Genomic DNA, 54,769 nt, shown 5'->3' with positions numbered 1-54,769 from the left:
CGGCCGCGCGATCTCCTGGCTGGCGGACCTGCTGGACGCGCCCGCCGAGACCCTGCTGGCCGAGGCGGAGGACGCGGACACCGGCGGGACGCACTTCGTGCCCGCCTTCGGCGGCCTCGGCGCCCCCTGGTGGGACCCGGACGCGACGCCCGTCATCACCGGCTTCTCGCTGGGCACCCGGCGGGCGCAGCTGGTGGCCGCCGCACTGGAGGCCGTGGCCTTCCAGGTCGAGGACGTCGTGGCCGCCGTCGAGGCGGCGACCGGACGGGTCCGCGTCCTCATGGCGGACGGCGGGCTCACCCGCAGCGCCCGGCTCATGCGCCTGCAGGCCGACCTCAGCGGGCGGATCGTCGCCCGCAGCGGCGAGCACGACCTGTCCGCGCTGGGCGCGGCCGACGCCGCCGGGCTCGCCGCCAAGCTCTGGACCCTCGACCGCCTGGAGGCCAGGCACCGGCCCGCCGACACCTACCGGCCCGCCATCGACGAGGCCGGGCGCGCCAGAAGGAAGGCCGCCTGGCACGCGGCCGTCCGTCAGGCCCGTCCCGAGCACTCCGGGCCCTCGCAGGAAGGAGAAGTCACATGACCGCATCGGCGCCGGCCGCCCGCCGGCGCGTCCCGGCCCGGTGGATCGCCGCCGCACTGGTCGCCCTGCTGATCGTGCTCATGGCGGTCGACACCGAGTACCGCACCGCCGAGACGGCCGCCGCCGCGGCGCCCGCGAAGTTCGACCCGGCCGCCTTCGGCGCCCAGAACTACCAGGCCAAAGTGGTGCCCGCCATCGAGCAGTCCGCCGTCGACCTGCCGGTCCTGCTCAAGGCCCTGGCCGACGACAAGGAGGCCGCCGGCCAGAAGTACGGCAAACGCCAGGGCACCGGCCCGTACAGCTTCGCCGTCAAGGGCACGGGCACCGCGGGCAAGGCGCGCTCCGGCCTGCTGCCCGTCACGGTCGAGGGCCTGCCCGCCGACACGAAGGTGTCGCTGCAGATCGGCCCGGCCATCAACGGCACGGCGCTGCGCGACGCCGCAGGCTTCATCACCTTCGGCCAGTTCACGAACCAGGTCGAGTACGCGGACGCCGCCACCGCGCTGAACAACGAGCTGCGCGGCAAGCTGCTGAACGGCCTCGACGTCGCCGCCCTGGACGGCAAGGAGATCACCTTCACCGGCGCGTTCACGCTGCTCACCCCGCAGACCGTGACCATCACCCCGGTGGCGATCTCATGAACGCTCCCGTGCTGCGGGCCTGCGAGGTCACCAAGGTCTACGGCGGCACCCACGCGCTCAGAGGCGTCGACTTCCCCGTCACCGCGGGCCGCGTGACCGCGCTGTTCGGCGAGAACGGGGCCGGAAAGTCCACGCTGATGAAGATCCTGGCCGGCATCGAGCGGCCCACCACGGGTCACGTCGAGCTGGACGGGCGGGCCGTCCGGCTCCAGTCCTCCCGGCACGCCGCCGACCTGGGCATCGCCATCATCCACCAGGAGCTGAGCCTGTGCCCGAACCTCAGCGTCACCGACAACCTGTTCCTGGCCCGCGAGGTCCGCACCGGGTTCGGCACCGTCGATCGCAAGGCGCAGCGCGCGGCCACCCGGGCCGTGCTCGACCGGCTGGAGGAGCACACCGACCCGGACGAGCTGGTCGGCGACCTGCGGCTGGGCCAGCAGCAGCTCGTGGAGATCGCCCGCGCCCTGCTCCAGGAGGCGCGCGTCCTGATCATGGACGAGCCGACCTCCGCGCTGACCGCGCCCGAGGTCGAGGTGCTGTTCAAGGTGATCAGGGAGCTGACCGCCGCGGGCGTGGCCGTCGTCTACATCTCCCACCACCTCGACGAGGCGCTCGACATCGCCGACGACGTCGTGGTGCTGCGTGACGGCGCGCTCGTCGCCACCGCCAGGGCGGACGAGGTGGACATCCGCTGGATCGTCGAGCAGATGGTCGGCCGCGACCAGGACACCCTCTTCCCCGACCGCGAGCCCGTGCTCGGCGAGGAGGCGCTGACCGTGCGCGGCCTCACGGTCGCCGACCCGGCCGTCCCCGACCGGCTCGCCGTGGACGGGCTGTCGCTCGCCGTGCGCGCGGGCGAGATCGTCGGCGTCTACGGCCTGATGGGCGCGGGCCGCACCGAGCTGCTGGAGGCGGTCGCGGGCCGGCTCCGGCCGGTGTCCGGCGAGATCCTGCTGGCCGGGACACCCCTGGAGGGGCCCGGCATCCGCGAGCGCATCGAGCGCGGCGTGGTGCTGGTGCCCGAGGACCGCCAGCGTGACGGCCTCGTCCAGACCATGTCGGTGGGGCAGAACCTGTCACTCGCGGCGCTCGGCTCGTACGTCCGCGGCCTGTTCGTGTCGCAGCCGCGCGAGCGAGCCGCGGTCACCCGCGCGATCACCGACGTCACCGTCAAGACCAGCGGCCACGCGGCGGCCATCGGCTCGCTCAGCGGCGGCAACCAGCAGAAGGTGGTCATCGGCAAGGCGCTGCTGACCGAGCCGCGCGTGCTGCTGCTCGACGAGCCGTCACGCGGGGTCGACGTCGGCGCCAAGGCCGACATCTTCGAGTTGATGGCGGCCCAGGCCAGGAGCGGGCTGGCCGTCCTTTTCACCACATCCGACGCCGAAGAGGCTCTGCACATCCCCGACCGGCTGCTCGTGCTCGCCCGCGGCGCCCTCGTCGGCGAGTTTCGGCGCGGCGAGCTGACCCGGGAGGAACTCATGCGCGTGTCCGACGGCGGTACCCAGGCCGAAGAACGGGACGGCGCGTCATGACGGCGACCGCCACCGCCGCGCCCCCGGAGCGGGAGGCCGCCGCCCGCGCCCGCCGCCTGTCGCTGCTCAACGTGGCCTTCGAGGCGCGCGCGTTCATCGCGCTCGCCGTGCTCATCGTCGTCTTCGCCCTGCTGTCGGACGCGTTCCTGACCGTCCCGAACCTGATCACGATGACCAAGCACGTCGCCATCAACGCGGTCATCGCGCTCGGCATGCTGCTGGTCATACTCAAGGGCGGCATCGACCTGTCGGTCGGCTCCATCGTCGGGCTGTCCGGCGTGGTCGCGGGCGAGCTGCTGGGCGGCCTGCACGTCGGCGGCGTGATCGCCTATCCGCCGGTGTGGGTGGTGATCGTGGTGTGCGTGACGGTCGGCATGGCCGTCGGCGCGCTCAACGGGCTGCTCGTCACCCGCTTCAACGTCGCGCCGTTCATCGCGACGCTCGGCATGCTGTACGTGGCCCGCGGCGCGGCGATGCTCATCTCCGACGGCGCCACCTATCCCAATCTGGCCGGCAACCCCGCCCTCGGCAACACCGGCTTCGGCCTGCTCGGCAGCGGCCGTCCGCTCGGCCTGCCCACCTCGATCTGGATCATGATCGCGCTGGCGGTGGCGGCGACCCTGCTGCTCGCCAAGTCGCCGTTCGGCCGCTGGCTCTACGCCACGGGCGGCAACGAGCGGGCCGCCGACCTGTCCGGCGTGCCGATCCGGCGGGTCAAGACCCTGGTGTACGTCATCTCCGGCGCGTGCGCCGCCGTGGCCGGGCTCATCATCGCCTCCGAGCTGACCTCGGCCGCGCCGCAGGCGGGGGAGACGTACGAGCTGAACGCCATCGCCGCGGTCGTCATCGGCGGCGCGGCGCTCAGCGGCGGCCGGGGCACCGTGCGCGGCACCCTGGTCGGCGCGTTCGTCATCGGCTTCCTCGCCGACGGCCTGGTGATCCTGGGCGTGTCGACGTTCTGGCAGATCCTCATCAAGGGCGCCGTGATCATCCTCGCCGTCATGCTCGACCAGGGCCAGCAGCGATTCAAGCGCCGTGGGGCCGCCGCCGCGGCGGTCGCCGCGACCAAGCACCACGACTAGACAGCACCACCCCCCGAAGGAGAACCACCATGCGCCGTGTGCTCACCATGGCCCTGTCCCTGACCATCGGCTGCGCCGCGCTGACCGCCTGCGGAGGGAGCGGCGGCGAGCAGCCTGCCACCAGCGCGTCCGCGAGCGGCGGCGCGAGCGCGGCCGGCGGGCTGATCGCGATCATCACGCCCTCGCACGACAACCCGTTCTTCAAGGCCGAGGCCGACGCCGCCAAGGCCCAGGCGGAGAAGCTCGGCTACCAGACGTCCGTGGCCTCCCACGATGACGACCCCAACAAGCAGAGCGAGCTGATCGACGCGGCGATCTCCCGCCAGGCCAAGGCGATCATCCTGGACAACGCCGGCGCGGACGCCTCCATCGGCCCGGTGCGCAAGGCGACCGACGGCGGCATCCCCGTCTTCCTGATCGACCGGGAGATCAACGCCACCGGCATCGCCAAGGCGCAGATCGTCTCCAACAACGCCCAGGGCGCGCAGCTCGCCGCGCAGTCGTTCGTCGAGGCCATGAAGAACAAGGGCAACTACGTCGAGCTGGTCGGCAAGGAGTCCGACACCAACGCCAGCGTGCGTTCCAAGGGCTTCGCCGACGTCATCTCGCAGTATCCGGACCTGAAGCAGGTCGCCAAGGAGAGCGCCAACTGGGACCAGCAGGAGGCGTTCACCAAGATGGAGACCATCATCCAGAAGAACCGCGACATCCAGGGCGTGATCGCCGGCAACGACACCATGGCCCTCGGCGCGGTCGCCGCGCTCAAGGCCGCCGGTCTGCTGGACAAGGTCACGGTCGTCGGCTTCGACGGCAGCCCCGACGCGATCGCCGCGATCAAGGCCGGTGAGATGCACGCCACCGCGCTGCAGCCCGCCGCGCTCGGCGCCATCAGCGCCGTCGACCAGGCCGACCAGTTCATCAAGACCGGCAAGACGGGCAAGGAGGAGAAGCAGTCGATCGACTGCGAGCTGGTCACCGCCGACAACGCGGACGAGTTCGGGGTGTTCGCCAGGAAGTAGCGCACACCAGGTTGATGGAAGGGTGGCCACGCTACCCGTGGCCACCCGCGTCGGCGCGCGCGGCGTGGATCTCGTCGAGGTGCTGCTCCACCCAGGAGCGCAGCAGGCCGAGGGGGCCGGCCACGCCGCGGCCGAGGTCGGTGAGCGCGTACTCGACGTGCAGCGGGACCGCCGGGTAGATCGTCCGGTCGACGAACCCGTTCTCCTCCAGGCGGCGCAGGGTCTGGGTGAGCACCTTGGGGCTCACGCCCTCCAGGCGGCGCTGCAGCGCGCCGAACCGCTGCGGCCCCTCCTCCAGCGCGCCGACGGCGAGGGCGGACCACTTGTTGGCCAGCAGATCGAGGACGTCCCGGCAGGGGCACTGCGCGGCGTAGACGTCGTGCCGGTCGTGCAGGCCGGAGCGGCAGGTCAGCGCCATGACCTGGTCCTTTCCTTCATGGGTGATTACTTCCCAAAGGATAGTAGTGTCCCTTGCTAGTTACTACCCTCCTTTGGGTAGCGTCGCCTGCATGTCATCCACCATGCATGCGATCGTTCAGGACTCCTTCGGCGGCCCGGAGGTGCTGCGCCTCGCCGAGGTGCCGCGACCGGCCCCGCTGCCCACCGAAATCCTCGTACGGGTGCACGCCGCCGGCGTGAACCCCGTCGACTGGAAGACCCGCCAGGGCGGCGGCATGGCCGGGGTGCTGGGGGAGCCGCCGTTCATCCTGGGCTGGGACGTCTCCGGCGTGGTCGAGGAGACCGGGTTCGGCGTGACGATCTTCGAGCCGGGGGACGAGGTGTTCGGCATGCCGTGGTTCCCGCGCCAGGCGGGGGCCTACGCGGAGTACGTCACCGCGCCCGCCCGCCACTTCGCCCGCAAGCCGCGCGCCTTCGGCCACGAGGCCGCCGCCGGGACCCCGCTGGCCGCGCTCACCGCCTGGCAGGCTCTCGTCGACACCGCCGCGCTGAGCAGCGGGCAGCGGGTGCTGGTCCACGCGGCGGCGGGCGGCGTCGGCCATCTGGCGGTGCAGCTCGCCCGGCACGCGGGCGCGTACGTGATCGGCACCGCCAGCGCCGCCCGGCACGACTGGCTGCGCTCGCTGGGCGTGGACGAGACGATCGACTACACCACGACCAGGTTCGAGGAGGTCGTACGCGACGTGGACGTGGTCCTCGACCTCGTCGGCGACTCCCACGACCGGACGAGCACCCGTTCGCTGGAGGTGCTGCGGCCGGGCGGGCTGCTCATCGCGGTGCCGTCGGGCGTGCAGCCCGAGCTGGTCGAGCGCGCCCGCGAACGCGGCGTGCGCGCCACCGGCATCCTGGTCGAGCCGGACGGCGCGGCGCTGACCAGGATCGCCGAGCTGATCGACAAGGGCGAGCTGAACGTCGAGGTCGAGGAGGTCTTCCCGCTCGCGGAGGCCGCCGAGGCGCACGCGCGCGGCGAGCGGGGACGCAACCGGGGCAAGATCGTGCTCCGCGTCCCCTGATCTGCTGTGTCTTTTGTTAGGTATTGCGCCTTATGTGAGTTTTGTGGCAGAACTGGCGCATGATTCAGCGCGATCTCCGCAGCGGCGATCCGGAGCTCGACCGCCTCATGGCGGAGCTCCAGGCGAGTTCTCAGGAGTTCTCCGAGGTCATCGGCAAGGTCGGTGACGTGGTGGGACAGGCCGAGAGCGCGGACGGCAAGATCAAGGTGCGCGTCTCGTCCTCGGGGCAGCTCCTCGGCCTGCACCTCGACCCCAGGGCGATGCGGCTGGGGTCGCAGGAGCTGGCGGGCGCGATCATGGAGCTGTCGCGGCGCGCGACCGACGACGCGGCGCGACGGCTCATGGAGGTGACACGGCCCTACCTCGACGGCGACCGGCCTCCCGCCCAGGGCGATCGGCGCCGCCGATAGCCGCAGCCTCGTCACGGGCGCGCGATGAGGCTGCGCGTGCCGTGGATGAGGAACTTCTGGTACATCTCCTCCTTGGTCAGGCCGTGCTCCGCGCCGGGCAGCGGGTTGTCCCCGTGCTGCGCGTCCATCGTCATCGAGTACGTGACGGAGGACGCCATCCGGGGCAGGAAGCTGCCGGTGTTCAGCTCGGTGCCGTTCGGCAGCTTGACGTGGGTGGCGACGTTCCGCAGGCCGGGCACCTTCGCCATGAGCGCCGTGCTGCCCTCGGCCACCGTGTCGAAGGCCATGTTCGCGACGAAGTGCTCGCGGAAGGCGTCGAGGTTGTAGCCGGCCGATCTGACGTCGTTGCCCGACAGGTCCTTCTTGACGCCGCCCAGGTAGTTGATCCCCAGGGGCAGGACGACCTCGCCGGTCGCGTACGCGGCGCTGTCGGCCAGCATGTACGCGAACAGCGGCAGCAGCATGACGACGAACCGGTTGGCGGTGTACTTGAGGACCAGCGCCTTCCGCTTCATGATCGCCTGGAGGATCTTCCAGGTGACCACCTGGTAGCCGATGGTGTACATCATGTCCACCGTCAGGATCCAGCACAGCACGTGCAGGGCGTGATTGATCTTCTCGATCGTGTCGGCGTAGGCGCGGCAGGCGTTGGCCACGTTCCGGTGCTTGAGCGAGACCGCGAGCACGGCCGGGCCGTACTGGGTGGTCCAGAACTTCTTGAACTCCTCGACCGCCGGGTCCTCGCTGGTCTTCCAGACCTTCTCGGCGGCCGCGTTGGCCTCGCGGAAGTGCTTGTCGATGTCGTCGGCGACGTCGTCCAGCGCGTCGGCCAGCTCGCGGATCTTCTTCGGGTCGCCGTCCAGGTACGAGATGCCGAACAGCACCTCGGGCGCCAGCACGCCCGCGGCTCCGGCCCCGGCCATGCCGGTCAGCGCGACCTTCGCTCCGAGCCCCAGGGCCATGCCCGTCCCCTTCCTCGCCGGTCGTCAGGCCAGCTCGACCGGTGTGGTGGGCACGGCGAGGTCCTTCGGCTGCTGCTTGCCGAACTCCACCAGGTCGTGCACGAAGGCGTTCTTGTCGACCATGCTGGCCCAGTCGGCGGTCTTGACGTTCTTGCTCATGGCCGTGACGGCCGCGCCGATGGCCTCGTACGACTTGGTGAGGTTGTCCAGGGCGGTGAACAGGTCCCTCTGCGCGGCGTCGTAGCCGGGGTGGCCGTCCTTGCCCCTGCGGAAGATCAGCGCCGCCTCGTCCTCGCCGAGGTAGGCCCTGAGGGTCTCCACCGCCGAGCGGTCCAGGCTGACGGCCCTGGCGAACTCGCCGCCCTCGTCGTGGATCGCCTTGCCGGCGGCCTCCATGCTCTTGTGATCGATGTCCACAACAGCCCCTCCTGCCACTTCTGCACGGAATCGCCAGTCTCTGAACGGATTATTTCGGGGCGATGTCCTAACGGTTGCTACTTCGAAGCGAAGTCCGGTCTCGCAGTGAGAGCGCTCTCTTGACAGGGACGGTGAGATTGCCGGAAGGTTTCCGTAAAATCACGACTCGTGGATCCGATGAGGTAACCCGAATGATCCGCACCCCCCGAACACCCCGCACGTTGCTCGCCGTCGGCGCCGCGCTCGTCTCGGTGCTCGCCCTGCTCGTGCCCCTGGCCGGCACCGCGAGCGCCGCCCCCGCCCCCGGCCCGCTGGTCTGGTCCGACGAGTTCGACGGAGCCGCCGGCAGCGCCGTGAACGCCGCCAAGTGGCGCTTCGACATCGGCGGCGGCGGCTGGGGCAACAACGAGCAGCAGTACTACACCGACAGCACCCGCAACGCCGCCCTCGACGGCTCGGGCAACCTGGTCATCACCGCCCGCCGCGAGAACCCGGCCAACTACCAGTGCCACTACGGCACCTGCCAGTACACCTCGGCCCGGCTGCTCACCTCCGCCACCTTCACCCGTGCCTACGGCCGCTTCGAGGCCCGCATGAAGCTCCCCAGGGGCCAGGGCATCTGGCCGGCCTTCTGGATGCTGGGCAACGACATCGGCTCGGTCGGCTGGCCCAACAGCGGCGAGATCGACATCATGGAGAACATCGGCCGCGAGCCGAAAACCGTCCACGGCACCATCCACGGCCCCGGCTACTCCGGCGGGGGCGGCATCGGCGCGGGCTACACGATCGGCGGCGCGTTCGCCGACGCCTTCCACACCTTCGCCGTCGACTGGTCGCCCAACCTGATCGTCTGGTACGTGGACGGCGTGGAGTACCAGCGGCGCACCCCCGCCGACCTCGGCGGCAACCGCTGGGTCTTCGACCACCCGTTCTTCATGATCATGAACGTCGCGGTCGGCGGCAACTGGCCCGGCTACCCCGACGCGACCACCACGTTCCCGCAGACGATGACCGTCGACTACGTCCGCGTCTACGCCCCGCCCACCGACACCGGCACCGGCGGCCGCATCACCGGCATCGGCGGCAAGTGCGTCGACGTGGCGGGAGCCGCCACCGCCAACGGCACCGCCGTCCAGCTCTGGGACTGCAACGGCACGGGCGCCCAGAACTGGTCGTGGAACGCCGACGGCTCGGTGCGCGCGCTCGGCAAGTGCATGGACGTCACCGGCGGCTCCACGGCCAACGGCGCGAAGGTGCAGCTCTACGACTGCAACGGCACCGGCGCCCAGAAGTGGACGTACAACTCCGGCAACGGCCAGATCGTCAACCCGCAGTCGGGCAGGTGCCTCGACGCGACCGACGTGAGCTCGGCCAACGGCACCCGCCTGCAGATCTGGGACTGCGGCGGCGGCGCCAACCAGAAGTGGTCCCGCTCCTGAGAGAGCGCGTTCTCGACGGCCCCGCCCGGTGAACGGGCGGGGCCGCGTCATTCCCCGCGGGGAATTGTCCAGGACCGCGCGGTCACCCCAGGATCGGCCCATGACCGACACGACGACCGGCACGACGACCGGCACGACGACCGGCACGACGACCGGCACGACGACCGGCACGACGACGAGACGGCGGATGCTCGGCTGGCGCGCGCGCAGCGGGGCCGGGATCGACGGGCTGGAGCTGCGCGAGGAGCCGGAGCCCGTCCCCGGGCCCGGCGAGGTGCTGGTGGCGGTGCGGGCGGTCACGCTCGGCTATCGGGAGCTGCTGGTGCTGCGGGGCGAGTACGTCCTGCCGGTCAAGGACGACCTCGTGCCGGTGTCGGACGGCGCGGGTGAGGTGGTGGAGCTCGGGCCGGGGGTGCGGCGGGCGCGGATCGGCGACCGGGTGACGGCCGGGCTGTTCCCGTACTGGCTGGACGGGCCGTTCGGCCGGCCTGAGCACTTCCCGCAGCTCGGCGGCTCGCTGGACGGCTGGCTCGCCCAGAAGGTGGTCCTGCCGGAGAGCGCCCTCGTGCCGGTGCCCGCCCACCTGTCCTACGCCGAGACCGCGACGCTGCCGTGCGCCGCGGTGACCGCCTGGCACGCGCTGGACGGCGTACGGGCCGGCGACACCGTGCTGACGCTCGGCACCGGCGGCGTGTCGCTGTTCGCGGCCCAGCTCGCCAAGCTGCTCGGCGCGCGGGTCCTCGCCACCACCGGCGACGCCGCCAAGGCCGGGCGGCTGCGCGCGCTGGGCGTGGACGAGGTGGTGGTCCGCGGCGACGGCGACTGGCCCGAGCGGGTACGCGCGCTCACGGACGGCGGGCGGGGCGTGGACCGGGTCGTCGACGTGGTGGGCGACCTGCCGCGCGCGCTCCGCGCGGTGGCGATATCGGGGGAGGTGGCGCTGGTCGGGTTCCTCGGCGGGGAGCCGCCCGTGCTGGATCCGCGGGCGCTGTTCGGGGCCGGCGCGCGGGTACGGCCGCTCGCGGTGGGCAGCCGGGCCCAGTTCGAGGCGATGAACCGGGCCATCGAGGCGGGCGGGATGCGGCCGGTGGTGGACCGGGTGTTCGGGTTCGAGGAGGCCGTCGCGGCCTTCCGCCACTACGCGGAAGAGCGCCCGTTCGGCAAGGTGGTCATCGCCCTCTGAGAGCCGGCAGCCGCAGCACGAAGCGGGCGCCCGCGTCGGAGTCCTCGATCGTCAGCGTGCCGCCGTGCGTCCGGGCGATCTCGCGGGCGATCGGCAGGCCGAGCCCGGTGCCCCCCGTGTCCCTGCTGCGGGAGGCGTCGAGGCGGGTGAAGCGCTGGAAGACCATCTCGCGGTGCTCGGGCGCGATGCCCGCGCCGTCGTCCAGCACCTCCAGCACGGCCTCCCCGTCCTGCTGCCGCACGGTGACGAGGATCTTCCGCTCGGCGTGCCGTTCTGCGTTGTCCAGCAGGTTGGTGAGCAGGCGGACGAGCTGGAGCGGGTCGCCGCTGACGACGACGCCCGGCCGCAGGCTGGTGATCACCTGCTTGGCGCGGGGCCGGACGGTCTCGGCGGCGACCAGCTCGCCGAGGTCCACCGGCTCCCGGGATGAGGGCGCGCCCGCGTCCAGCTTGGTGAGAGTGAGCAGGTCGCCGACGATGCCCTGGAGCCGGTCGAGGCTGGTCAGCACCTCACGTCCGGTCTCCGGCCAGTCGGTGTCCTCGGGGTGGAGCAGCGCGTCCTCGACCTGGGTGCGCATGGCGGTGATCGGGCTGCGCAGGTCGTGTGAGGCGTCGGTGGCGAACCTGCGCTGCCGCTCCATCGCGAGCTCCTGCTGGTGTCTCGCCTTCTCCAGCCGCTCCAGCATGTGGTTGCCGGTCACGGCGAGGTCCCTGATCTCGTCGTCGTGCTGCGGGACGGGCAGGCGCATGGCGCCGCCGCCGCTCGCCGTGATGTCGGCCAGCCTCCTCGTGATGGCACTCACCGGGGCGAGCGCCTTGGCCACGATGTGGAAGACCCCGAAATAGGCCAGCGCGACCAGCAGCGCCGTCATGCACACCTGGAAGATGACGGTCTGCGGACTGACGTACCAGGGGACGGAAGGAGAGAAAGCGAGGATGTCGTAGTCGCCTTCTGGCTGATAGGCGACCAGCCCGACCACCGTCTTGCAGGAGCCGGGGAAGGCGGGCAGGTCGCAGACCTGATCGGCGACGTCGCTGGCCATGTTCGCGCGGGGGACCAGATCCGTCTGCCGGGGCTGCCCGACCAGGTTGGGGGTCGAGGAGATCGGCCGGCCGGCCGGGTCGAGCACCTGGATGCCGTCGAGGCCGTTGGCCGGCAGGGTCGCGCCGAGCCTGTTTCGTTTGAGGAGGATGAGCACGAACAGGGCCCTGCTCGCCGTCTCGTGGCCGTGGATGGTCGCCGCCTGGCTCCGGACGCCCCACAGCACGAACGCGCTGACCACCACGTTCAGCAGCAGCATGATGATGGCGGCGTACAGTGCCAGCCGGCTGCGGAGCGAATGCCCCAAACGTGTCTTCACGCCCCTCCCCCGCTGGCCAGGACATCACAGCCCATGTCTTCGGCGAAGGATCAGCCACCCCAAGGTTGGATAAAAAGGTCGCGGCCACGGCACGACTGTCCGCGGCCGGGCAGGGAAGTGACCCGGCTGATGTCCTCCCCTGATCTTGTCCTGGCCCTCGCGGGTGCCGCCGCGCTGCTCGCCGCCGTCCTGCCCGGCCTGCTGGCCCGCCGGGCGCTCTCGCTTCCCCTCGTGTACCTGCTCGCCGGCATGGCGCTGTACCTGCTGCCGTTCGGGCTCCCCGAGCCCGACCCCGTCGTCCACCGGACCGCCGTCGAGCACGTCACCGAGATCTGCGTGCTGGTCTCGCTCATGGGCGCCGGGCTGGCGCTCAACCGGGCGGCCGGGTTACGGAGCTGGTCGAGCACGTGGCGGCTGCTCGGCTGGGCCATGCCGCTGACCGTCGCCGGGGTCGCCGCCGCCGCGACGGGCATCCTCGGCTGGCCGCTCGCCGCCGCGCTGCTGCTCGGGGCGGTGCTCGCGCCGACCGACCCGGTGCTCGCCTCCGACGTCAGCGTGGGCGAGCCGGTCGACGCCGAGAACGCCGACGACGAGGTCCGCTTCGCCCTCACCTCCGAGGCCGGGCTGAACGACGGCCTCGCCTTCCCCTTCGTGTACGCCGCCATCGCCCTCGCCACCGTCGGCGGCACGGGCTGGCTGGGCGAATGGGCGCTGACCGACGTGCTCTACCGGGTGGTCGCCGGCGTGGTCTGCGGCCTGCTCATCGGCCGCCTGATCGGCCGGCTCACCTTCCACTCGCCGGCGGAGGAGCTGCGCCTGGCCGAGCGCCGCGACGGCTTCGTGGCGCTGGCCGCCACCCTCCTCGCCTACGGGGTGACCGAGCTGGCCGGCGGCTACGGCTTCATCGCCGTGTTCGTCACCGCCTGCGCCATCCGCAGGGTCGAGCACGGCCACGGCTACAACAGCGTCCTGCACGGCTTCGTCGAGCAGCTCGAACGGCTCTTCACCGCCTGGCTGCTGCTCCTGCTCGGCGGCTTCGTGGCGGCCGGCGGCCTGGCCCCGCTCACCTGGGGCGGCGCCGCCGTCGGCCTGCTGCTGCTCCTGGTGATCCGCCCGCTGGCCGGCTGGCTCTCCCAGCTCCGCGGCCCGGCCGGGCCACGGGAGCGGGGGGTGATCTCGTTCTTCGGCATCCGGGGGATCGGGTCGCTGTTCTATCTGGCGTACGCGCTGGGCCACGCCGACTTCGGCGTGCCCGCGGAGGAGCTGTGGGCGGTGACCGCCTTCACCGTGGTGGTCTCGGTCGTCCTGCACGGCATCACCGCCACCCCGGCCATGAACCGCCTCGACGCGCTCCGCGAGCGCGTCGAGGCGGGCGGCCGGAGCTAGGGGCGGGTCACCGGCGGGCGTACGTCCAGCCGGGCAGGCCGGGCCGCGGACCCGGGTACGGACGCGGCGCGCTCTTGGCGCTCACCTCGGCGGGCGGTACCGCCGGGCAGCGGGCGCCCTTGGCGGGCAGCTCGCCGGAGACCAGGTAGCGGTCGATGGCCCCCGTCGGGCACTCGCCGTGGCCGTAGATGCCGTGCCCCCACCCTTCGTACGTCAGCAGCCGGGCCTCGCGCCCGATCTGCGCCGCCGCGTTGACCGCCCACGGGTAGGGCGTGGCGGGGTCGTGCAGGGAGTTGCCGACCAGCAGCGTCGGCGAGCCGTCCACCTTCAGCCGGTGCTGCGGGTTCGGCGTGCGCGTGCCCTGGCAGGTCAGCGTCAGCGGGTGCGCCGCGGAGCTGATCAGCATGTCCGGGGCGATGGCCGCCGACCTGCGGAGCAGCCGGTCCCATTCGCGGAAGTCGCGTACGGGCAGCGCGTAGTCCTGGCAGAAGACGAAGCTCGCGTCGTTGATGGTCTCCTCGGCGGCGACGGCGGCCTTCTTGGCGGTCACCGGGGCGAGGAGGGGGCTCACGGTCCCCGTGCCGCTCTCCATGGCCGCCAGCAGCTCGGCCAGCTCGCGCCAGATCGGGCCGTAGAAGGCGCTGAAGGCGATCCCGACGAGGTCGAGCTTGCGCAGCACGAAATCAGGCTGCCCGGGGAAGGTCAGCTCGCCGCGCTCGGCCTTCGCCAGCAGCTCGTGCCAGAGCGCGCGGACGTCCCTGCCGTGCAGTGCGCACGTGTCGGTCCGGCCGCACCAGGCCACGAACTCGTCGAAGGAGTCCTGCGCGGTCCACGACTCGGTGTCCAGGAACGCCTGGGTGCCGAGGCTGTGGTCCATGTTGCTGTCGAGCGCGAGGGCCCGGACCCGGCGGGGGTAGCGCTCGGCGTAGAGCTGGCCGATCAGCGTGCCGTAGGAGATGCCGTAGTAGGTGAGCTTGTCGTCGCCGAGCGCGGCGCGCAGGGCGTCGAGGTCGCGGATCACATTACCGGTGTGGACGTGGTCGAACAGCGGGCCGGTGCGCCGGCGGCAGTCGTCGGCGTAGCGCCGGTTGAAGGCCAGCATCGCGTTCCAGTCGGCCTGGCCGCGCAGCGCGGTCGGGTCGGGGGCCTGGACGGCGAGCTCCAGCGAGCAGGTGATGGGGTGGCTGCGGGCCACGCCGCGCGGGTCGAAGCCGACCACGTCGAACCGGCTGGTGATCTCGGGGGTGAAGCCGAGCCATTCGCCCAGCACGGCGTCCACGCCGGAGCCGCCGGGGCCGCCGGGGTTGATCACCAGGGAGCCGATGCGGGCGGCCGGGTCGCTCGCCCTGCGCCGGGCGAGGGCCAGCTCGAAGGTCCCGCCGCGCGGGTTGTTCCAGTCGATCGGCACGGTCAGTGTCCCGCACTCGACGGCGGCGTTCTCCGCGCAGGGGGCCCACCGCACGGCCGGCGCCGCGCCCGTCGCGCCGGTCGTGCTGGTGGTGGCGGTCGTGCTGGTCGGGTCGGCCGGGGCGGCTGTCGCGCCGGCGGCGGTCGCCGGCGCGAGCGGCGCGACGAGACCCAGGAGGAGGGCGAGGATCAGGACTGGTCTTCGCATCACGATTCCCATCGTCGGGGGACTCGATCATCGGTCAGCGAACCCGACAAGAGCATCCGACTGAAGTAGGAAATCGTGTCATACCAGGGTCCCAGCCGGGGTCACCCGCGTACGGCGCACAGCAGCCGGTTGTTGCCGCGCTGCCAGAGCGTGCCCACCTCGCGGAACCCGGCCGCCCGCAGCGCCTCGACGTGCTCCGACAGCAGGTGGGACTCCGAGCCGTGGTGGTCCGCCCCGGCGGTGGTGCGCTCGCGGTCGAGCTCGGCGAGCGCCGGGTCCGCGCTGACGGCCTCCCACCAGGCGCGCCAGTCCTCGGGCCGCTCGGCGCCGAAGACCCGCTCGGTCTCGCGCTCGTGCAGCGCGCGCTCCAGCCGGGCGAGCTCGGGCGTGACGTCGTCGCTGTCCAGGTGGTCGCCGTTGAGCAGCAGCCCGCCGGGGCGGAGCACCCCGGCCAGCTCGGTGTAGACCCTGAGCAGGTCGGGGCCGGAGATCCAGTGCAGCGCCGTCGTGCTGACGGCCGCGTCCGCGGGCCGGTCGAGGCCGAGCAGGTCGCTCCAGCCGGGCGTACGCAGATCGGCGGGGACGAACGTGAGCCCCGGATAGGCCGCCCGGCCGAGCCCGAGCAGCAGCGGGTCGGCGTCCACGGACACGACCCTGGCCTCGGGCAGCCGCTCCACGATCCGCGCCGACAGCGACCCCGGCCCGCACCCCAGGTCGATGACCAGCGGATCGGGCCGGTCCAGGGCTTCGAGGGCGTCGATCAGGGCGGTGAAGCGCTCCTCGCGGTCGGGCAGGTAGCCCTCCTGCTGGCGGTCCCAGCGCGCGATCCACTCCCGTGCGGCATCGTGAGTGAGCACAGACATCTCCTTGTGACTGTCGTTTATGCTTTCGTCAGTCACAACATAGAACGCGAAGGTGTAACCGGTCAATTGGACTTCAACAGTCACACCGATGGAGTGGTCCGGGTGACGGTGGCGTTGGTGAACGCCCTGACCCCCGGCGAGCAGCGCGGACGCCCCTATCCGGGGCCCGCGGACGCCGGCGTCGCGGCCACCGACGCGCTGCGGACCGTCTACCGGACGTACCGGGAGGTGAGCGCCGCCGAGGGCAGCGAGCTGGCCGCGGTCGCCGCCCGCCTGCGCGCGGTCTTCGCCGCCGTCGCGGCCGACGACGTCGACACCGCCGCGATCACGGTCAACGGGCTGCTGGAGGAGTTCCGCGCCCGCCCGATGCTCGAACGGCACGACGGCGAGCCCTGGCACCTGCACTTCCACGGCCCGGGCGGCACTCCGGCCGGCGAGTGGGGGGCGAGCTGCGCGACGGGCCTCGCCATCGTGCTCGGCGGTGAGTTCGCCGACCGGCTCGGGGTGTGCACGGCGCCGCACTGCGACCGCGTCTACGTGGACGTCTCGCGCAACGGCACCCGCAGGTTCTGCTCCACCGCCTGCCAGAACCGGGTCAAGACGGCCGCCTTCCGCGCCCGGGGCCGCGCGGGGGAGTGAAAACCCCTTGCTCCAGCTCCCCGTGCGCGGACGGGGAGCTGGAGCCCGTTCTAACCGGCTTCCTGCGCCGGGGCGCCGAGCCGTTCCGCCTCTTCGTGCAGCGCGAGGACCAGCACCAGCTCCAGGCGGAGCTCGTCGAGGTCCGGCGCGGCGAGGCCGCCGAGGACGCGCATCATCAGCCTCCCTGCCGATGAGACGCCCCAAGGGTCACACGGGATTACCGACCGGGCCCTCGGATCTGAACCGTTCCCACGCCGACTGCCGCGTCATGCCGAGCGCGGAGCCGATGCGTTCCCAGCTCACGTTCCGGTCGCGGAGTTGCGCGACCCAGTCGTGCAGATTGTCGTCCACCTGAGCCTGTACGGCGGCGATTTTCGGCAGATGGTCGAGAATTTCCTGATCGGACATGGATTCCCAGGCGGGAAGCCGGGGCTCCGGGGAAGCGGTGGTGCGTTCGCTTTCCAGGATTGCGTTGCACAGGTCTACGCATTCGTTGCAGATGTGTACACCTGGGCCTGCGATGAGTTTGCTCACTTCCGCGCTTCTCTTGTGACAGAAGGAGCACCGGAGTTTTTCTTTCCAGTCAGGCATGGCCTGACGATACGCCCGTCAGGCGACTCCTGACAAGCCCTGTCGCGAATCTCGCGCGAACTGCTCCTCCACGATGGCCCGGCGCTCCTCGGTGATGCGCCCGCAGATCGCCACGTAGGCGTTCAGCACCTTGCAGTACGACTGCCGCGCCCGCTCCACGTCCGCACGCAGGGCGAGGATGCGTTCGGCGTCGCCGCCCAGCTCGGCCTCGGCCAGCAGCGCGCGGGCCTCGGCGACGATCTCCTCGGCGCGCTTCCTCGTACGGCGGAGCAGCGCCGAGCATTCGTGCAACTCGGTCAACCGAGCCGAGGAGACGATGAACTCAGCGACATGCACGGCCGATCCCATTTCCTGCCACCTCCCGGTCACGGTTGCCTAACTGTAGACGCGCGTACCCCATGAGTGGATCACACCGTCCGTAGGGGAGTACCTCAGTGCACCCCCCGGAGAGGTTTCTACCACCGGGAGGGAAAACCTCTTTCCTGAGCCGCGTTCGGTCGCGCGGTAATGCGGCAATTGGCGGCCCTGCCGGTGCCTATTGGCGAAATGCGGTCATTATCCGTTGTCTGCAAAAAGCCGGAGACGAAGACAGCCGATCGGCCCCCCGGAGGTCGCGTCTTGGTCACATACTGAGACCACAACGCGACTGACAGTGATCACGGGAGTGGTGGAGCGATGCCGGCGCCTGGCAACGACGACGCGGTGGACGTCAGTGTCGTCATCCCCGCACACAACTGCCGCGACTACCTGGACAGATGCCTCACGTCCGTGCTGGTGCAGCGGGTAAAGAAGGAGATCGTCGTGGTGGACGACGGCTCCACCGACGGCAGCGCCGACCTGCTCGACCTCTACGCCGCCTACCACCGCGACAGCGTGCGCGTCGTGCACATCAGGGGCGGCGGCGGCGCCGGCCGCCCGCGCAACGTCGGCATGGAGCACGCCACCGGCCGCTACGTGTTCTTCTGCGACGCCGACGACTACCTCGGCCCCGAGGCGCTCGAACGCATGGTGGCCATGGGCGACCGCAACGGCTCCGACATCGTCCTCGGCAAGATCGTCGGGCACGGCCGCCGCGCGCCGCAGTCGATGTTCCAGCACAACGCCGACCGTGCCGACCTCGGCGACAGCACCGTCTACAACAGCCTGAGCTGCTTCAAGCTGTTCCGCAGAGACCTGCTGGAGCGCCACCGCATCCGCTTCGGCGAGGGCATGCTCGTCGGCGAGGACATCATCTTCACCGTCCACGCCTACTGCCACGCCCGGGTGATCTCCGTGGTCGCCGACTACGACTGCTACCACCTGGTGTCCAGGCCCGACGGCAGCAGCATCATGCAGCAACCAGGCAGCCGCGACCCGCTCGCGTGGCTCGCCATGATCCGCGAGCCGATCCGGCTCATGGCCCGGCACATCCCGCCCGGCGCGCTCCGCGACCACCTGCTGCGCCGGCACTTCAGGCTCGACGCCTTCGCCCAGCTCGGCTCGGTCTTCCTGGAGAGCGACGACATCCGGCGCAAGGACATCGCCCGCGAGGTCGCCGCCCTGTGCGAGGAGTGGTACACCCCGGGCGTGCACGAGCGGCTCAACAGCATCGACCGGCAGCGGGCGGGCGCGCTCGACGACATCGACCGGCTGGTGCGCCTGGCCCGCATCGAGAGCGCCACCGTACGCCGCCGGCTGACCGGGCTGAGCTGGGACGGCGACCGCCTGGTGGTGACGGGAGCCGCCCGCCTCGACGGGATCAGCAGGGACGACGGGGTCACCCTGGTCCTGCGCTCGCGCTACGACCCGCACTCCGAGCTGGTCGTCCCCGCCCGGCGCAAGGGCGGCGAGTTCGTCGCCCCGATCGACGTGGCGGCGCTCGACTCCGGCGTCTGGGACCTCCGGGTCGCCGTCGAGCTGGAGGGCGTGGTGCGTCACGGCCGGCTCGGCGCCGAGCGCGACAAGGGCGTCGCCCGCCCGGAGCCCCGGCTGGTGGGCGAGATGGCGGTGCTCCCTTACTTCACCCGCGACAACGGCAACCTGAGCATCGACGTCGGCGGGCACGTGGTCGACGTGCCCGGCGCGGTGCGGCTGCTGCGCACCCGCTGGTCGCTCGGGCGCCGGCTGCAGGTCCACGGCGAGGTGAGCGTCGCCGGGTCCACCCCGTCCGCCGCGGCGGTCCGGCAGCTCGTCTGGCGTGAGCGGCGCAGCGGGCGCGAGCGGGCCGAGCCGGTGACGGCGCTGCCCGGCGGCGCCTTCACGGCCCGGCCGGCGATCGGGCGGCTCGCGCCCGGCACCTGGGACGCCTACCTGGAGCTCGATCTCGGCGGTCCGCCCGCGCGGTTCAGGATCGAGGCCGACGCGGACGCGGTCGCCACGCCGCGCCGGTGGCCGGGGGCCGCCCTGCTGCGGAGCGTGCGGCCGTACGCGACGTCGGGCAAGGGGCGGCTGAGCGCGGTGGTCAGGCGGATGTCGGCCAGGAGCCTCGCCCGGCGCATTCTCAAGTAATTGCCACCCATGTGCAGGTGCAACACCATGTCCTAAAGTAGGGGGTTGTTCGTCCCCATTTGGCGGGTCGTCCCCTTTTTGGGAGGCAAGGTCGTGCACGTACCTGATGGGTTCTTCAATGTGGCGACGTCGGTTTCCGCCGGAGCGGTGGCGGCGGCCGGCGTCGCCGTGTGCCTGCGCGGCGCGCGGCGGGAGCTCGACGACCGTACCGCGCCCATGGCCGGGCTGGTCGCGGCCTTCATCTTCGCCGTCCAGATGCTCAACTTCCCCGTCGCGGCCGGCACCAGCGGGCACCTGCTGGGAGGGGCGCTCGCCGCGATACTCGTCGGCCCCTACACCGGCGTGTTGTGCATGGCCGTGGTCCTCCTCGTCCAGGCCGTGTTCTTCGCCGACGGCGGGCTGACCGCGCTGGGCGTCAACGTCACGATCATGGGCCTGGTCACCGTGCTCGCCGGATGGGCGGTCTTCCGCGTGGTCACCGGCTTCGCGCGGGGCAAGGGCGGGGTGACGGCGGCGGCCTTCCTCGCGGCGCTGGTCTCCGTACCGGCCTCGGCGCTGGTGTTCACGCTGCTGTTCTGGATCGGCGGCACCGCGCCGATCTCGGTCGGCGCGGTCGCGGCGGCGATGGGCGGCGTGCACCTGCTCATCGGCATCGGCGAGGGCGTCATCACGGCGGTCACCGTGGGCGCGGTCCTGGCCGTCCGGCCCGACCTCGTGTACGGCGCGCGCGGCCTGGCCAAGCCGCTGGTGCTGCGCGGCGCGGACGGCGAGAGCACGACCGTCGGCGCGCCCGAGCCCGTGGCGGCCCCGGCGGGAGGGCGGCTCAAGCCGTTCCTGCTCGGCGGCGTCGGCGTGACGCTGGTGCTGGCCGGGCTCGTGTCGTTCTTCGCCTCGCCCAACCCCGACGGGCTGGAGGCCGTGGCCGAGAACCAGGGCTTCGGCGGGCAGGCGGGCGAGCACGCCTTCGGCGGGTGGGCGCTGGCCGACTACGGCGAGGTCGGCGGGATCCCGGTCGGCATCGCGGGGATCATCGGCGTCGGCCTGGTGCTGCTCATCGCCGGAGCGGTGGCCTTCGCCGCCAGGAACCGCGACGCCGCCGGGAACCGCCACGGCGTCAGGGCGTGACGACGTGAGCGCGGGCCACCACCACCGGCTCCACCTGCCGGGCGACTCCGTCGTGCACCGGCTGCCGCCGCAGTGCAAGCTGCTGGCGGTCCTCGCGTTCGCGATCGTGGTGGTGGCCACCCCTCGGGAGCGGTTCTGGGCGTTCGCCGCCTACGCCGTGCTGCTCGGCGCGGTCGCGGCGGCCGCCAGGGTGCCGGCCGGGCACATCGCCAGGCGGATGGTGATCGAGGTGCCGTTCGTGCTGTTCGCGGTGCTCATCCCGGTCATCGGGCTGGGGGAGCGGGTGAGCGTGCTCGGCGTCTCGCTGAGCGTGGAAGGGCTCTGGGCGGCCTGGAACATCCTGGCCAAGGCCACACTCGGCGTGGTGGCCTCCATCCTGCTGGCCGCCACCACGGAGCCGCGGGTGATCCTGCTCGGCGCGCAGCGGCTGCGGCTGCCGGACCTGCTCGTGCAGATCGCCATGTTCATGCTGCGCTACATGGACGTGATCCTCGACGAGATGCGCAGGATGCGGGTGGCGCGGGAGTCGCGGGGGTTCGAGGCCAGGAACGCCCGGCACATCCCGGTGATCGCCCGCTCGGCGGGGGCGCTGTTCATCCGCTCGTACGAGCGGGGCGAGCGGGTGCACCTGGCCATGCTGAGCCGCGGTTACACCGGGCGGATGCCGATAATGGCAGACATGACGGCATCAACCACCCAATGGGCCACCGCCCTCGCCCTGCCCGCCGGGGCCCTCGCCGTGCTGGGACTCTCCCTGGCGGGGCTCGGGTGGTGAACTCCCTGGAGGTGAGGCGGCTCGCCTACGCCTACCCGGACGGCACGCAGGCCCTGTTCGGCGTGGACCTGTCGATCGCCCGGGGCGAGCGGGTGGCGCTCCTCGGCCCCAACGGCGCGGGCAAGACCACGCTCGTCATGCATCTCAACGGCATACTCGCGGCGGGCCACGGCACCGTCACCGTGGCCGGCACCCCGGTGCGCAAGGACACGCTCAAGGAGATCAGGCAGCGCGTCGGCCTGGTCTTCCAGGACCCCGACGACCAGCTCTTCATGCCCACGGTCCGCGACGACGTGGCCTTCGGCCCGGCCAACGCCGGACTGCGCGGCGCGGAGCTGGACCGGGTCGTGACGGCGGCCCTGGAGCGGGTGGGCATGCTGGACGCGATCGACCGGCCGCCGCACCACCTGTCGTTCGGCCAGCGGCGCCGGGTGGCCGTGGCAACGGTGCTCGCCATGGAGCCCGAGATCCTGGTGCTCGACGAGCCCTCCTCCAACCTCGACCCGGCCGCGCGGCGGGAGCTGGCCGAGATCCTGCGCTCGCTCGACGTGACCGTGCTCATGGTCACGCACGACCTGCCGTACGCGCTGGAGCTGTGCGAGCGCTCCCTCATCCTCTCCGGAGGCGTGATCGCCGCCGACGGGCCCACACGCGAGCTCCTGGCCGACGCGGAGCTGCTGGCCGAGCACCGCCTGGAGCTCCCGTACGGGTTCACCATCCCGGCCGCGTGACCAGGGCTGTCCCAACTCGCCCGTTTTATCCGGCTGTTCGTGGTCTGTGCATGCCCAGTGGAGGGGCATGTCGAAGTACAGTGGCTCATCGAGGAGGGGCCCAAATGAAGCTGCGGCTTGCGCGACATGCCCTGGGAGACGCCGTGGTGGTGGCCGTTGAGGGAGAGCTCGACCTGTTCACCGCACCGTTCCTCCGGGACGAAGTACGCGACGCCATCAAGCAGGACAGCGCGAAGCTCGTGCTCGACCTGCAGCAGCTGTCGTTCATGGACTCCAGCGGGCTGTCGGTGCTGATCGAGGCCTGGCGCCTGGCCACCGGAGAGGGCGGCGGGGTGTCGCTCGCGGCACCGCAGGCCCCCGTCGCGCGCATCCTGCGCACCACGGGCCTGGACCGCCGGATCAAGGTTTACTCCGACGTGGACAGCGCCGTGGGCGAGATTTAACCACCCCCAAGTAGAACTTCATTCGGTTCTCGGGTTAGGGTCCGGGTTATGGACGTGAACGGATCCTCAGCAATCATCTCCGGCGGCGCCAGCGGCCTCGGCGAGGCGACCGCCCGCGAGCTGGCCCGCGCCGGCGCCACCGTGGTCGTGGCCGACCTCAACGAAGAGCGCGGCAAGTCGGTGGCCGACGAGATCGGCGGCGTCTTCGTCAAGACCGACGTGTCGGACGAGGAGCAGGTGCAGGCGGCCGTGGACGCCGCCGTCGCCACCGGCAAGCCCCTCCGCGTGGTGGTCAACAGCGCCGGCATCGGCTGGGCCGAGCGCACGGTCAACCGCGATGGCAGCCCGCACAACCCGGCCACCTACCGCAAGGTCATCGAGGTCAACCTGATCGGCACGTTCAACCTCATGCGCCTGGCGGCGGCCGCCATCGCCAAGACCGAGCCGGCCGACGCCGACGGTCAGCGCGGCGTCGTCGTCAACACCGCCTCCGTCGCCGCTCTGGAGGGCCAGACCGGCCAGCTCGCCTACTCGGCGTCCAAGGGCGGCATCGTGGGCATGACCCTGCCCGCGGCGCGCGACCTGTCCGCCATCGGCGTCCGGGTGAACACGATCTGCCCCGGCATCATCGACACCCCCATCTACGGCTTCTCGCCCAACTCCGAGGAGTTCAAGGCCAAGCTCGTCGCGCCGGTCGTCTTCCCCAAGCGCATGGGGCGCGCCGACGAGTTCGCGCACCTGGTGCGCTCGCTGGTCGAGAACGACTACATGAACGGCGAGGTCATCCGCTTCGACGGCGGCATCCGCTTCCAGCCCAAGTAGCCCGGGAGTCTTTCTCGTGTCTGACGAAGTGCTCGTCGAGGAGTCCGGCAACGTCGCGATCCTCACGATCAACCGCCCCAAGGCCCGCAACGCGGTCAACGGCGCGGTGGCGCGCGGGATCGCGGAGGCCCTGGACGGCCTCGACGCCCGCCCGGAGATCTCCGCGTACGTCCTGACCGGCGCGGGCGGCACGTTCTGCGCCGGCATGGACCTGAAGGGCTTCCTGACCGGCGACCTCCCGGTGGTGGAGGGACGCGGCTTCGGCGGCCTCACCGAGGCCCCGCCGAAGAAGCCGCTGATCGCGGCCGTCGAGGGCTACGCGCTCGCCGGCGGCTTCGAGCTGGCCCTGGCCTGCGACCTCATCGTCGCCTCCGCGGAGTCCACCTTCGGCCTGCCGGAGCCCAAGCGCGGCCTCGTGGCGGGCGCGGGCGGCATCATGCGGCTGCCGCGGCGGATCCCGTACCACGTGGCCATGGAGATGGCGCTGACGGGCGACCACTACCCGGCCTCGCGCCTGTACGAGCTGGGCCTGGTCAACCGGATCGCCGAGCCGGGCAAGGCCCTTGAGGAGGCGCTGGAGCTGGCCCGCAAGGTCGCCGCCAACGCGCCGCTGGCCCTCGCCGCGACCAAGAAGGTCGTCATCGAGTCGCAGGACTGGTCGCTGGAGGAGATGTTCAAGAAGCAGGGGGCGATCATCAACCCGGTGTTCGGCTCCAAGGACGCCATGGAGGGCGCCGCCGCGTTCGCGGAGAAGCGCGCCCCCCAGTGGAAGGGCGAGTAACGCCCTGGTCCCGGCCCTCCCGTCCCCGCTGAGGGACGGGAGGGACTTAGCGCGCGCATAGCTCGTTCCGCTTACGGTAAAGAAAGAGGGAACAAGCTACCGGGAGAGCGCATGGGCGACTATTCGGGTTCGAGGTTCGACTCCGTCAAGCGGGGCGCGGGGTCGCTGCTCTCGGGCGCGTTCAGCGCGTTCCTCATCGTGGCCGCCATGCTCGCCATCATGTGGATCGTCGAGGTCGTGGACGTCTTCCTCAACGGCGCGCTGGATCGCAACTTCGGCATCGTCGGCTGGGAGAGCGACGGACTGGTCGGCATCCTCTTCGCGCCGTTCCTGCACGGCGGCTTCGGCCACCTCATGGCCAACTCGCTGCCGCTGCTCGTGCTGGGTTTCCTGGCCGGGCTGCGTGACCTGCGCAAGTTCTTCCTGGCCACCCTGATCATCATCGTGCTGGGCGGGCTCGGCACCTGGCTGATGAGCCCCATGGTGATCACGGTGGGCGCGAGCGGGCTGGTCTTCGGCTACTTCGGCTACATCATGGCGCGAGGGCTGTTCGACCGGCGGCTGCTCGACCTCGTCATCGCCGTGGGCGTCGGCATCGCCTACTGGGGGATCCTGGCCGGTCTGCTGCCCAACCAGCCGGGCATCTCCTGGCAGGGACACCTGTGCGGGCTGATCGCCGGCGTGCTGGCCGGCTGGCTGCTGCGCCGCAGGAGCAAAAAGGAGATCCCCGCCTACTGAGCGCGCAGGCGGGGACCTCGCAGGAGCGCTAGAGGCGCTCGACCACGTAGTCGACGCAGGTCGTGAGCGCCTCGACGTCGGCCGGGTCGATGGCCGGGAACATCGCGATGCGCAGCTGGTTGCGGCCCAGCTTGCGGTAGGGCTCGGTGTCGACGATGCCGTTGGCGCGCAGCACCTTGGCCACGGCGGCGGCGTCCACGTCGTCGCTGAAGTCGATCGTGCCGACCACCTGCGAGCGGAACTCGGGCGCGGCGAACGGCGTGGCGTAGGACGACTTCTCGGCCCAGGTGTAGAGGCGCGAGCTGGAGTCGGCGGTGCGGGAGGTGGTCCAGGCCAGGCCGCCGTTGCCGTTCATCCAGTCGAGCTGGTCGGCCAGCAGGAACAGCGTGGCCACGGCCGGGGTGTTGTAGGTCTGGTCCTTGCCGGAGTTGTCGATCGCGATCGGCAGGCTGAAGAACTCGGGCACGTAGCGGTCGGTCGCGGCGATCTCCTCGACGCGGGCCAGGGCGCGCGGCGACATGAGCGCGATCCACAGGCCGCCGTCGGAGGCGAAGCTCTTCTGCGGCGCGAAGTAGTAGACGTCGGTCTCGGAGACGTCGACCGGCAGGCCGCCCGCGCCGGAGGTGGCGTCCACGAGCACCAGGGCGTCGTCGCCGCCGACCCGCTCGATCGGCATGGCGACGCCGGTCGAGGTCTCGTTGTGGGTGAGCGCGTAAGCGTCGACGCCGTCCTCGGCGACCGCCTTGGGGTGGGTGCCGACGTCGGACTTGATGACGCTCGGCTCGGCCAGCCACGGCGCCTTCTTGGTGACGGCGGCGAACTTCGAGGAGAACTCGCCGAAGGACAGGTGCTGCGACTTCTCGCGCACCAGCCCGAAGGCGGCGATGTCCCAGAACGCGGTGGTGCCGCCGTTGCCCAGGACCACCTGGTAGCCCTCGGGCAGCGAGAACAGGTCGGCGAGACCGGAGCGTACGCGGCCGACCAGGTTCTTGACCGGCTTCTGGCGGTGCGAGGTGCCCATGAGCTCCGCCCCGGAGGCGGCGAGCGCGGCCAGTTGCTCGGTGCGAACCTTCGAGGGCCCGCAGCCGAAGCGGCCGTCGGCGGGCTTGATGTCAGCGGGAATCACGATGTCAGCCACATGATGGAGCCTACCGACCGGAGCCGGGTGGCTCGCACGGGGTCCGACATCTGAGATTGGCGCGTTTTGCTGCTATGTGCCCAGGTCGGCGGCCCTGCGGGAGGGGGCGGCAGGCGGGCACGGGACGGCCGCCGCGCGGGTGCGAGCCACGCGGCGGCCGTCCGTTCCGTCACCGGAGTCTCGTCCGGGGAGGGGGTGTCAGAGCTTGCCGACGACCTCGTCGGCGCCCGGCACGTCGCTCAGCGGGCGCGAGGACGGGCCGACGTAGTTCGCGCTGGGGCGGACGAGCCTGCCCGTGCGCTTCTGCTCCAGGATGTGCGCCGCCCAGCCGGCCGTGCGGGCGCAGGTGAACATCGAGGTGAACATGTTGGAGGGGACCTCGGCGAAGTCGAGCACCACGGCCGCCCAGTACTCCACGTTCGTGGCGAGCACCCGGTCGGGCTTGCGGGCGTGCAGCTCCTCCAGCGCGGCCTGCTCCAGCGCCGCGGCGACCTCGTACCGGGGAGCGTCGAGCTCCTTGGCGGTGCGGCGCAGCACGCGGGCCCGCGGGTCCTCCGCGCGGTAGACGCGGTGGCCGAAGCCCATGAGCCTGTTGCCCTTGTCGAGCTCGCTCTGCACGTACTTCTTGGCGTCGCCGAGCTGCTCGACGCCCTCGATCATGTGCAGCACGCGGGCCGGGGCGCCGCCGTGCAGCGGGCCCGACATGGCGCCCACGGCGCCGGAGAGCGCGGCGGCCACGTCGGCGCCGGTGGAGGCGATGACGCGGGCGGTGAACGTGGAGGCGTTCATGCCGTGCTCGGCCGCGGAGGTCCAGTAGGCGTCGATGGCCCTGACATGCTTGGGATCGGGCTCGCCGCGCCAGCGGATCATGAAACGCTCGACGATGCTGGTGGCCTGGTCGACCTTGCTCTCGGGAACCATCGGCAGGCCGAGACCACGGGCGGATTGCGCCACGAACGACAGGGCCATGACCGACGCGCGGGCGAGCTGGTCGCGGGCCTCGTCGTCGCTGATGTCGAGCAGCGGCTTGAAGCCATAGGCCGGAGCCAGCATGGCGAGCGCGCTCTGTACGTCTACGCGGATGTCACCGGAGTGGACAGGGATGGGGAACGGCTCCGCCGGGGGCAGACCCGGCTGGAACGTGTTGTCGACCAGCAGGCCCCAAACGTGCCCGAAGGGGACACGGCCGACCAGCTCTTCGATGTCGACGCCCCGGTATCGAAGGGCGCCCCCTTCTTTGTCCGGTTCCGCGATCTCGGTCTCGAAAGCTACGACGCCTTCGAGCCCGGGTTTGAAGTCGGACATACTCGGCCGCCTCCCTTTCTGCCATGTTCCGGCAATGCAAAGCCTTGATGTCGAGATACCGGCGGGTCAATTTAACCCCCTCCCAGCTCCTGCTCGGTCTCCGGACCCGCCGAAGCGCCAAAGCCGCTGGTGGGGAGCGGTGTAGTGGGATCTACCACACGAGCGCGCAAGAATACCGTCTCGTGGATGCCACCCCGCGCCCGCCCTCGCTGGCGGGGCTCCGACGCACGTACGAGGGCGAGCCGCTGCTCGAAGCCGATCTCGCGGCCGACCCGATCGCCCAGTTCACTCTCTGGTTCCAGGAGGCCACGGCCGCCGGGATCCCGGAGCCCAACGCCATGGTGCTCGCCACCGCCTCGGCAGGCGGCCGGCCGAGCGCCCGCATCGTCCTGCTCAAGGGCTACGACGAGCGCGGCTTCGTCTTCTACACGAACTACGAGTCCCGCAAGGGCCGCGACCTGGCCGAGAACGCCCGCGCGTCCCTGCTGTTCCCCTGGCACGCGATCCGCCGCCAGGTCCGCGTGGACGGCACCGTGAGCCGCCTCTCCCACGAGGAGTCGGCCGAATACTTCAACTCCCGCCCGTACGGCTCCCGCATCGGCGCGTGGGCGTCGCGACAGTCGGCCGTCGTACGCTCCCGCGAGGAGCTGGACGCCCGCTACGAGAAGCTGGCGGCGCGTTGGCCGGAGGAGCCGCCGGTGCCCGAGTTCTGGGGCGGGTTCCGCGTCCATCCCGTGGAGATGGAGTTCTGGCAGGGACAGCTCGACCGGATGCACGACCGGCTCCGCTACCGGCGGACGCCACCCGGATGGGTTCTGGAGAGACTTGCACCTTAATGTTCGTTAAGTGGCATTCGGGGACTTGATCAAGCGTCATCTCGTGGACACCCGGCCGCTCGGCGTGCCCGCCTACCGGCGGATCTGGCTCGGCCAGGCGGTCTCGCACGTAGGGGTCGGGGTCACCGTCGTCGCGGTCGGCAAGCAGGTCTACGACATCACGGGGTCCTCGTTCTGGGTCGGGCTGCTCGGCCTGGCCAACCTGGTCCCGCTCATCGTCTTCGGGCTGTGGGGCGGGGCCGTGGCCGACGCCGTCGACCGGCGCAAGCTGCTGCTCGCCGGATCGGCCGTGGCCTGGACGGCGACGCTGTTCATCCTCGTCCAGGCGCTGGTCGGGCTCGACAACGTCTACGTGATCTTCGCCGCGGTCGCGGTGAACGCCACCGGGTTCGCCATCACCGGGCCGACCCGGGGCGCGATCATCCCCCGCATCCTGCGGCCGGAGCTGGTCCCCGCGGCCAACGCGCTCAACTCGCTGGTCTACAGCATCGGCGCGGTGATCGGGCCGATGCTCGGCGGCCTGCTGCTCGTGGGCGGCGGGTACGCGGCCGCCTACGCCGTGGACGCCCTCCTCTTCACCGCCGGCCTCTACGCGGCCTTCAAGCTCCCCGCGCTGCCCCCGCTGGGCGAGGTGACCCGGCCGGGGGCGCGGGCGGTGCTGGAAGGGCTCGCCTTCATCATGCGCAGCCCCGTGCTGCTCATGTCGTTCGTCGTGGACATCATCGCCATGGTCTTCGCCCTGCCCAGGGCGCTCTTCCCCGAGGCGGCCGACCTGTGGTTCGGCGGCTCGGCGCTCGCGCTCGGCTGGCTCAACGCGGCCATGGCCATCGGCTCCGTCGTCGGCGCGCTGTTCTCCGGCTGGGTCGGCCGGGTGCGGCGGCAGGGCGTCGCGCTGGTCGTCGTCATCGCCGTGTGGGGGCTCGCCGTCGCCGCCGCGGGGATGACCGGGAACCTGTGGCTGGTGGTGACGTTCATGGCCGTCGGCGGGGTGGCCGACGTCATCTCCTCGGTGTGGCGGCAGTCGATACTCCAGCTCTACGCGCCGGACGAGATGCGCGGGCGGATGCAGGGCGCGTTCATGGTGGTGGTGGCCGGCGGGCCGCGCCTCGGCGACCTGCGGGCCGGCGCGACCGCCACGATGCTCGGGCTGAGCGGCGCCTGGGTGGGCGGCGGCCTCGCCTGCGCGGCCGTGGTGCTCGTCGTCGGGCTGTCGGTCGCGGGCTTCCGCAACTACCGCGCCGACCTGATGGCCGAACGGGCGGGCTAGCGCCCTGGCCCAAGAGAGCCACAAGTGGATCGCAAGCCGCCGCCTCCAAGATCGCTGCGTACGTTACGAGCAACGATGTGGAGTGACCATGAGAAAGAACGGCAGAGCAGCGCGCGGTGTGTTGTTGTCGGTCGGTGTGACGGCCGGTCTGCTCGTCGGCAGCGGAACGGTCGCGGCCGTCTCCGCCGCCGTGGACAGCGGGGAGATCACGGCCTGTGCGGGCGCGGACAACGTGCTGCGCCTGGCCTCTTCCGCCACCTGTGCCGAAGGGGAGAAGGCGGTCTCCTGGAACGCCGTCGGGCCGCAGGGTCCGGCGGGCCCCGCCGGTCCCGGTGCCGGCGAGACCTACCAGTCTGTTCCGAGAGCGGGCCTCGCCTACGACGTCAGCGGTGCGCCGGACCCCGTACCGGCGACGGCCGGGATGCTGAACCTGCCGGCGGGCGCGTACGTGCTCAGCGTCGACCTGAGAGTCAGGCAGGCATCGCCGCAGGAGCCGCAGATGATGTTCGACGCCGAATGCGGCCTGGAGCTTCCCGCCTCGAAGATTCGTGGCTCGGTCGCGGTCGAGGTGGCCGCGGGCCGATCGGAGTCGATGTCCTTCACCAGGACCATCACCCTCACCAGCCCGACCACGATCTCCTTGAAGTGCGTCGCGGCCGGTTCCAGGACCGGGGCGAGCGGCATCAGGGTGAGCTTCGACCGGCAGTACCTGACGGCGACCCGCGTTTCCGGCGTCACCCAGACCCCCTGGCCCCGCTAGCAGGCGCTAGGCGACCTCCGCCGCCGCGCGGAGGTCGGACAGGAAGCCCGCGTACGCGGCCTCCCGGTCGGGGGCGCGCAGCACGGCGGACGGGTGGATCGTCGCCACCGCCAGCCGGTCGCCGAGCGGCACCGCCTCGCCCCGGTGCCGCGTCACCCGGAACGCGGCGCCGAGCAGCGAGCGCGCCGCCGTCGCGCCGAGCACCACGACCACGCGCGGCTCCACCGCGGCCAGCTCGGCCTCCAGCCACGGCCGGCAGGCGGTGATCTCGCCGGCCGTCGGCTTCTGGTGGATGCGCCGCTTGCCGCGCGGCACCCAGGAGAAGTGCTTGACGGCGTTGGTGACGTACACGTCGTCGCGGGCGATGCCCGCCTCCTCCAGCCCTCTGTCCAGGACGCGGCCCGCCGGGCCCACGAACGGGTGCCCCTGCCGGTCCTCCTGGTCGCCTGGCTGCTCGCCCACGAGCATGAAGGCCGCCTTCCCCGGCCCCTCGCCGAACACCGTCTGCGTGGCGTCGCGGTAGAGATCGCAGCCCTCGCAACGGGCCGCCGCCGCGCGCAGCGAGGCGAGGTCGAGCCGGTCGGGAAGGAAGTCGCCCGCGCCGTTGTTGCCGTCCTTGACCATCGTCGGTCGTTCTCCCAATAGGGTTCCCTGCGTGACCTACGTGCCCGAGGCGGACGGGCTCAGTCCCCGCCACGACCGACGTAACATTCAGTTGGGAGGACTGCCTTGACCGCACACGGCCTGATCGACACGACGGAGATGTACCTCCGCACGATTTACGAGCTCGAGGAGGAGGGCATCGTCCCGCTGCGTGCCCGCATCGCCGAGCGCCTGCAGCAGAGCGGCCCCACCGTGAGCCAGACCGTCGCCCGCATGGAGCGCGACGGCCTCGTCCGGGTCGAGGGCGACCGCCACCTCGCGATGACCGACCTGGGCCGCCAGCTCGCCACCCGCGTGATGCGCAAGCACCGCCTCGCCGAATGCCTGCTCACCCAGGTCATCGGCCTGCCGTGGGAAGAGGTCCACGTCGAGGCGTGCCGCTGGGAGCACGTGATGTCGGAGTCGGTGGAGGCCCGGCTGGTGACCCTGCTCGACAACCCCACCGTGTGCCCGCACGGCAACCCCATCCCCGGTCTGGCGGAGCTCGGCGCCAAGGAGCCGGCCGAGGCCGCTCCCGACGGGCTCACGTCGATGAGCGACATCGCGGTGGGCCCCATGGGCGTGCCCGTGGTGGTGCGGCGAATTAGCGAACAAGTGCAAAGTGATCCCGCTGTGATGCTTAAACTCAAGCAAGTTGGGATACAACCCGGACGCGAGGTCACGCTCGCGGCGAGCGACGACGGTGTGCGGGTGACAGGTGACGGTGACGCGAACGACAATCCCGCGGAGCTTCCGCGTGATGTTGCCGCGCACGTTTTTGTCTCCAAGCGCTGACGTGCGCGCAGCGGCTTGGTTGAATCCCTTCTGGGAGGCCCTCCACTCTCCCCAGACCAAGACTGTTGCAGGAGCGCTCGTGGTTCGCTGTGCATGCTCGCCACCCCGAGGAGTGGTCTTCGGATGAAGCGTTGGGGGGATCTGTCACAGGACGGGGTTGATCATCTCGCCGCCGGGTCCGTTCTCGACCATGCCGAGATGGCGGTGGTCGTCACCGACCGTTTCAGCAATCTCCTCTACTGGAACCCCTTCGCCGAGAAGCTCTTCGGCCGGCCGGGCCCCGCTTCGCCGGGCGACACCTCGGTCCTGTCCCTCGGGATCATGGAGAAGGACCACCCGCAGGCGATCGAGCTGGCCAAGCACGTGCTCAAGGGCGGGGTGTGGGAGGGCACCTTCGACGTCAAGCGCGGCGACGGCACCATCGTCTACGTCCGCGCCCAGGCCGTGCCGCTGCGCCACACCTCCGGAGCCGTCACCGGCATCGTGATCACCGCCCGCGAGGCCCTGCGCAGCAACGAGCGCGAGAAGGACCGCTTCGGCCTGCTGGAGCGCATCGGCGAGCGGCTGGCCGGCTCCCTCTACGTCGAGGAGACGCTCAAGCGGGTCGCCGAGATGCTCGTCCCGCAGTTCGCCGACCACTGCTTCATCGAGCTGATGGAGGGCGACCGCCTCGTCCGGCGGGTCGCGCACCACGTGCAGGGGTGGACCCCGCCGTCGGGCACGTGGAAGCCGGTGGGCGCGGAGATCCGCTACCCCATCGGCCACTACGCCGACACCGCGCTGCGCCGCCAGGAGACCATCCTCGTCGAGGACTTCGCCACCAGCAGCTTCCCCTCGCCCAGCGAGGGCAGCGCCCGCCTGTGCGGCGAGATCGGCATGACCTCGGCCATCGTCGCCCCGCTGCTGGTGCGCGGCGAGACCCTGGGCCTGATGTACCTCGGCCTGTCCAACCTCACCGACCGCCGCAGCCCTCATTACGACGCCTTCGACCGTGACTTCGTCGGGGCCATCGCCACCCGGGTCGCGGTCGCGATCGACAACGCGCTGCTGTTCGAGGAGGAGCGGCACACCGCCGAGTCGTTCCAGAAATACCTGCTGCCGCGCGGCGCGATGCCCCGTCTCGACGGCCTGCAGATCGCGGTGCGCTACTTCCCGGCGGCTCCGCTGGCCTCCCACGGGCAGGGCATCCAGACCCAGGTCGGCGGCGACTGGTACGACGTGATCCCGCTGTCGGCCGGCCGGGTCGGCATCGTCATCGGCGACGTCGAGGGCCGGGGCGCCAAGGCGGCGGCCGTCATGGGCCAGCTCAGGGCCGCCCTGCGGGCCTTCGCGCAGGACGACAAGTCGCCCGCCGACATCCTCGCCAGGCTCGACGAGTGGACCCGCATCATCGCCACGCCCGAGCAGGACGACAACGGCGCCGACATCAGCATCCCGCCCATCGTGACCTGCCAATACCTCGTCTACGACGCCTGGTCGCGGCAGCTTTCCTTCGCCAACGCCGGGCACGCCCCGCCGTTGCTGCTGGTCGACGGCCAGTGCGTGGAGCTCGACATCGAGGAGGTCGGCCAGCCGCTCGGCGTCCGCGCCAAGGGCCTGCACGCCGACCTGGTCTACAAGGAGGAGACGCGCACCCTCCCGCCGGGCGCGGCGCTGCTGCTCTACACCGACGGCCTGGTCGACCGGCGGCCCGGCCGCGACGGCCACCCGCCGACCGAGTCCGAGACGCTGGGCGTGCTCTGCGAGAAGCTGTCCAAGCTGTCCGACGCCGACGTCGAGCGGATCGCCGAGACCGCCACGGTCGCGGTGCCCGGCGAGATCGACGACGACATGGCGATCCTGGTGGTCCGCTCCAGCGACGTCGATCTCGACGTCGAGGAGCGCACGTTCCCGGCGCAGCCGATCATGGTCGGCGAGGCGCGGCGGATGGCCGCCGAGGCCTTCTCCGGCTGGAACGTGCCCGAGGAGCGGGCCGAGCTGGCCTGTCTGCTGGTCTCCGAGGTCGTCACCAACGTCGTGCTGCACGCCTCCACCGCCACCGTGCCGCGCAGGGAGCTGTCCGTGGACGGGCCGCCGCTGCCGTTCGAGGAGTCCTGGGACCTGCCGGGCTTCGAGGACGAGGCGATCGGCGACAAGGAGTTCACGCTCCGGCTGCGCAGGGGCGAGGAGGCGGTCTGGGTCGAGGTGTTCGACCAGGACCTGCGCCTGCCGCGGATCCGCAGCGCCGGCGAGAACGACGAGGGCGGACGCGGCCTCTACCTCGTGGACCAGCTTGCTCGGCGTTGGGGCTCGCGTCCTACCAAGGAAGGCAAAGCCGTCTGGTTCGAGATTCCCACCCGCGGCAGGTGAGTGGTCTACTGGCCGCATGGACCTGGCCTTCGAACGGCGGGGCACCGGCGCGCCGCTGATCCTCATCCACGGCATCGGGCACCACTGGCAGGCCTGGCTGCCGGTGCTGGACCGGCTCGCCGCCGCGCGCACGGTCTTCGCCGTGGACCTGCCCGGGTTCGGCGACTCGCCGGGGCTGCCGGAGGGCACCCCGTACACACCGGAGTCGCTGGCGGACGCGGTCGAGTCGTTCTGCGCGCTGCTCGGCATCCGTGAGCCCGCCGTCGCGGGCAACTCGCTCGGCGGCTACCTCGCGCTCGAACTGGCCGCCCGCGGCGTGGTCAGCTCGGCCGTCGCGCTGTCGCCGGCCGGCTTCTGGACCCGTTCGGAGTTCCTGTACGCCCGCACGGTGCTGCGCGCGCTGCGCGCCACGGCCCGCGCCCTGCCGCCCGAGCAGGCCGCCCGCATGGCGGAGGAGCCCGCCTCGCGGGCGCTGTCCGCCGGGGTGCTGGTCGCCCACCCCACGAGGATGGAGCCCACGGCGCTGGTCGCGGCCACGCAGGCGCTGGCCGCCGCGCCCGGCTTCGACGAGACGCTCGCCTCCTTCGAGGGGCTCATGCCGCCCGCGCCGCCGAAATCGCCGATCACCATCGCGTGGGGCGAGCACGACCGGCTGCTGCTGCGCAGGCAGGCGGTCCGCGCCGGGCGGTGGTCGGGGCAGCGGGTCAAGCTGCTGAACGGGTGCGGCCACGTCCCGATGAGCGACGATCCGGCGCTGGTCGCGCGGGTGATCCTGGACGCGATCCAGCCGGTCGTGCCGGGGTAGCATCGCCACCCTATGCACGAGGACAAGGACATCGCCGCCATCGAACGCGCGATGGTCGCCATCAGGCGCAGGCAGCGGCGGCGCGCCCTCGCCGCGGCCGACGGCGCGGGCCCCGAGCACGACGTCCTCGACGTCATCGAGGGCGCCCGCGAGCCGGTCACGGTGACCGGGGTCGCCGAGGCGCTCGGCGTGGACCAGCCGCGGGCGAGCCGGCTGGTGGCCGCCGCCGTGACGGGCGGCCTGGTGCGGCGCGAGGCCGACCAGGCCGACGGCCGGCGCTCGCACCTCGTGCTGACCGACGCCGGGCGGGACGCGCTGGCCCGCGCGCACGAGAGCAGGCAGGCGAGCTTCGCCGAGGCCACGCGGACGTGGACGGCGGCCGAGCGGGCGGAGTTCGCCCGGCTGCTCACCCGGTTCGTGGAAGGGATGCGCTAGACCTTCGTCTGGCCCCAGACGAGCAGCATGGCGATGATGAACACGATCATCACGCCCGCGTAGCCCACGGCTCCCAGGCGGAAGGCCCGGCGCACCCGGTTGAGCAGCCAGGCGAACAGCAACGCCAGGAAGACCAGGAGGATCAGGCCGCCGGATTCCATGCTGTCCAGTATGCGGCGCGGGGCCGGTCCGCGCGCGGCCCCGCGGGCTTCCGGTCAGAAATCGAAGGACCGGCCGATGATCTCCTTCATGATCTCGGTGGTGCCGCCGTAGATCGTCTGCACCCGGCTGTCCAGCCAGGCCCTCGCCACGGGGTACTCCGTCATGTAGCCGTAGCCGCCATGGAGCTGGAGGCAGCGGTCGATGACCTTGTTCTGCAGCTCGGTGGTCCACCACTTGGCCTTGGCCGCGTCCACCGCCGTGAGCTCGCCGGCGTTGAGCGCGAGGATGCACTTGTCGACGTAGGCGCGGGCGATGTCGGTCTCGGTCGCCAGCTCGGCCAGGACGAACCTGGTGTTCTGGAACGAGCCGATGTTGCGGCCGAAGGCCTGGCGGGACCTGCAGTACTCGATGGTCTGCTCCAGCACCGACTCCGCCGAGGCCACGGCCGCCACGGCGATCGACAGGCGCTCCTGGGGCAGGTTGTGCATGAGCTGGAAGAAGCCCTCGCCGTCGTTCGGGCCGAGACGGTTGGCGACGGGGACCCGGACGTTCTCGAAGAACAGCTCGGCGGTGTCCTGGGCCTTCATGCCGACCTTGTCCAGGTTGCGCCCGCGCTGGAAGCCCTCCGTGCCCCGCTCGACCACGATCAGCGTCGTGCCCCTGGCCCTGGCGGCCGGATCGGTCTTGGTGACCACGACCACCAGGTCGGCGTTGATGCCGTTGGTGATGAAGGTCTTCTGGCCGTTGATGACGTAGTGGTCGCCCTCGCGGACCGCGGTCGTCCTGATGCCCTGCAGGTCGCTGCCCGCGCCGGGCTCGCTCATCGCGATCGCGGTGATCAGCTCGCCGCTCACGAAGCCGGGCAGCCAGCGCTGCTTCTGCTCGTCGTTGGTGAGGTCCACGACGTACGGGGCCATGACGTCGTTGTGCAGCGAGAACCCGAGGCCGGACGCGCCGTGCCGGATGATCTCCTCGACGATCACCGCGTTGTAGCGGAAGTCCTTGACGCCCGCGCCGCCGTACTCCTCGGGCACCGAGAACCCGAACATCCCCAGCTCGCCGGCCTGTTTCCAGACCTCGCGCGGGACGATGCCCTCCTTCTCCCACCGCGCGTGATGCGGCACCACCTCGCGGGTCATGAACTCGCGCACCGTCTCACGGAAGAGCAGGTGCTCCTCGTCGAAAAGATCTCTCTCCATACGCCACCTCCAGAACGGGATTCTGTTACTGGACACGGCTTCATCACAAGTGATGGAAGATGGGGCATTCCGCATGTGTTGTCGGTCTTCGCGACTCTAGGATCTACCCTCGGTCTATTTGTGGGTGATCGGAGTCTCCCGTGAGTCGGTTGCGCAAGGCGTTGATCGCCGCATCGGTCGGTTCCGTGGCGGCATTAGGTGCGATGGTGTCGTCGAACCTGCCCGCGTCGGCGGCGCAGGCCGATCTTGAGGTCGAGTACATCTGTAAGCCGACCGGTACGAGCAGCATCGTCAGGCACGGTCCGGTGCGGCTGGTCACCAATCTGACATTCGACACCGACCTCGTCGTGGGCGGCCCACTCAACTACACGTGGAAGCTCCAGTACACCGGTGACGGCAGCCGGTTGCAGTCACCCGGCTACTTCGGGCCGGGCGGAGAGGTTCACGCCATCGGCAACCTCGAGCTCAAGAGCAACTGGGTTGGCATCCTGCAGCCCAAGGGCAGCGCCGATCCGGAGAAGGCCCTGAGGCCTGATGACGAACTCGGCCTGCCTCCCATGCTGAACGACCCCGGCCTCATCGACAAGCCGGGCACTATCAAGATCACCCCGAAGGACATCGACCTCGACTTCACTCCGCCGGACAGCAGTGTGGTCATCAACGACGGTGACGACACCGACAACCCGAGCGACATGCAGATCGTCTACCACGGCACGTGGACGCCCGTGGGAGGCCGCCCGTCCTCCGAGCATCACGTGCACAACGACCTGCACGAGACCACCGAGTTGAACGCCTCCGCTGAGCTGACCTTCGTCGGCACGAGCGTCAAGTACATCGGCCCGACGGACAAGGACGCCGGACCGGTCAACATCTACATCGACGGCATCAAGCGGGCGACGGTGGACCCCTCGCGCGACGGCAACGACGACCCGGTGAACCACGACCTCAACGGCGGCCAGGAGTTGTGGGTCTCGCCCAAGCTGACCTACGGCAAGCATGTGATCAAGGTCGAGAACGCCTCGACCAAGCCTGCCTGGCTGGACGCGTTCGAGGTGTCGACGGCCACCGCGCAGCTTCCGACCGGATTCCACGGTGCGAAGTGCACGCCGGCCAGCCCTCCCGGATCCATCGTGGTCACCGTCGGGGAGAGAGTGACCAGCCCGCCGCCCACGACGAACGAGCCCACGACCACCCCGCCGACCAGCCCGCCGGCGACCAACACCAGCACCGGCACCCCGACGAACACGGCGACCGGCACGAACTCGCCGTCGCCGAGCTCCCAGTACACCCACCCGGGGATCGTGATCGTCGGGCCCGGCGGCACCAGCACCACCACCCCCACCACCTCGACCTCCGCCACCCCGACCGTGACCAAGTACGTCAGGCCGCAGGTGGTCAAGACGCCCAAGGGCGGGGTGAACACCGGTGAGGCGCCGGATCCGCCGGTGGACTCCGGGGCGTACACGTTGATCGCGGGCGGTTCCGCGATGATCATGGGCAGCGCCGCGGGCGGCCTGGTGCTGTGGCGTCGCCGCGCCGCGCACGCCGGAGGTGTGAAGTGATGAGCGAGCAGAAGCAGAAGTCGACTCTCGACAAGGCGATGCCGGGCCTGCTGATCGCGGGCTCGCTGGCCGGGGTGGGCGCCGTCATGGTGGGCCTGCTCTCGCTGGCGCCCACGGTGGACGACGGCTCCGGCCCCGGCGGCCCCCTCGCGGCGGGCCAGCCGTCCACGGTGCAGATCGAGAACGCGGGCGCGTTCGTCCTGCCGCCGACCGTCGGCCCCGGCGGCAAGAGCGGCCTGACCCCGGCCCGCATCGACGCGCCGCCGCCGCTGGCGGCGGTGCCGACCGTGGCCCCGATCCCGGCGGCCAGGACCACGAAGGCCAAGGCCAAGGCGAAGCCGTCGCGGATCAAGATCCCGAAGATCAAGGTGAACGCGCCGGTCGGCCAGGTGACGGTGGACCTCAAGGGCAACCTGGGCACCCCGTCGCTGAGCAAGCCGAACCAGACCGGCTGGTACCGCTTCTCCCCGCTCCCGGGCGAGAACGGCCCGACGGTCATCAACGGGCACGTCAGCACCCGCAAGGGCCCTGCCGTCTTCGCCCGGCTCTCGGAGCTGGTGAAGGGCGACAACATCTACGTGTACCGGTCGGACGGCAAGGTCGCCCGCTACACGGTGAGCGGGATCGAGCAGGTCAGCAAGACGACGTTCCCGACGAAGCGGGTCTACGGCAACACCGAGGGCGCGCAGCTCCGGCTGATCACCTGCGGCGGCGTCTACAACAAGGGAGCGCACAGCTACAAGGACAACATCGTCGTGTACGCCACGCTCTCGAAGAAGAAGGTCTGACCCGGGAGCAACCGGTTTGACGGTTTACGGGAAGTTGACAGGTAGAGTTCGTAAGATCTCTACCTAGCCGAGACCAAGAATTGGAAAACTGGCACACTCCCGCCAACCTGCGCTGAATTGGAGATGGAAGTGCTGACGTCCAAGGCGCGGCGCCGCCTCGCCCTCAAGACATCCGCCATGGCCGTCCTCGGTGCAGGGATCTTCGGTGGGCTGCCGGTGGTGGCCGCGCTGGCCGCCCCGGTCGACGTGGTCTACAACTGCGGACCGGCGGCGGGCGCGAAGTCCTCTCACTGGTTCAACATGGAGCTGAGGACTCCGGCGAGCGCGGTCACGCCCAACGCGACGGTGACCGTCACGTGGGACGTCAAGCCCCCGACCGGGACCCCGTCGCACTCGCCGGCGGCGACCGCCAGCGCGCAGATCACCCCGACCAGCACCATCGTCGCGAGGGGCGCGGTGAACCCCAGCGGCTCGCCGATGCCGTCCACCTCGATCACCGCCAGTGGCGCCGCCGCTCAGTACACGACCATCTCGCCCGGCGCCACCATGCCGGCGGTGGCCATGACGATGGTGATCAAGCCGACGGCGACGGGCACGATCGGCCTCAAGGGCGGCAACTTCGAGCTCCAGGTCAACGGCGACACCTGGTACGAGTGCGAGCCGGGCGCGTCCGGGGGGCCGTCGGCGCAGTTCGTCGTGACGACCGGGGGCACGGGCACGCCGACGGGCACCGGCACCCCCACCAGCACCGGGACCGGCACGCCGACGCCCACGCCCACCACCTCCACCCCCCGGCCGACCAAGACGACCACCGAGATCGTCACCGTCACCCCGTCCAGCAAGCAGTCCACGAGGAAGTCCCAGACCCCGAAGGCGGGCGCCGACACCGGTCTGGGCGGCACGATGGGGCCGGACGGGCGGACGTTCATCCTGGCCGGAACCGCGCTGATCGGCGCCGCCACGGTGGGCGGGCTGCTCATGCGCCGGCGCAACGCGACCAGGGGCTGAGCGCGGTGTCGGGATACCACCCGTACGGCGGCGGACTTCCCGCCCCGCAGCCGCCGCAGCCGGACAAGGGGAGCACGGCGCTCAGGGCGGTGCTGATCGTGGCGGCCATCGCCGGGGTCGTGACGGTCGTGGCCGGGCTGCTGATCGTGCTGGGCTCGCCCGACGAGTACGGCCTGGCCGCGAACAACCGCGACAGCCTGGCGCTGCCGTCCCAGCCGCACGCCGCGGGCAACAACCCGGAGCAGGCGCTCTTCCAGGCCGACCCCGACGCGCCGCCGCCGCTGCCGCAGATCACCCCGGCCCCGCCGATGCTGCCGTCCACCCCGATCCGGGTCGTGATCAAGCGGCTGGGGATCAACGCCCCGGTGAAGACCGTGGGCCTGGCCAAGGACGGCACGATCGAGGTGCCGCCGGCGGACGACCCGAACCTCGTGGGCTGGTACCGCAACATGTCCACGCCGGGCGAGGCGGGCCCGGCCGTGCTGCTCGGGCACAAGGACACCAGGACGCGCAGCGCGGTGTTCAGCAGGCTGCCCGAGATCAAGAACGGCGACACCATCGAGATCAAGCGGCAGGACAAGACCACGGCGGTGTTCACCGTGGGCGGCGTGGAGCAGGCGAACAAGAAGACGTTCCCGACCCAGCGCGTCTACGGGCCGCAGGACAACGCCCAGCTGCATCTGATCACCTGCGGCGGGACCTACGACCGGCGTACCGGTCACTACACCGACAACGTCATCGTCTACGCGACGATGACGAGCTCCTATCGAAGCTGACCGCATAGAGCGGCTCACTGGCAAGCGCGGAGGCGGGCATGGGCTGGATGGCCAAGCGGAGACTGCGTACGGGCCCGACGGCGGTGCTGCCCGCCAAGGTCCAGCCGGCCGAGCTGTTGCGGGTCGTACGGCTGGCCGACCCGGCCGCCCGCCTGGACGGCGACGACGTCGTGGCCACGGACGTACGGGTGTGCGCGCCCGTGGAGGCCGAGCCCGGGCTGACGGGCGGCGTGCTGGAGAAGTCGTGGGCGGTGCGGGTGGCCGGCGAGGGGCCGCTGCCGCTGGACTTCTTCGACCGGTTCCTGGCCGAGGGCATCGCGTTCCGGCTGAAGGGGCTCGCGGTCTGCCGCGGCGAGGTGAGCGACCCGGCCGACGAGGAGGACACGGGCCCCGCGGTCATCGTCCCGGTACGTCCGTCCGCCGAGGAGCTGGCGCCGCTGCTGGAGCCGCAGGAGGACGACGAGTTCACGTTCACGGCGGGGGAGATCCGGGCCGTGCTGGTGCCGCAGAAGGGGCAGCCGCCCGCGGTGGGGGAGCTGTTGCCGTTCGCGACCGAGCTGACCGCGATCGAGCTGCGCGGCGACGAGCCGGCCAAGCTGGGTGCGTTGGCGCTGGAGCTCGCCGACCAGCTCAACGGGCTGGTGGTGGACCGGTGGCGGTTCCGCGTGGATGCCGCGGAGGACCTTCTGCCCCCGGAGTGAGCAGCGCCAGAACGTCGTTCTGTTGTAGGCTGCCCTTAGTAACCGAATAATGCTCGGTTCCCAGGAGGCACTGTGGCAGAGGCGTACATCGTCGGGGCGGTCCGCACCCCGGTCGGCAAGAAGAAGGGCGGTCTTTCCACCGTCCACCCCACTGACCTGGCCGCTCACACGCTGAAGGCGCTCGTCGAGCGCACCGGCGTGGACCCCGCCGCGGTCGAGGACGTCATTCTGGGATGCGTCATGCAGTTCGGCCCCCAGAGCATGGACATCGCCCGTAACGCCTGGCTGTCGGCCGGCCTGCCGGAGACCGTCCCCGGCGTCACCATCGACCGCCAGTGCGGCTCCTCGCAGCAGTCGATCCACTTCGCCGCCCAGGGCGTCATGTCCGGCACGCAGGACCTCGTCGTGGCCGGCGGCGTCGAGTCGATGAGCATCGTCCCCATGGGCTCGTCCATCAAGGCCGCGCTCGACATGGGGATGCCGTTCCCGTTCGGCGAGAAGTGGGTCGAGCGGTACGGCAAGCAGGAGATCTCGCAGTTCCGCGGCGCGGAGCTGATGTGCGAGAAGTGGGGCTACACCCGCGAGGTCCTGGAGCAGTTCGCGCTGGAGTCGCACCAGCGGGCCGCCAAGGCCATCGCGAACGGTTACTTCAAGGAGCAGATCGCCCCGATCAACGGCGTCGAGGACGACGAGGGCCCGCGGGCGGACACCACCCTGGAGAAGATGGGCACCCTCAAGACCCTGAAGGAGGGCGGCCAGATCACCGCGGCCACCTCCTCGCAGATCTCCGACGGCTCGGGCGCCGTGCTCATCGCCTCCGAGCAGGCGGTCAAGGACCACGGGCTGACCCCGCGCGCCCGCATCCACCAGCTCGCGCTCATGGGCGACGACCCGGTCTACATGCTGACCGCGCCGATCCCCGCAACGCAGCGGGCGCTGAAGAAGGCCGGCATGTCGATCGACCAGATCGACGTCGTGGAGATCAACGAGGCGTTCGCCCCGGTGCCGCTGGCCTGGATGCACGAGCTCGGGGCCGACCCCGCCAAGGTCAACCCCAACGGCGGCGCCATCGCGCTCGGCCACCCCCTGGGCGGCACCGGCGCGATCCTGATGACCAAGCTCCTGCACGAGCTGGAGCGCACGGGCGGCCGCTACGGCCTGCAGACGATGTGCGAGGGCGGCGGCCAGGCCAACGTCACGATCATCGAGCGGCTCTAGGAGCTGGTGAAAGAGGCGGAGCGCCGTCTCCTCGGCCGACGAGGAGGCGGCGCTTCCGCATGTCACACGCGGGACGCCGCGATCACCCGGTCGAGGGCGTCGCGGGACTCGCTCAGGTCCGCCATCGCCCGGTCGATGCGCTCGCGCTCGCCGCGTAGCTGCCCGACGACGTCCCGGCAGGTGGGGGCCAGCACCTCGCCCTCGGGCTCCAGGCAGGGCAGCACGGTCGCGATCGTCGAGGTGGACAGGCCCGCCGAGAGCAGGCAGCGGATGCGGCGCACGGTCTCCACGTGGGCCTCCGTGTAGACGCGGTAGCCGCTGGGAAGGCGCTCCGGGGCCAGCAGGCCCTGCTCCTCGTAGTAGCGCAGCAGCCGCTCGCTCACGCCGGTGCGCCGGACCAGCTCGCCGATCCGCATGTGATCTCCCTCACCGCCGATTGACTCTCACATCCATGTGAGACTTTAGCGTACCCGCATGAAACAGGGACTTTTCGTGCCGGCCATGCTCATGGTGAGCGTCTTCGTGGTCGGCACCTCCGAGTATCTGATCGCCGGGTTGCTGCCGCAGGTGGCCGCCGACTTGGACGTCACGCTTTCCACGGCCGGGCACGCGGTGACGGCGTACGCGCTGGGCGTCGTGGCCGGCGGGCCGCTGGTGACGATCGCGACGGTCCGGCTGCCGCGCAAGGGGCTGGCGCTGGGGCTGCTGGTGCTGTTCGCGGCGGGCAACGCGATCTGCGCGGTCGCCGGGTCGTACGGACTGCTGATCGCGGGCCGGGTGGTCGCCTCGCTCAGCCACGCAGCCTTCCTGACGCTGGCGCTCATGCTGACCGTACGGGCGGTCGCGCCGGAGCGGGTCGGGACGGCCATCGCGGTCGTCGGCTCAGGGTTCTCGGCGGCGACCCTGCTGGGCGTGCCGGTCGGCGTGCTGGTGGGGGACGGGGCCGGGTGGCGGGCGCCGTTCGCGGGACTCGCGGTGCTGGCGCTGGCCGCCGTCGTGCTGCTGGCCGTGGTGCTGCCACGGGAGGCCGCGCCGGACACCAGCGTCGCGGCCGAGCTGCGGACGATGCTGCGCCGGCCGGTGCCGGTCGTGATCGCGACCACCGCCGTGGGGCTGGCCGCCACCTCGACCGTGTACACCTACCTCGCGCCCGCGCTGTCGCGGATCACCGGGTTCGCGCCGGCGGCGGTGTCGGCGCTGCTGCTGGTGTACGGCGTGGGCGGCCTGGCGGGCGGCCTGGTCGCGGGACGGCTGGCCGACCGGTCGCTGCCGGCCACGGTGCGCGGGACGTTCGCCGGGCTCGCGGTGGTGCTGGCGCTGTTCCCGTTCGCGCTGGGGTGGCCGGTGGCGGCCGTGGCCGTGGTGCTCGCGTTCGGCCTGCTGACCTCCGCCACGACGCCGGTGCTGCAGAGCCTGCTGCTGCGGCACGCGGGCGGCGCGCCGACGCTGGCGGTGTCGGTGAACGTGTGCGCGTTCAACATCGGCATCGCGGCCGGCTCCGCGCTCGGTGGCGGCCTGGTCGCGGCGGACGGCCTGCGGTGGCTCGGGCTCGCCGCCGCCGCGCTCGCCCTGGCCGCGCTGGCCGTGAGCTACGCGGCCGTCCCGGCGGCCCGCCGTCAGGTCAGCGCGGCCGGCGGTTCCGTAGCGCGAGCACGCGGGCGAGCGTGACGGCGGCTCCCGCGAGGGCCGTCACCAGCAACGTGATCGACAGCGGCGCCGCGAAGTACGTGAGCTGCGCCCACGTGACGGTCCTGCCGTTCATGAGGAACGACACCCAGTCGGGGTAGGTCGCCAGCACCACGGCCGGCAGCAGGGCGGGCAGCAGCCGGAGCGCGTACCAGCGGCGGGGCCTGGCCGCCCAGCGGCGGGCGCGAAGCACCCCCAGCGCGCCGAGCCCGGCCGCCACGAGCGCGACCGCGGCCAGGATGCCGTCGTAGAGCCGCCGGTCGGCGCCCGGCGGCTCGGGCACGCGGCCCTCGCTCAGCGCCGTCAGCCCCTGCATGATCGTGTACGTGTCGTCCTGCAAGGCCGCGCTGTTGCTCATCACCGCGAAGCCGTAACCGGTGCGCGGCGAGAGGGCGGCCACCGCCGTGTACGTGAACAGGTTCCCGGAATGCACGAGCTGCCCGGACTCTTCCTCCACGCCCCAGCCCATCCCGTACGGGCGGACCGCGGCGGGCGTGTGCATGGTCTCCAGGCTCCGCTTCCCGACCACCGGACGGCCGTCCCCGGACTGGGCGATGAGCCACTTGCCCATGTCGTTCGCCGTGGTGACGACGCCGCCCGAGCCGCTGCCGTTGAGGAAGGCGGGCAGCTCGGGGCGCGGCAGCCAGGCCCCGTAGACGGAGTTGTAGCCGTCGGCGGGGCGGACCACCTGGTCGCTGACGGCGCTGGTGGTCATGCCGAGCGGGCCGAAGACCCGATCCCGCAGGTACGAGCCGAAGTCCCGGCCCCCGGCCACCTCCACCAGCCGGGCGGCGAGGTCGTAGTTGACGTTGCAGTACTCCCAGCGGGTGCCCGGCTCGGCCCGCAGCCGCCCGCCGGACAGCCGGGCGGTGTAGTCGGCCAGCGTGGTCGTCTCCTCCAGGGCGTTGACGTCGACCGTGGTGTCCGACAGGCCGGAGGTCTGGTTGAGCAGCTGGCGCACGGTGACGCGGGCGGCGCGCGGGTCGGCCATCCGGAAGCCGGGGAGCTGCGCGGCGACCGGGTCGTCCAGCCGGATCTTGCCGCGCTCGACGAGCGTCATGACCGCCGTCGCGGTGAACGCCTTGCTCACCGAGGCCACCCGCATCGGCGTGTCGGCGGTGACCGCGTGGCCCTCGGAGTCGTGGCCGTACCCGGCGGCGTGCACGACCTGCCCGTCGTGGGTCACGACCACCGACACGCCCGGCAGGCCGGTGGTGGCGACGGCGTCGCGCACGTACGCGTCCACGGAGGCGGGAGTCAGGGCGGGAGCGGGGGCCGGGAAGAGGGCGCCCGCCGCGAACAGGCTGATCAGGAGCGATTTCACATCACGAAACCTAGGGAAGGAGCAACCCCCTCCGGATCTGCCGTCCGGTCACCGGCACCCCTGACGAAAGTCGGGTCTCATCTGAGAAAGAGGGCATATAACCGGCACCGGGACGGCGTGACGTCTGGAGGCGCGATGACGCAGCACACCAGGTACGAGGAGTCCAGAGCGGTCGGCGAGCAGGCCCGCGAGCAGGAGTGGACCCGGCCCAGCTTCGGCAAGCAGCTCTTCCTCGGCGACTTCCGGCTGGAGCTGGTCCATCCGGCGCCCGCCCTGCCCGACGAGGCCGCCAAGCGGGGGGAGGAGTTCGTCCGGGCGGTCCGCCGGTTCCTGGACGGGCACGTCGATCCCGCGCTCATCGAGCGGACCGGGCAGATCCCGGACGACGTGGTCAAGGGCCTGGCCGGGCTGGGCGCGTTCGGCATCACGATCGGCGAGGAGTACGGCGGGCTCGGCCTGCCCTACCTGTACTACTGCCGGGCCCTCATGCTCGTCGGCTCGTACTGCCCTGCGCTGGCCACGCTGCTGTCGGCGCACCAGTCGATCGGGGTGCCGCAGCCGCTGAAGCTGTTCGGCACCGAGGAGCAGAAGCGCGCGTTCCTGCCGCGCTGCGCGAGGGGCGAGATCTCGGCGTTCCTGCTGACCGAGCCCGACGTGGGCTCCGACCCGGCCCGCCTGGCGACCACCGCCGTCCGCGACGGTGACGACTACGTGCTCGACGGCGTCAAGCTGTGGACGACGAACGGCGTCATCGCCGACCTGCTCGTGGTCATGGCGCGGACCGGGAAGAAGATCAGCGCGTTCGTGGTCGAGGCCGACTCGCCGGGCATCACGGTCAGGCGGCGCAACACGTTCATGGGCCTGCGCGGCATCGAGAACGGCGTCACCGAGTTCAAGCAGGTCAGAGTGCCCGCGGGGAACCTGATCGGACGCGAGGGCGACGGGCTGCGGATCGCGCTCACCACCCTGAACACCGGCCGGCTCTCCCTGCCCGCCACCTGCGCGGGCAACGCCAAGTGGGCGGTGCGGATCGCCCGCGAGTGGAGCAACGCCCGGGTGCAGTGGGGCCACGCCATCGGCCGGCACGAGGCCGTGGCCACGAAGATCGCCTTCATCGCGGCCACCGCCTACGCGCTGGAGGCCGTCATGGAGCTCAACTGCCGCCTGGCCGACGACAAACGCAACGACATCAGGATCGAGGCCGCGCTCGGCAAGCTGTACGCCTCGGAGATGGGCTACCGGGTGCTGGACGAGCTGGTCCAGATCAGGGGCGGGCGCGGCTACGAGAGCGCGGAGTCGCTGGCCGCGCGCGGCGAGCGCGGCGTGCCCGCCGAGCAGATGCTCCGCGACGCCAGGATCAACCGCATCTTCGAGGGCTCCACCGAGATCATGCACCTGGCGATCACCCGCGAGGCCGTGGACGCCCACCTGTCGGCCGCCGGCGAGCTGATCAACCCGGACGCCTCCCGCCAGGAACGCGCCGCGGCGGTCAAGCGGGCCGGCCGCTTCTACGCCGGCTGGCTGCCCACGCTGGTCGCCGGCGCGGGCACCCTGCCCGGCGGGTACGCCGCCTTCGGCCCCCTCGCCGCCCACCTCCGTTTCGTGGAGCGGACCAGCAGGAAGCTCGCCCGGTCCACCTTCTACGCGATGTCCCGCTGGCAGGGCAGGCTGGAGCACCGGCAGGCGTTCCTCGGGCGGGTCGTGGACATCGGGGCGGAGCTGCTCGCCATGACCGCCGTCTGCGTCAAGGCCGAGAGCGACTCCGCCGATCTCGGGCGGCGGCCGTACGAGCTGGCCGACACCTTCTGCCACCAGGCGAGACGCCGGGTGGACACGCTGCTCGACCGGCTCTGGGACAACACCGACGCCCGGGACGTCCGGCTGGCCGGGTACGTGCTGGACGGCCGCTACGACTTCGTCGAGGAAGGCGTGCTCGACCCGTCCATCGACGGGCCGTGGATCGGCGCGCCCGAGGGCGGCGAGAACGTCCGGCGGAAGATCACCTGACATCTGGTCTAGACCGGTTGTGCGCAGCCGTCGCGATGACTGTTGTCGAACCGCAATAGACCGGTATAGACCGGGTGGGGAACGCTCGCTTACGCTGGCGCAAACACGGAGGGCTTCCGGGTCATCGCAGTGCCTCCGTGAGCTCATCCCCCTGGGCGGGGTCCGACCACTGGTACGGACCAGCGTCACCCGTCCGACGAGAAGGCGGTATCTCCAGTGAACATGAAGCTTGTGGGCGGCGCCGCTCTCAGCCTTGCCACGCTGCTGGTCCTGACCAGCTGCGGCTCGGGCGACGGCGGCAGCGGCAACGGCAGCGGCGACCAGGCGTCCTCCGGCGGCGAGGTCACGCTCAAGATGGTCGCCGCCGACTACGGCGACGGGCCGGGCAAGCCGAACTCGGGCGAGACGTTCTGGAAGGGCGTCGTGGACGAGTTCCAGGCCGCGAACCCCGGCATCAAGGTCGACGTCCAGGTCATCAACTGGAACGACATCGACAAGCAGGTCGCCACCATGGTCCAGAACGGCCAGGTGCCCGACATCCTGCAGACCGGCGACTACTCCGGCTTCGTCAAGGACGGGCTGCTCTACAAGACCGACGAGGTCCTCTCCCCGAACGTCTCCGGCGACCTGCTGCAGAAGTTCGCCGACTTCGGCAAGGTGGACGGCACCGGGTACGGCATCCCGTTCGTCTCCTCCGCCCGCGCCATGTTCTACAACAAGGACCTGTTCAGCAAGGCCGGCATCAGCGAGCCCCCCAAGACCTGGGACGAGCTCAAGGCCGCCGCCGAGAAGCTGAAGGCGGCCGGCGTGACCCAGCCGTTCGGCCTGCCCCTCGGCCAGGAGGAGGCCCAGGGCGAGTCGTTCCTGTGGATGCTCGGCAACGGCGGCGGCTACAAGGACGCCTCCGGCAAGTGGGCCATCAACTCCCCGCAGAACGTCGAGACCTTCACGTACATGAAGGGCCTGGTCGACGCCGGCCTGACCACCCCCAACCCCGGCACCAAGGACCGCAAGACGGTCTGGGAGGACTTCGGCGCCGGCAAGGTCGGTATGGTCAACGGCGGCCCCATGTCGATCCCGATCTTCGACGCGGCCGGACTGAAGAACTACGGCGTCGCGCCCATCCCCGGCAAGAGCGGGCCGCTCGACACCACGCTCGGCGTCATGGACTGGATCATGGCGTTCAACAAGAACGGCCACGCCGCCGAGATCAAGAAGTTCTTCGACTTCTTCTACACCGGCAACGCCGCGCAGAAGATCTCCGACACCTACAAGCTGCTGCCGGTCACCAACGGCGGCATCGAGAAGCTGTCGGGCGACGAGAAGCTGAAGCCGTTCCTGGACGCGCTGCCCAACGCCAGCTTCTACCCCTTCCAGGACCCGAAGTGGGCCGAGGTGAACCCGGCGATCAAGCAGACCATCGGCGGCGCCGTCAAGGAGGACCCGGCCAAGGTCCTCGGCGAGCTGCAGAAGGTCGCCGAGGCGGGCTGATCACGGTGGCCGGCCCGGCGTCCGTGACGGGCGCCGGGCCGCCTCCCGTGACGACACTGTCCCACGTGGAAGGTTCTGCATGAGAAGGTTGCGCGCCCTCGAACCCCTCGCCTGGGTCGGGCCGGCCGTGGTGCTCATCGCGGTGGTCGTGCTCTGGCCGGTGATCGAGATGATCCGGTCGTCGTTCCTCAAGATCAGCCGGTTCGGCGTGGTCCAGGGCGGCAACGGGCTGGCGAACTACGAGAAGCTCTTCAACGAGAAGGACTTCGCGGACATCATGGTCCGCAGCGTGATCTGGGTGGTCGCGGTCGTCGTGCTCACCGTGCTGGTCTCGCTGGCCCTCGCCCAGCTGTTCAACCAGCGCTTCCCGCTGCGCAAGGTTGCCCGCTGGGCGCTCATCGCGCCCTGGGCGGCGTCCGTGCTGATGACGGCGATCATCTTCAAGTGGATGCTCGACCCCGAAGTGGGCGTCATCAACCAGATCCGCCTCAAACTCGGGCTCATCGACGCGATGGGCGGCGCGGCGGCCGACCAGCTCGGCGACGCCTCCACGGCCATGCCGTGGCTGGTGTTCGTGGCCGTGTTCGTGTCGGTGCCGTTCACCACGTACGCGCTGCTCGCCGGCCTCGCCACCATCCCCGGCGACGTCTACGAGGCGGCCAGGATGGACGGGGCGGGGCGGCTGCGTACGTACTGGTCGATCACGCTGCCGCTGCTGCGCCCCGCGCTCACCGTGGCCGCGCTGATCAACGTGATGAACGTCTTCAACAGCTTCCCGATCATCTGGGCCATGACCCACGGGCAGCCCGGCTACTCCACGGCCACCTCGACGATCCTCATGTTCATTCTCAAGAGCTCCGACATCGGCGAGTCGGCCGCCATGTCCGTGGTCAACTTCGGCATGGTCGTCGTGCTGACCGTGATCTTCCTGCGGGTGTCGCGGTGGAACAAGGAGGTGGCGTGATGGCTGGCCGTGGCGCCGTCGTGCGCACCATGCCCAGGCTCAAGACCGTGCTCGTCGCGGCCGCCGCCTACGTCGTGGCGCTGATCTTCCTGTTCCCGTACGTGGTGATGCTGCTCACCTCGCTGCGGAGCCAGGACTCGCTGCGGGACGTGACGTTCTGGCCCGACGAGTGGGTGTGGTCGAACCTCGCCGGCTTCTGGAGCAGCGGCCTGGCGGGCAACCTCTGGGTCACGATCAAGGTGGCCGCCGGCTCCACCGTGCTGGTGCTCCTGGTGGCGCTGCCCGCGGCGTACTACTCGGCCCGGCACCGCTTCAGGGGACGGACCGCGTTCCTGATCCTGGTGCTGATCACCCAGATGTTCCAGCCCACGGCCATGCTGGTCGGCATCTACCGCGAGTTCTACCAGTTCGGGCTGGTGGACTCGATCTGGTCGCTGATCCTGGTCAACGGCGGGTTCAACCTGGCGTTCGCGGTGTGGATCCTGAACGCGTACTTCGCCTCGATCCCTCGGGAGCTGGAGGAGGCGGCGTTCATCGACGGCAACGGGCGCTTCGGCGCGCTGTTCCGCATCACGATGCCGCTCGCCATGCCCGGGGTCATCACGGCACTGATCTTCACGTTCATCGCGGCGTGGAACGAGTTCGTGGTCGCGCTCACGCTGACCACGACGCCCGACAGGCAGCCGCTCACCGTGGCGCTGAACTCCTTCATCGGGCAGTACCAGGTGGACTGGCAGAACCTGTTCGCCGGTTCGGTGATCGCCACGATCCCGGTGATCATCCTGTTCGCGCTGATCGAGCGCAAGGTCGTCGGCGGCCTGACCGCCGGATCGATCAAGTGAGGCGCGGGGGAGGCCCACCGGCCTCCCCCGGCCGCCCTCAGCTCTGGGGGACGCGCGCCACGCAGAAGACCGTCTGGCCGAACGGCGGACGGAAGAACCGCTCGATGAGCCGCGTCAGCGGCACCACCGTGCGGTCGTAGATCTTGACCAGGCGCGGGTCGGGATAGCCGACGCCGCCCCGGCGCACCGCCGCCCACCAGGCGATGCCGCCCAGGAAGTTGATCGGCTTGAGCACCTCGACGTCCAGGCCCGCCCGCGCGACCGTGGCGCCCAGCGTCTTCGGCGTGTAGCGCTGGACGTGGCCGACCTTGCGGTCGAAGTCGCCGTAGAGCTGGGGGTAGCCCGGCACCCAGATGATGATCCGGCCACCCGGCAGCGTCACCCGCGCCAGCGAGCGCAGCGCCTCGGCGTCGTCCTCGATGTGCTCCAGGACGTTCATCAGCACGACGGTGTCGACCTTGTCCTCCAGCGGGATGTCGGTCGGCAGGCCGAACTGCAGCACGTCGATCTCGTCGCGCCCCGCGAAGCGCTTCTCCAGCTGCTCGACGCAGTAGGGGTCGAAGTCGCTGACCACGAGCCGGTCGAGGCGCGGCAGGAACTGCTCGGCGAAGTGCCCGAGACCCGAACCGATCTCCAGCATCGAGCGGCCCACATGCGGGGCGACCATGTCGAACTCGTACTGCCGGTAGTTCTTGGCCTCGTCCCCACCGAGGTGGTTCTCCAGGGCCTCGTCACCGGCCGCCGGTTGCACTACACGGTCATACCCAGAAGACATAGTCCCGTTCCTTCAAGGGAGCACACGGATTGCCCGAGTCTAATGCCCCGATCAGCGGCAGGGGTCACGCGATCCGATGGACGCTCTTCCCTGCTGGCCCTGGTTTGCGGTGGAATCTGACTCGTCATGGACGACGACGAGGCGATCGCGCGCTCGCTCGACGGTGACCTGAACGCCTATGAGGCTCTGGTCGCCCGCTACAGCGCGCTCGCTCACCGTACCGCGTACCTGCTCGGCGCGGGAGACGAAGCCGAGGACGTGGTGCAGGAGGCGTTCGTCAAGGCGTTCCGGCACCTGCCGGGCTTCCGGCGGGAGTCGCCCTTCCGGCCGTGGCTGCTGCGGATCGTGGCCAACGAGACGCACAACCTGACCCGGTCACGGGGGCGGCGCGCGGAGCTGGCGCTCCGGCTGGGCGCGGCCGCCGACGAGCGGGCGCCCGACGACCCCGAGGGGGCCGCCGTCGCCACCGACCGCCGCGCCCGGCTGCTGGCCGCCGTCCGGTCACTGCCCGAACGGGAACGCCAGGCCGTGGTGTGCCGGTACTTCTTACAGCTGACGGAGGCGGAGACGGCCCAGGTGCTGGACTGTCCGCTGGGCACCGTCAAGTCCAGCACCCACCGGGGGCTGGCGCGGCTGAGGGAGGAGGTGGGCAATGAACTCGCATGACCCGAGCGACCCGGACACTCCGGACACGCTGGAGGCCGAACTGCTCGCCCTCGGCGCCCTGCTCGACGTGCCCACCCCCACACCCGCCAGCGACATGGCCGCCACCGTCCGCACCCGCCTCACCCAATCCGACCCCGGCGTATCCGCCCGACCGGACCCCGACGTGCCCGTCTCACCGGACCCTGGTGCGCCTGCCCGGCCGGACCCCGACGTGTCCGCCTCACCGGACCCCGGCGCGTCCGCCCCATCCCGCCCCGATGTGCCCGCTGCTCCGGCCGATCCAGTGCGGGAGGCCCACGGGTCGCGGCGGCCGGGTGGGCGGCGGAGGCGGCGGTGGGTGGTCGTGGTGGCCGTGGTGGCGGTGGTCGTGGCCATCACCGCCGCAACCCCGCAGGGCCGGGCCGCCGTGGTGAAGATCCTCCGCTTCGCGGGTGTCGAGCTGCGGGTCTCCGACACCCCGCCCACGCCGCTCACCACCACCGCGCCGCTCCCAGGCGAGCGCACCGTGGCCCCGGAGGAGCTGCCGGCCCTGGCCCGCTTCCCGGTACGCACCCCCACCCGCCTGGGCCCCCCGCAGACGGCGACGGTCTCCGACGGCGGCCGGGTGGTGTCGATGTTCTGGCCGGACGGCATCCGCCTCGACCAGTTCGACGGCGAGATGAGCCCGTACTTCTTCAAACAGCTCGGCCCCCCGTTCCCCACGCACGTCGAGCTCGACGGCGGCGCCGCGGAGGGCTGGTGGCTCGGCGGCGAGCACCCGCTCGGCTACCTCCGCCGCGCGGACGGCACGGCCGTGCCGCTCCGCCAGGCGGCGCCCACCCTCATCTGGACGAGCGGCGGCGTCAACCACCGCCTGGAGGGCGTACGCACCGCGCGCGAGGCCGCCGAGATCGCCGCATCACTCCGGTGACGCGGTGAGCCAGTCGTCGACGCCCTTCAGCAGCTCCTTGCGCACCGCCTCGGGCGCCGCCGACGAGCGCACCGACTGCCGCGCCAGCTCGGCGAGCTCGGCGTCGGAGAAGCCGTACTCGTCCCTGGCCAGCTCGTACTGCCGCAGCAGCCGGTCGCCGAACAGCAGCGGGTCGTCGGCCCCCAGCGCGATCGGCACCCCCGCGTCGAACAGCCGCCGCAGCGGCACGTCGGCGGCCCGCTCGGCCACCCCCAGCCCGACGTTGGAGGTCGGGCAGACCTCGCAGCAGATCTGCCGGTCGGCCAGGCGGCTCATGAGCCAGTCGTCCTCGGCCGACCGCACGCCGTGCCCGACCCGGTCGGCCCCCAGGTCGTCCACGCACTGCTGGACGCTGCGCGGCCCCAGCAGCTCGCCGCCGTGCGGCACGGCCAGCAGCCCGCCCCGCTTGGCGATCCTGAAGGCGCGCTCGAAGTCGCGGGCCTCGCCCCGGCGCTCGTCGTTGGACAGCCCGAAGCCGATGACCCCGTGGTCGCGGTACTGGAGGGCGAGCCTGGCCAGCGTGTTGGCGTCCAGCGGGTGCCTGGTCCGGTTCGCGGCCACGATCACCGCGATGCCGACGCCGGAGTGCTCGGCGGCCTGGCGCACGGCGTCCAGCATCAGCTCCAGCGTGGCCGTCAGCCCGCCGAACCGCTGGGCGTAGCCGGACGGGTCCACCTGGATCTCCAGCCAGCGCGACCCGGCCTCCGCCTCGTCCTCGGCGGTCTCGCGCAGCAGCCGGTAGACGTGCTCCGGGCGGGTCAGGACGGATCGGGCGATATCGTACAGCCGCTGGAACCTGAACCAGCCGCGCTCGTCGGTGGCCCGCAGCTTGGGCGGCCAGTCCTGCTCCAGCGCGTCGGGCAGGTGCAGCCCCTGATCCCTGGCCAGCTCGATCAGCGTGGCGTGCCGCATGGAGCCGGTGAAGTGCAGGTGAAGATGTGCTTTGGGGAGCGTGACCAGGGACTTCGGCATCTCCTCATCTTGCCACCGGCGTCGCCATCGGTTGGCTCAAAAGAGGGGTAGGAGGCGGGCCGAGCAGGGGATCATCGGGGAATGATCCCCGAGGGGCGCGTGTACGGGCAGGAACCCGCGGACGGAACCGCGGACGCGGGCGGGCAGAGCAGGCGGGCGGCGCTCGCGGCGCTGGCGTTCGCCGCGACCGCGGTGGCCATCTACGGGCTGTTCGCGTCGGGCTTCGGGCGAGTGCGCCCGCCCGACCC

57 protein-coding genes (1 of these 57 cut by a window edge) are annotated in these 54,769 nt (G+C 71.2%); 39 read left to right on the top strand and 18 right to left on the bottom strand.

Features of this window, described 5'->3' with window-relative positions; genetic code table 11:
- The 5 genes in view from AC27IY_RS28140 to AC27IY_RS28120 are tightly spaced (at most 29 nt apart) and all read left to right on the top strand, a layout consistent with a single transcriptional unit that may run on beyond the window.
- Nucleotides 1–583, top strand: partial view of an FGGY family carbohydrate kinase gene (locus AC27IY_RS28140; protein WP_487179748.1) — the 3' portion only. It extends 875 nt beyond the left edge of the window; only the last 583 of its 1,458 coding nucleotides appear in the window; the start codon falls outside the window, past its left edge; the stop codon is at nt 581–583.
- Nucleotides 580–1,224 carry a DUF2291 family protein gene (locus AC27IY_RS28135; protein WP_364462961.1) on the top strand — a complete coding sequence of 215 codons (645 nt, stop codon included), beginning with the start codon at nt 580–582 and terminating at the stop codon, nt 1,222–1,224. The genes AC27IY_RS28140 and AC27IY_RS28135 overlap by 4 nt, the downstream gene beginning before the upstream one ends.
- Nucleotides 1,221–2,759 (top strand): sugar ABC transporter ATP-binding protein, encoded by a 1,539-nt coding sequence (locus AC27IY_RS28130; RefSeq protein WP_487179747.1) that lies wholly within the window; start codon nt 1,221–1,223, stop codon nt 2,757–2,759. Before AC27IY_RS28135 ends, AC27IY_RS28130 begins: the two co-directional genes overlap by 4 nt.
- Nucleotides 2,756–3,841, top strand: a complete 1,086-nt coding sequence (locus AC27IY_RS28125; protein WP_423451040.1) for an ABC transporter permease — start codon at nt 2,756–2,758, stop codon at nt 3,839–3,841. The genes AC27IY_RS28130 and AC27IY_RS28125 overlap by 4 nt, the downstream gene beginning before the upstream one ends.
- Before the next feature lie 29 nt (nt 3,842–3,870).
- Nucleotides 3,871–4,860, top strand: a complete 990-nt coding sequence (locus AC27IY_RS28120) for a D-ribose ABC transporter substrate-binding protein (protein WP_423477557.1) — start codon at nt 3,871–3,873, stop codon at nt 4,858–4,860.
- A 31-nt stretch (nt 4,861–4,891) separates the two neighbouring features.
- On the opposite strand, the gene AC27IY_RS28115 is transcribed toward AC27IY_RS28120, so the two are convergent.
- On the bottom strand, nt 4,892–5,278 hold the full coding sequence (locus AC27IY_RS28115; RefSeq protein WP_364462969.1) for a winged helix-turn-helix transcriptional regulator: 387 nt from the start codon (nt 5,276–5,278) through the stop codon (nt 4,892–4,894).
- Between the two features lie 91 nt (nt 5,279–5,369).
- On the opposite strand from AC27IY_RS28115, the gene AC27IY_RS28110 reads away from it, so the two are divergent.
- Both AC27IY_RS28110 and AC27IY_RS28105 read left to right on the top strand, forming a co-directional pair.
- Nucleotides 5,370–6,332, top strand: a complete 963-nt coding sequence (locus tag AC27IY_RS28110; RefSeq protein WP_487179746.1) for an NADP-dependent oxidoreductase — start codon at nt 5,370–5,372, stop codon at nt 6,330–6,332.
- Nucleotides 6,333–6,391: 59 nt separating this feature from the next.
- Complete coding sequence (locus AC27IY_RS28105; protein WP_487179745.1) at nt 6,392–6,742, top strand: YbaB/EbfC family nucleoid-associated protein; 351 nt, start codon at nt 6,392–6,394, stop codon at nt 6,740–6,742.
- An 11-nt stretch (nt 6,743–6,753) separates the two neighbouring features.
- Here AC27IY_RS28105 and AC27IY_RS28100 read toward each other — a convergent pair whose 3' ends face one another.
- On the bottom strand, nt 6,754–7,704 hold the full coding sequence (locus AC27IY_RS28100; protein ID WP_423451037.1) for a WXG100-like domain-containing protein: 951 nt from the start codon (nt 7,702–7,704) through the stop codon (nt 6,754–6,756).
- A gap of 24 nt (nt 7,705–7,728) precedes the next feature.
- Nucleotides 7,729–8,121 (bottom strand): hypothetical protein, encoded by a 393-nt coding sequence (locus AC27IY_RS28095; RefSeq protein WP_449946545.1) that lies wholly within the window; start codon nt 8,119–8,121, stop codon nt 7,729–7,731.
- Nucleotides 8,122–8,312: 191 nt separating this feature from the next.
- On the opposite strand from AC27IY_RS28095, the gene AC27IY_RS28090 reads away from it, so the two are divergent.
- Both AC27IY_RS28090 and AC27IY_RS28085 read left to right on the top strand, forming a co-directional pair.
- Nucleotides 8,313–9,560 carry an RICIN domain-containing protein gene (locus tag AC27IY_RS28090; RefSeq protein ID WP_487179744.1) on the top strand — a complete coding sequence of 416 codons (1,248 nt, stop codon included), beginning with the start codon at nt 8,313–8,315 and terminating at the stop codon, nt 9,558–9,560.
- A 100-nt stretch (nt 9,561–9,660) separates the two neighbouring features.
- Nucleotides 9,661–10,743, top strand: coding sequence for a zinc-dependent alcohol dehydrogenase family protein (locus AC27IY_RS28085; protein ID WP_487179743.1), 1,083 nt, complete (start codon nt 9,661–9,663; stop codon nt 10,741–10,743).
- On the opposite strand, the gene AC27IY_RS28080 is transcribed toward AC27IY_RS28085, so the two are convergent.
- Complete coding sequence (locus AC27IY_RS28080) at nt 10,730–12,103, bottom strand: sensor histidine kinase (RefSeq protein ID WP_487179742.1); 1,374 nt, start codon at nt 12,101–12,103, stop codon at nt 10,730–10,732. The two genes, AC27IY_RS28085 and AC27IY_RS28080, sit on opposite strands and share 14 nt — an antisense overlap.
- A gap of 129 nt (nt 12,104–12,232) precedes the next feature.
- Here AC27IY_RS28080 and AC27IY_RS28075 point away from each other — a divergent pair, with 129 nt between their 5' ends.
- Entirely contained in the window at nt 12,233–13,489 is a 1,257-nt protein-coding gene (locus tag AC27IY_RS28075) for a cation:proton antiporter (RefSeq protein WP_449946537.1), read from the top strand.
- A 7-nt stretch (nt 13,490–13,496) separates the two neighbouring features.
- Here the strand turns inward: AC27IY_RS28075 and AC27IY_RS28070 are convergent, their stop codons facing one another.
- Complete coding sequence (locus AC27IY_RS28070; protein ID WP_487180062.1) at nt 13,497–15,104, bottom strand: alpha/beta hydrolase; 1,608 nt, start codon at nt 15,102–15,104, stop codon at nt 13,497–13,499.
- 101 nt (nt 15,105–15,205) lie between these two features.
- Nucleotides 15,206–15,967: a class I SAM-dependent methyltransferase gene (locus tag AC27IY_RS28065; RefSeq protein WP_487179741.1), complete on the bottom strand. Its 762-nt coding sequence runs from the start codon at nt 15,965–15,967 to the stop codon at nt 15,206–15,208.
- Nucleotides 15,968–16,069: 102 nt separating this feature from the next.
- On the opposite strand from AC27IY_RS28065, the gene AC27IY_RS28060 reads away from it, so the two are divergent.
- Entirely contained in the window at nt 16,070–16,606 is a 537-nt protein-coding gene (locus AC27IY_RS28060; protein WP_449946535.1) for a CGNR zinc finger domain-containing protein, read from the top strand.
- A gap of 50 nt (nt 16,607–16,656) precedes the next feature.
- On the opposite strand, the gene AC27IY_RS28055 is transcribed toward AC27IY_RS28060, so the two are convergent.
- The 3 genes from AC27IY_RS28055 to AC27IY_RS28045 are packed head-to-tail and all read right to left on the bottom strand — an operon-like array spanning nt 16,657 to nt 17,533.
- The gene (locus tag AC27IY_RS28055) at nt 16,657–16,782 is read right to left on the bottom strand and encodes a hypothetical protein (protein ID WP_281249570.1); all 126 of its coding nucleotides are present in this window, start codon (nt 16,780–16,782) and stop codon (nt 16,657–16,659) included.
- 31 nt (nt 16,783–16,813) lie between these two features.
- Nucleotides 16,814–17,197 (bottom strand): ClpX C4-type zinc finger protein, encoded by a 384-nt coding sequence (locus AC27IY_RS28050; protein WP_423477549.1) that lies wholly within the window; start codon nt 17,195–17,197, stop codon nt 16,814–16,816.
- 18 nt (nt 17,198–17,215) lie between these two features.
- The gene (locus tag AC27IY_RS28045; RefSeq protein ID WP_423451028.1) at nt 17,216–17,533 is read right to left on the bottom strand and encodes a hypothetical protein; all 318 of its coding nucleotides are present in this window, start codon (nt 17,531–17,533) and stop codon (nt 17,216–17,218) included.
- 339 nt (nt 17,534–17,872) lie between these two features.
- Here AC27IY_RS28045 and AC27IY_RS28040 point away from each other — a divergent pair, with 339 nt between their 5' ends.
- The 8 genes from AC27IY_RS28040 (at nt 17,873) to AC27IY_RS28005 (ending at nt 25,099) form a co-directional block, all read left to right on the top strand.
- The gene (locus AC27IY_RS28040; RefSeq protein ID WP_487179740.1) at nt 17,873–19,684 is read left to right on the top strand and encodes a glycosyltransferase family 2 protein; all 1,812 of its coding nucleotides are present in this window, start codon (nt 17,873–17,875) and stop codon (nt 19,682–19,684) included.
- A gap of 93 nt (nt 19,685–19,777) precedes the next feature.
- Nucleotides 19,778–20,809, top strand: a complete 1,032-nt coding sequence (locus AC27IY_RS28035) for an energy-coupling factor ABC transporter permease (RefSeq protein ID WP_487179739.1) — start codon at nt 19,778–19,780, stop codon at nt 20,807–20,809.
- 4 nt (nt 20,810–20,813) lie between these two features.
- The gene (cbiQ, locus tag AC27IY_RS28030) at nt 20,814–21,584 is read left to right on the top strand and encodes a cobalt ECF transporter T component CbiQ (protein WP_487179738.1); all 771 of its coding nucleotides are present in this window, start codon (nt 20,814–20,816) and stop codon (nt 21,582–21,584) included.
- Entirely contained in the window at nt 21,578–22,315 is a 738-nt protein-coding gene (locus tag AC27IY_RS28025) for an energy-coupling factor ABC transporter ATP-binding protein (protein WP_344217833.1), read from the top strand. The genes cbiQ and AC27IY_RS28025 overlap by 7 nt, the downstream gene beginning before the upstream one ends.
- Before the next feature lie 104 nt (nt 22,316–22,419).
- Nucleotides 22,420–22,758, top strand: a complete 339-nt coding sequence (locus tag AC27IY_RS28020) for an STAS domain-containing protein (protein ID WP_091080528.1) — start codon at nt 22,420–22,422, stop codon at nt 22,756–22,758.
- A 48-nt stretch (nt 22,759–22,806) separates the two neighbouring features.
- Complete coding sequence (locus tag AC27IY_RS28015) at nt 22,807–23,580, top strand: SDR family oxidoreductase (RefSeq protein ID WP_371251271.1); 774 nt, start codon at nt 22,807–22,809, stop codon at nt 23,578–23,580.
- Between the two features lie 16 nt (nt 23,581–23,596).
- Nucleotides 23,597–24,361 (top strand): crotonase/enoyl-CoA hydratase family protein, encoded by a 765-nt coding sequence (locus tag AC27IY_RS28010; protein WP_344217830.1) that lies wholly within the window; start codon nt 23,597–23,599, stop codon nt 24,359–24,361.
- A 111-nt stretch (nt 24,362–24,472) separates the two neighbouring features.
- Nucleotides 24,473–25,099, top strand: a complete 627-nt coding sequence (locus tag AC27IY_RS28005) for a rhomboid family intramembrane serine protease (protein WP_449946523.1) — start codon at nt 24,473–24,475, stop codon at nt 25,097–25,099.
- A 28-nt stretch (nt 25,100–25,127) separates the two neighbouring features.
- On the opposite strand, the gene serC is transcribed toward AC27IY_RS28005, so the two are convergent.
- Together serC and AC27IY_RS27995 are read right to left on the bottom strand one after the other, a co-directional pair.
- Entirely contained in the window at nt 25,128–26,237 is a 1,110-nt protein-coding gene (serC, locus tag AC27IY_RS28000; RefSeq protein WP_449946521.1) for a phosphoserine transaminase, read from the bottom strand.
- Between the two features lie 198 nt (nt 26,238–26,435).
- The gene (locus AC27IY_RS27995; protein ID WP_344217824.1) at nt 26,436–27,542 is read right to left on the bottom strand and encodes a citrate synthase 2; all 1,107 of its coding nucleotides are present in this window, start codon (nt 27,540–27,542) and stop codon (nt 26,436–26,438) included.
- Nucleotides 27,543–27,724: 182 nt separating this feature from the next.
- Here AC27IY_RS27995 and pdxH point away from each other — a divergent pair, with 182 nt between their 5' ends.
- From pdxH to AC27IY_RS27980, 3 genes are all read left to right on the top strand, one after another.
- The gene (gene pdxH / locus AC27IY_RS27990; protein ID WP_423477544.1) at nt 27,725–28,378 is read left to right on the top strand and encodes a pyridoxamine 5'-phosphate oxidase; all 654 of its coding nucleotides are present in this window, start codon (nt 27,725–27,727) and stop codon (nt 28,376–28,378) included.
- Nucleotides 28,379–28,388: 10 nt separating this feature from the next.
- Nucleotides 28,389–29,645 carry an MFS transporter gene (locus AC27IY_RS27985; protein ID WP_487179737.1) on the top strand — a complete coding sequence of 419 codons (1,257 nt, stop codon included), beginning with the start codon at nt 28,389–28,391 and terminating at the stop codon, nt 29,643–29,645.
- A gap of 88 nt (nt 29,646–29,733) precedes the next feature.
- Complete coding sequence (locus AC27IY_RS27980; protein WP_487179736.1) at nt 29,734–30,405, top strand: hypothetical protein; 672 nt, start codon at nt 29,734–29,736, stop codon at nt 30,403–30,405.
- Between the two features lie 6 nt (nt 30,406–30,411).
- Here the strand turns inward: AC27IY_RS27980 and AC27IY_RS27975 are convergent, their stop codons facing one another.
- A complete protein-coding gene (locus AC27IY_RS27975) occupies nt 30,412–31,047 on the bottom strand; it encodes a UdgX family uracil-DNA binding protein (RefSeq protein WP_344217818.1) in 636 nt (211 codons plus the stop codon).
- A gap of 87 nt (nt 31,048–31,134) precedes the next feature.
- Between AC27IY_RS27975 and AC27IY_RS27970 the strand changes: the two genes are divergently transcribed.
- The 4 genes from AC27IY_RS27970 to AC27IY_RS27955 all read left to right on the top strand — a co-directional run bounded on the left by AC27IY_RS27970 (nt 31,135) and on the right by AC27IY_RS27955 (nt 35,431).
- Nucleotides 31,135–31,842 carry an iron-dependent transcriptional repressor DtxR gene (locus AC27IY_RS27970; protein ID WP_350776288.1) on the top strand — a complete coding sequence of 236 codons (708 nt, stop codon included), beginning with the start codon at nt 31,135–31,137 and terminating at the stop codon, nt 31,840–31,842.
- A gap of 123 nt (nt 31,843–31,965) precedes the next feature.
- Nucleotides 31,966–34,191 (top strand): ATP-binding SpoIIE family protein phosphatase, encoded by a 2,226-nt coding sequence (locus AC27IY_RS27965; RefSeq protein WP_364463030.1) that lies wholly within the window; start codon nt 31,966–31,968, stop codon nt 34,189–34,191.
- A 16-nt stretch (nt 34,192–34,207) separates the two neighbouring features.
- Complete coding sequence (locus AC27IY_RS27960; RefSeq protein WP_449946514.1) at nt 34,208–34,996, top strand: alpha/beta fold hydrolase; 789 nt, start codon at nt 34,208–34,210, stop codon at nt 34,994–34,996.
- Between the two features lie 12 nt (nt 34,997–35,008).
- Nucleotides 35,009–35,431: a MarR family winged helix-turn-helix transcriptional regulator gene (locus AC27IY_RS27955; RefSeq protein WP_371251266.1), complete on the top strand. Its 423-nt coding sequence runs from the start codon at nt 35,009–35,011 to the stop codon at nt 35,429–35,431.
- On the opposite strand, the gene AC27IY_RS27950 is transcribed toward AC27IY_RS27955, so the two are convergent.
- Complete coding sequence (locus AC27IY_RS27950) at nt 35,428–35,592, bottom strand: hypothetical protein (RefSeq protein ID WP_177240627.1); 165 nt, start codon at nt 35,590–35,592, stop codon at nt 35,428–35,430. The two genes, AC27IY_RS27955 and AC27IY_RS27950, sit on opposite strands and share 4 nt — an antisense overlap.
- A 54-nt stretch (nt 35,593–35,646) precedes the next feature.
- Nucleotides 35,647–36,792 (bottom strand): acyl-CoA dehydrogenase family protein, encoded by a 1,146-nt coding sequence (locus AC27IY_RS27945; RefSeq protein ID WP_487179735.1) that lies wholly within the window; start codon nt 36,790–36,792, stop codon nt 35,647–35,649.
- A gap of 203 nt (nt 36,793–36,995) precedes the next feature.
- Here AC27IY_RS27945 and AC27IY_RS27940 point away from each other — a divergent pair, with 203 nt between their 5' ends.
- The 6 genes from AC27IY_RS27940 to AC27IY_RS27915 all read left to right on the top strand — a co-directional run bounded on the left by AC27IY_RS27940 (nt 36,996) and on the right by AC27IY_RS27915 (nt 42,845).
- Nucleotides 36,996–38,354, top strand: a complete 1,359-nt coding sequence (locus AC27IY_RS27940; RefSeq protein WP_487179734.1) for a hypothetical protein — start codon at nt 36,996–36,998, stop codon at nt 38,352–38,354.
- Nucleotides 38,354–39,142 (top strand): class F sortase, encoded by a 789-nt coding sequence (locus AC27IY_RS27935; RefSeq protein WP_371251263.1) that lies wholly within the window; start codon nt 38,354–38,356, stop codon nt 39,140–39,142. Before AC27IY_RS27940 ends, AC27IY_RS27935 begins: the two co-directional genes overlap by 1 nt.
- 129 nt (nt 39,143–39,271) lie before the next feature.
- On the top strand, nt 39,272–40,150 hold the full coding sequence (locus AC27IY_RS27930; protein WP_487179733.1) for a hypothetical protein: 879 nt from the start codon (nt 39,272–39,274) through the stop codon (nt 40,148–40,150).
- A 5-nt stretch (nt 40,151–40,155) separates the two neighbouring features.
- Nucleotides 40,156–40,926 (top strand): class F sortase, encoded by a 771-nt coding sequence (locus tag AC27IY_RS27925; protein WP_364463048.1) that lies wholly within the window; start codon nt 40,156–40,158, stop codon nt 40,924–40,926.
- A gap of 47 nt (nt 40,927–40,973) precedes the next feature.
- Nucleotides 40,974–41,627 carry a hypothetical protein gene (locus AC27IY_RS27920; RefSeq protein WP_344217798.1) on the top strand — a complete coding sequence of 218 codons (654 nt, stop codon included), beginning with the start codon at nt 40,974–40,976 and terminating at the stop codon, nt 41,625–41,627.
- A 72-nt stretch (nt 41,628–41,699) separates the two neighbouring features.
- On the top strand, nt 41,700–42,845 hold the full coding sequence (locus AC27IY_RS27915) for an acetyl-CoA C-acetyltransferase (protein WP_329585644.1): 1,146 nt from the start codon (nt 41,700–41,702) through the stop codon (nt 42,843–42,845).
- Between the two features lie 62 nt (nt 42,846–42,907).
- Here AC27IY_RS27915 and AC27IY_RS27910 read toward each other — a convergent pair whose 3' ends face one another.
- Entirely contained in the window at nt 42,908–43,261 is a 354-nt protein-coding gene (locus AC27IY_RS27910; protein ID WP_344217795.1) for a MerR family transcriptional regulator, read from the bottom strand.
- Nucleotides 43,262–43,319: 58 nt separating this feature from the next.
- Between AC27IY_RS27910 and AC27IY_RS27905 the strand changes: the two genes are divergently transcribed.
- Nucleotides 43,320–44,513, top strand: coding sequence for an MFS transporter (locus AC27IY_RS27905; RefSeq protein WP_487179732.1), 1,194 nt, complete (start codon nt 43,320–43,322; stop codon nt 44,511–44,513).
- On the opposite strand, the gene AC27IY_RS27900 is transcribed toward AC27IY_RS27905, so the two are convergent.
- Nucleotides 44,467–45,855 carry a serine hydrolase domain-containing protein gene (locus AC27IY_RS27900; RefSeq protein ID WP_449946500.1) on the bottom strand — a complete coding sequence of 463 codons (1,389 nt, stop codon included), beginning with the start codon at nt 45,853–45,855 and terminating at the stop codon, nt 44,467–44,469. The two genes, AC27IY_RS27905 and AC27IY_RS27900, sit on opposite strands and share 47 nt — an antisense overlap.
- A 135-nt stretch (nt 45,856–45,990) precedes the next feature.
- Here AC27IY_RS27900 and AC27IY_RS27895 point away from each other — a divergent pair, with 135 nt between their 5' ends.
- From AC27IY_RS27895 to AC27IY_RS27880, 4 genes are all read left to right on the top strand, one after another.
- On the top strand, nt 45,991–47,862 hold the full coding sequence (locus tag AC27IY_RS27895) for an acyl-CoA dehydrogenase family protein (protein ID WP_449946498.1): 1,872 nt from the start codon (nt 45,991–45,993) through the stop codon (nt 47,860–47,862).
- Nucleotides 47,863–48,084: 222 nt separating this feature from the next.
- Entirely contained in the window at nt 48,085–49,353 is a 1,269-nt protein-coding gene (locus AC27IY_RS27890; protein ID WP_423451017.1) for an extracellular solute-binding protein, read from the top strand.
- Nucleotides 49,354–49,432: 79 nt separating this feature from the next.
- Nucleotides 49,433–50,317, top strand: coding sequence for a carbohydrate ABC transporter permease (locus tag AC27IY_RS27885; protein ID WP_344217787.1), 885 nt, complete (start codon nt 49,433–49,435; stop codon nt 50,315–50,317).
- Complete coding sequence (locus tag AC27IY_RS27880) at nt 50,317–51,159, top strand: carbohydrate ABC transporter permease (protein ID WP_423477537.1); 843 nt, start codon at nt 50,317–50,319, stop codon at nt 51,157–51,159. Before AC27IY_RS27885 ends, AC27IY_RS27880 begins: the two co-directional genes overlap by 1 nt.
- A 37-nt stretch (nt 51,160–51,196) precedes the next feature.
- On the opposite strand, the gene AC27IY_RS27875 is transcribed toward AC27IY_RS27880, so the two are convergent.
- On the bottom strand, nt 51,197–51,934 hold the full coding sequence (locus AC27IY_RS27875) for a class I SAM-dependent methyltransferase (RefSeq protein WP_364463064.1): 738 nt from the start codon (nt 51,932–51,934) through the stop codon (nt 51,197–51,199).
- 126 nt (nt 51,935–52,060) lie between these two features.
- Between AC27IY_RS27875 and AC27IY_RS27870 the strand changes: the two genes are divergently transcribed.
- The gene (locus tag AC27IY_RS27870) at nt 52,061–52,600 is read left to right on the top strand and encodes an RNA polymerase sigma factor (protein WP_344217783.1); all 540 of its coding nucleotides are present in this window, start codon (nt 52,061–52,063) and stop codon (nt 52,598–52,600) included.
- Complete coding sequence (locus tag AC27IY_RS27865; protein ID WP_487179731.1) at nt 52,587–53,510, top strand: hypothetical protein; 924 nt, start codon at nt 52,587–52,589, stop codon at nt 53,508–53,510. The genes AC27IY_RS27870 and AC27IY_RS27865 overlap by 14 nt, the downstream gene beginning before the upstream one ends.
- On the opposite strand, the gene AC27IY_RS27860 is transcribed toward AC27IY_RS27865, so the two are convergent.
- Nucleotides 53,499–54,521 (bottom strand): adenosine deaminase, encoded by a 1,023-nt coding sequence (locus tag AC27IY_RS27860; RefSeq protein ID WP_423451015.1) that lies wholly within the window; start codon nt 54,519–54,521, stop codon nt 53,499–53,501. The two genes, AC27IY_RS27865 and AC27IY_RS27860, sit on opposite strands and share 12 nt — an antisense overlap.
- Between the last annotated feature and the right edge of the window lie 248 nt (nt 54,522–54,769).

The sequence above is a fragment of the Nonomuraea sp. B208 genome (assembly GCF_057536035.1).
Note: the sequence above shows the minus strand (reverse complement) of the source record. Positions and strands in the feature narration are given on the sequence as shown.

Bases quoted from the DNA above. Each gene is read 5' to 3' on its own strand.
- AC27IY_RS28135 (WP_364462961.1), top strand. From the start codon at position 580: ATGACCGCATCGGCGCCGGCCGCCCGCCGGCGCGTCCCGGCCCGGTGG.
- AC27IY_RS28130 (WP_487179747.1), top strand. From the start codon at position 1,221: ATGAACGCTCCCGTGCTGCGGGCCTGCGAGGTCACCAAGGTCTACGGC.
- AC27IY_RS28125 (WP_423451040.1), top strand. From the start codon at position 2,756: ATGACGGCGACCGCCACCGCCGCGCCCCCGGAGCGGGAGGCCGCCGCC.
- AC27IY_RS28120 (WP_423477557.1), top strand. From the start codon at position 3,871: ATGCGCCGTGTGCTCACCATGGCCCTGTCCCTGACCATCGGCTGCGCC.
- AC27IY_RS28115 (WP_364462969.1), bottom strand. From the start codon at position 5,278: ATGGCGCTGACCTGCCGCTCCGGCCTGCACGACCGGCACGACGTCTAC.
- AC27IY_RS28110 (WP_487179746.1), top strand. From the start codon at position 5,370: ATGTCATCCACCATGCATGCGATCGTTCAGGACTCCTTCGGCGGCCCG.
- AC27IY_RS28105 (WP_487179745.1), top strand. From the start codon at position 6,392: ATGATTCAGCGCGATCTCCGCAGCGGCGATCCGGAGCTCGACCGCCTC.
- AC27IY_RS28100 (WP_423451037.1), bottom strand. From the start codon at position 7,704: ATGGCCCTGGGGCTCGGAGCGAAGGTCGCGCTGACCGGCATGGCCGGG.
- AC27IY_RS28090 (WP_487179744.1), top strand. From the start codon at position 8,313: ATGATCCGCACCCCCCGAACACCCCGCACGTTGCTCGCCGTCGGCGCC.
- AC27IY_RS28085 (WP_487179743.1), top strand. From the start codon at position 9,661: ATGACCGACACGACGACCGGCACGACGACCGGCACGACGACCGGCACG.
- AC27IY_RS28075 (WP_449946537.1), top strand. From the start codon at position 12,233: ATGTCCTCCCCTGATCTTGTCCTGGCCCTCGCGGGTGCCGCCGCGCTG.
- AC27IY_RS28070 (WP_487180062.1), bottom strand. From the start codon at position 15,104: ATGCGAAGACCAGTCCTGATCCTCGCCCTCCTCCTGGGTCTCGTCGCG.
- AC27IY_RS28065 (WP_487179741.1), bottom strand. From the start codon at position 15,967: ATGTCTGTGCTCACTCACGATGCCGCACGGGAGTGGATCGCGCGCTGG.
- AC27IY_RS28055 (WP_281249570.1), bottom strand. From the start codon at position 16,782: ATGATGCGCGTCCTCGGCGGCCTCGCCGCGCCGGACCTCGACGAGCTC.
- AC27IY_RS28050 (WP_423477549.1), bottom strand. From the start codon at position 17,197: ATGCCTGACTGGAAAGAAAAACTCCGGTGCTCCTTCTGTCACAAGAGA.
- AC27IY_RS28040 (WP_487179740.1), top strand. From the start codon at position 17,873: ATGCCGGCGCCTGGCAACGACGACGCGGTGGACGTCAGTGTCGTCATC.
- AC27IY_RS28020 (WP_091080528.1), top strand. From the start codon at position 22,420: ATGAAGCTGCGGCTTGCGCGACATGCCCTGGGAGACGCCGTGGTGGTG.
- AC27IY_RS28015 (WP_371251271.1), top strand. From the start codon at position 22,807: ATGGACGTGAACGGATCCTCAGCAATCATCTCCGGCGGCGCCAGCGGC.
- AC27IY_RS28005 (WP_449946523.1), top strand. From the start codon at position 24,473: ATGGGCGACTATTCGGGTTCGAGGTTCGACTCCGTCAAGCGGGGCGCG.
- AC27IY_RS27995 (WP_344217824.1), bottom strand. From the start codon at position 27,542: ATGTCCGACTTCAAACCCGGGCTCGAAGGCGTCGTAGCTTTCGAGACC.
- AC27IY_RS27980 (WP_487179736.1), top strand. From the start codon at position 29,734: ATGAGAAAGAACGGCAGAGCAGCGCGCGGTGTGTTGTTGTCGGTCGGT.
- AC27IY_RS27965 (WP_364463030.1), top strand. From the start codon at position 31,966: ATGAAGCGTTGGGGGGATCTGTCACAGGACGGGGTTGATCATCTCGCC.
- AC27IY_RS27960 (WP_449946514.1), top strand. From the start codon at position 34,208: ATGGACCTGGCCTTCGAACGGCGGGGCACCGGCGCGCCGCTGATCCTC.
- AC27IY_RS27955 (WP_371251266.1), top strand. From the start codon at position 35,009: ATGCACGAGGACAAGGACATCGCCGCCATCGAACGCGCGATGGTCGCC.
- AC27IY_RS27950 (WP_177240627.1), bottom strand. From the start codon at position 35,592: ATGGAATCCGGCGGCCTGATCCTCCTGGTCTTCCTGGCGTTGCTGTTC.
- AC27IY_RS27945 (WP_487179735.1), bottom strand. From the start codon at position 36,792: ATGGAGAGAGATCTTTTCGACGAGGAGCACCTGCTCTTCCGTGAGACG.
- AC27IY_RS27940 (WP_487179734.1), top strand. From the start codon at position 36,996: ATGGTGTCGTCGAACCTGCCCGCGTCGGCGGCGCAGGCCGATCTTGAG.
- AC27IY_RS27935 (WP_371251263.1), top strand. From the start codon at position 38,354: ATGAGCGAGCAGAAGCAGAAGTCGACTCTCGACAAGGCGATGCCGGGC.
- AC27IY_RS27920 (WP_344217798.1), top strand. From the start codon at position 40,974: ATGGCCAAGCGGAGACTGCGTACGGGCCCGACGGCGGTGCTGCCCGCC.
- AC27IY_RS27910 (WP_344217795.1), bottom strand. From the start codon at position 43,261: ATGCGGATCGGCGAGCTGGTCCGGCGCACCGGCGTGAGCGAGCGGCTG.
- AC27IY_RS27905 (WP_487179732.1), top strand. From the start codon at position 43,320: ATGAAACAGGGACTTTTCGTGCCGGCCATGCTCATGGTGAGCGTCTTC.
- AC27IY_RS27895 (WP_449946498.1), top strand. From the start codon at position 45,991: ATGACGCAGCACACCAGGTACGAGGAGTCCAGAGCGGTCGGCGAGCAG.
- AC27IY_RS27890 (WP_423451017.1), top strand. From the start codon at position 48,085: ATGAAGCTTGTGGGCGGCGCCGCTCTCAGCCTTGCCACGCTGCTGGTC.
- AC27IY_RS27885 (WP_344217787.1), top strand. From the start codon at position 49,433: ATGAGAAGGTTGCGCGCCCTCGAACCCCTCGCCTGGGTCGGGCCGGCC.
- AC27IY_RS27880 (WP_423477537.1), top strand. From the start codon at position 50,317: ATGGCTGGCCGTGGCGCCGTCGTGCGCACCATGCCCAGGCTCAAGACC.
- AC27IY_RS27875 (WP_364463064.1), bottom strand. From the start codon at position 51,934: ATGTCTTCTGGGTATGACCGTGTAGTGCAACCGGCGGCCGGTGACGAG.
- AC27IY_RS27870 (WP_344217783.1), top strand. From the start codon at position 52,061: ATGGACGACGACGAGGCGATCGCGCGCTCGCTCGACGGTGACCTGAAC.
- AC27IY_RS27865 (WP_487179731.1), top strand. From the start codon at position 52,587: ATGAACTCGCATGACCCGAGCGACCCGGACACTCCGGACACGCTGGAG.
- AC27IY_RS27860 (WP_423451015.1), bottom strand. From the start codon at position 54,521: ATGCCGAAGTCCCTGGTCACGCTCCCCAAAGCACATCTTCACCTGCAC.